This is a genomic window from Adonisia turfae CCMR0081, from assembly GCF_011009555.1.
GTDB classification, from domain to species: domain Bacteria; phylum Cyanobacteriota; class Cyanobacteriia; order Phormidesmidales; family Phormidesmidaceae; genus Leptothoe; species Leptothoe turfae.
On the sequence record NZ_QXHD01000004.1, the window covers coordinates 6,413,588 to 6,468,125 of the forward strand.

At 47.0% G+C, this 54,538-nt stretch carries 42 protein-coding genes; 27 read left to right on the plus strand and 15 right to left on the minus strand.

Going from position 1 to position 54,538, the window contains the following annotated elements; genetic code table 11:
• The 4 genes from DXZ20_RS31175 to DXZ20_RS31190 form a co-directional block, all read right to left on the minus strand.
• On the minus strand, window positions 1-2,219 hold a 2,219-nt coding region (locus DXZ20_RS31175; RefSeq protein WP_163703673.1), incomplete at its 3' end, for a methyl-accepting chemotaxis protein.
• A gap of 50 nt (window positions 2,220-2,269) precedes the next feature.
• Window positions 2,270-2,800, minus strand: coding sequence for a chemotaxis protein CheW (locus DXZ20_RS31180; protein ID WP_163666975.1), 531 nt, complete (start codon window positions 2,798-2,800; stop codon window positions 2,270-2,272).
• Window positions 2,801-2,832: 32 nt separating this feature from the next.
• Window positions 2,833-3,198 (minus strand): response regulator transcription factor, encoded by a 366-nt coding sequence (locus DXZ20_RS31185; RefSeq protein ID WP_006517813.1) that lies wholly within the window; start codon window positions 3,196-3,198, stop codon window positions 2,833-2,835.
• Window positions 3,199-3,519: 321 nt separating this feature from the next.
• A complete protein-coding gene (locus DXZ20_RS31190) occupies window positions 3,520-4,713 on the minus strand; it encodes a response regulator (protein ID WP_163666977.1) in 1,194 nt (397 codons plus the stop codon).
• A 517-nt stretch (window positions 4,714-5,230) separates the two neighbouring features.
• On the opposite strand from DXZ20_RS31190, the gene hmpF reads away from it, so the two are divergent.
• From hmpF to DXZ20_RS31205, 3 genes are read left to right on the plus strand one after another with little or no spacing between them, the layout of a single operon-like run.
• The gene (gene hmpF / locus DXZ20_RS31195; protein WP_163702766.1) at window positions 5,231-6,982 is read left to right on the plus strand and encodes a pilus motility taxis protein HmpF; all 1,752 of its coding nucleotides are present in this window, start codon (window positions 5,231-5,233) and stop codon (window positions 6,980-6,982) included.
• Window positions 6,983-7,008: 26 nt separating this feature from the next.
• A complete protein-coding gene (locus DXZ20_RS31200; RefSeq protein ID WP_006517816.1) occupies window positions 7,009-7,212 on the plus strand; it encodes a hypothetical protein in 204 nt (67 codons plus the stop codon).
• Between the two features lie 44 nt (window positions 7,213-7,256).
• A complete protein-coding gene (locus DXZ20_RS31205; protein WP_163666981.1) occupies window positions 7,257-7,481 on the plus strand; it encodes an RNA-binding S4 domain-containing protein in 225 nt (74 codons plus the stop codon).
• A 112-nt stretch (window positions 7,482-7,593) separates the two neighbouring features.
• Here the strand turns inward: DXZ20_RS31205 and hpf are convergent, their stop codons facing one another.
• Window positions 7,594-8,286, minus strand: a complete 693-nt coding sequence (gene hpf / locus DXZ20_RS31210) for a ribosome hibernation-promoting factor, HPF/YfiA family (RefSeq protein ID WP_163702767.1) — start codon at window positions 8,284-8,286, stop codon at window positions 7,594-7,596.
• A gap of 398 nt (window positions 8,287-8,684) precedes the next feature.
• Between hpf and lipB the strand changes: the two genes are divergently transcribed.
• Both lipB and DXZ20_RS37915 read left to right on the plus strand, forming a co-directional pair.
• Window positions 8,685-9,383, plus strand: coding sequence for a lipoyl(octanoyl) transferase LipB (lipB, locus tag DXZ20_RS31215; RefSeq protein ID WP_348918135.1), 699 nt, complete (start codon window positions 8,685-8,687; stop codon window positions 9,381-9,383).
• A gap of 202 nt (window positions 9,384-9,585) precedes the next feature.
• Window positions 9,586-9,966 carry a hypothetical protein gene (locus DXZ20_RS37915; RefSeq protein WP_250565064.1) on the plus strand — a complete coding sequence of 127 codons (381 nt, stop codon included), beginning with the start codon at window positions 9,586-9,588 and terminating at the stop codon, window positions 9,964-9,966.
• Between the two features lie 101 nt (window positions 9,967-10,067).
• Here DXZ20_RS37915 and DXZ20_RS31225 read toward each other — a convergent pair whose 3' ends face one another.
• Window positions 10,068-10,514 carry a single-stranded DNA-binding protein gene (locus DXZ20_RS31225; protein WP_163666985.1) on the minus strand — a complete coding sequence of 149 codons (447 nt, stop codon included), beginning with the start codon at window positions 10,512-10,514 and terminating at the stop codon, window positions 10,068-10,070.
• On the minus strand, window positions 10,511-13,042 hold the full coding sequence (locus DXZ20_RS31230; RefSeq protein WP_163666987.1) for a sugar phosphate nucleotidyltransferase: 2,532 nt from the start codon (window positions 13,040-13,042) through the stop codon (window positions 10,511-10,513). Before DXZ20_RS31230 ends, DXZ20_RS31225 begins: the two co-directional genes overlap by 4 nt.
• 368 nt (window positions 13,043-13,410) lie before the next feature.
• Here DXZ20_RS31230 and DXZ20_RS31235 point away from each other — a divergent pair, with 368 nt between their 5' ends.
• From DXZ20_RS31235 to argH, 5 genes are all read left to right on the plus strand, one after another.
• Window positions 13,411-13,593: a hypothetical protein gene (locus DXZ20_RS31235; protein WP_163666989.1), complete on the plus strand. Its 183-nt coding sequence runs from the start codon at window positions 13,411-13,413 to the stop codon at window positions 13,591-13,593.
• Between the two features lie 61 nt (window positions 13,594-13,654).
• Window positions 13,655-14,323: a class I SAM-dependent methyltransferase gene (locus tag DXZ20_RS31240; RefSeq protein WP_163702768.1), complete on the plus strand. Its 669-nt coding sequence runs from the start codon at window positions 13,655-13,657 to the stop codon at window positions 14,321-14,323.
• 217 nt (window positions 14,324-14,540) lie between these two features.
• Window positions 14,541-16,019 carry a PP2C family protein-serine/threonine phosphatase gene (locus DXZ20_RS31245; protein WP_006517825.1) on the plus strand — a complete coding sequence of 493 codons (1,479 nt, stop codon included), beginning with the start codon at window positions 14,541-14,543 and terminating at the stop codon, window positions 16,017-16,019.
• A 140-nt stretch (window positions 16,020-16,159) separates the two neighbouring features.
• On the plus strand, window positions 16,160-16,390 hold the full coding sequence (locus DXZ20_RS31250) for a hypothetical protein (RefSeq protein ID WP_163702769.1): 231 nt from the start codon (window positions 16,160-16,162) through the stop codon (window positions 16,388-16,390).
• A gap of 98 nt (window positions 16,391-16,488) precedes the next feature.
• Entirely contained in the window at window positions 16,489-17,880 is a 1,392-nt protein-coding gene (gene argH / locus DXZ20_RS31255) for an argininosuccinate lyase (protein ID WP_163666993.1), read from the plus strand.
• A gap of 50 nt (window positions 17,881-17,930) precedes the next feature.
• On the opposite strand, the gene DXZ20_RS31260 is transcribed toward argH, so the two are convergent.
• Window positions 17,931-18,629, minus strand: a complete 699-nt coding sequence (locus DXZ20_RS31260; RefSeq protein WP_250565065.1) for a late competence development ComFB family protein — start codon at window positions 18,627-18,629, stop codon at window positions 17,931-17,933.
• Between the two features lie 883 nt (window positions 18,630-19,512).
• On the minus strand, window positions 19,513-20,316 hold the full coding sequence (locus DXZ20_RS31265) for an SDR family NAD(P)-dependent oxidoreductase (RefSeq protein ID WP_163702770.1): 804 nt from the start codon (window positions 20,314-20,316) through the stop codon (window positions 19,513-19,515).
• Between the two features lie 1,070 nt (window positions 20,317-21,386).
• On the opposite strand from DXZ20_RS31265, the gene DXZ20_RS31270 reads away from it, so the two are divergent.
• On the plus strand, window positions 21,387-23,186 hold the full coding sequence (locus tag DXZ20_RS31270) for a tetratricopeptide repeat protein (protein WP_163702771.1): 1,800 nt from the start codon (window positions 21,387-21,389) through the stop codon (window positions 23,184-23,186).
• 16 nt (window positions 23,187-23,202) lie between these two features.
• Here the strand turns inward: DXZ20_RS31270 and DXZ20_RS31275 are convergent, their stop codons facing one another.
• Window positions 23,203-24,195 carry a Rieske 2Fe-2S domain-containing protein gene (locus DXZ20_RS31275; protein WP_348918738.1) on the minus strand — a complete coding sequence of 331 codons (993 nt, stop codon included), beginning with the start codon at window positions 24,193-24,195 and terminating at the stop codon, window positions 23,203-23,205.
• Between the two features lie 382 nt (window positions 24,196-24,577).
• Here DXZ20_RS31275 and DXZ20_RS31280 point away from each other — a divergent pair, with 382 nt between their 5' ends.
• The 5 genes from DXZ20_RS31280 to DXZ20_RS31300 all read left to right on the plus strand — a co-directional run bounded on the left by DXZ20_RS31280 (window position 24,578) and on the right by DXZ20_RS31300 (window position 31,524).
• Complete coding sequence (locus DXZ20_RS31280) at window positions 24,578-25,333, plus strand: LmeA family phospholipid-binding protein (RefSeq protein WP_163667001.1); 756 nt, start codon at window positions 24,578-24,580, stop codon at window positions 25,331-25,333.
• A 433-nt stretch (window positions 25,334-25,766) separates the two neighbouring features.
• The gene (locus DXZ20_RS31285) at window positions 25,767-26,099 is read left to right on the plus strand and encodes a hypothetical protein (RefSeq protein ID WP_250565066.1); all 333 of its coding nucleotides are present in this window, start codon (window positions 25,767-25,769) and stop codon (window positions 26,097-26,099) included.
• Between the two features lie 970 nt (window positions 26,100-27,069).
• A complete protein-coding gene (locus DXZ20_RS31290; protein WP_163667003.1) occupies window positions 27,070-27,285 on the plus strand; it encodes a DUF2811 domain-containing protein in 216 nt (71 codons plus the stop codon).
• 498 nt (window positions 27,286-27,783) lie between these two features.
• Window positions 27,784-28,974: an NAD(P)/FAD-dependent oxidoreductase gene (locus DXZ20_RS31295; protein WP_163667005.1), complete on the plus strand. Its 1,191-nt coding sequence runs from the start codon at window positions 27,784-27,786 to the stop codon at window positions 28,972-28,974.
• 348 nt (window positions 28,975-29,322) lie between these two features.
• Entirely contained in the window at window positions 29,323-31,524 is a 2,202-nt protein-coding gene (locus DXZ20_RS31300) for a phosphoketolase family protein (RefSeq protein ID WP_163702773.1), read from the plus strand.
• 70 nt (window positions 31,525-31,594) lie between these two features.
• Here DXZ20_RS31300 and DXZ20_RS31305 read toward each other — a convergent pair whose 3' ends face one another.
• Window positions 31,595-33,208 carry an LTA synthase family protein gene (locus DXZ20_RS31305; protein WP_163702774.1) on the minus strand — a complete coding sequence of 538 codons (1,614 nt, stop codon included), beginning with the start codon at window positions 33,206-33,208 and terminating at the stop codon, window positions 31,595-31,597.
• A gap of 160 nt (window positions 33,209-33,368) precedes the next feature.
• Window positions 33,369-33,866 (minus strand): YHS domain-containing (seleno)protein, encoded by a 498-nt coding sequence (locus DXZ20_RS31310; protein WP_163702775.1) that lies wholly within the window; start codon window positions 33,864-33,866, stop codon window positions 33,369-33,371.
• 329 nt (window positions 33,867-34,195) lie between these two features.
• Between DXZ20_RS31310 and DXZ20_RS31315 the strand changes: the two genes are divergently transcribed.
• The 5 genes from DXZ20_RS31315 to DXZ20_RS31335 all read left to right on the plus strand — a co-directional run bounded on the left by DXZ20_RS31315 (window position 34,196) and on the right by DXZ20_RS31335 (window position 41,823).
• Complete coding sequence (locus tag DXZ20_RS31315) at window positions 34,196-35,536, plus strand: SWIM zinc finger family protein (RefSeq protein WP_163702776.1); 1,341 nt, start codon at window positions 34,196-34,198, stop codon at window positions 35,534-35,536.
• A gap of 2 nt (window positions 35,537-35,538) precedes the next feature.
• A complete protein-coding gene (locus DXZ20_RS31320) occupies window positions 35,539-37,059 on the plus strand; it encodes a DUF5691 domain-containing protein (RefSeq protein ID WP_163702777.1) in 1,521 nt (506 codons plus the stop codon).
• Between the two features lie 95 nt (window positions 37,060-37,154).
• Complete coding sequence (locus DXZ20_RS31325; protein ID WP_250565989.1) at window positions 37,155-38,294, plus strand: ATP-binding protein; 1,140 nt, start codon at window positions 37,155-37,157, stop codon at window positions 38,292-38,294.
• A gap of 6 nt (window positions 38,295-38,300) precedes the next feature.
• Window positions 38,301-40,628 (plus strand): DUF5682 family protein, encoded by a 2,328-nt coding sequence (locus tag DXZ20_RS31330; RefSeq protein ID WP_163702778.1) that lies wholly within the window; start codon window positions 38,301-38,303, stop codon window positions 40,626-40,628.
• 10 nt (window positions 40,629-40,638) lie between these two features.
• Window positions 40,639-41,823, plus strand: coding sequence for a VWA domain-containing protein (locus DXZ20_RS31335; protein WP_163667020.1), 1,185 nt, complete (start codon window positions 40,639-40,641; stop codon window positions 41,821-41,823).
• A gap of 210 nt (window positions 41,824-42,033) precedes the next feature.
• Here the strand turns inward: DXZ20_RS31335 and DXZ20_RS31340 are convergent, their stop codons facing one another.
• Complete coding sequence (locus tag DXZ20_RS31340; RefSeq protein WP_163702779.1) at window positions 42,034-42,408, minus strand: zinc ribbon-containing protein; 375 nt, start codon at window positions 42,406-42,408, stop codon at window positions 42,034-42,036.
• A 452-nt stretch (window positions 42,409-42,860) separates the two neighbouring features.
• Between DXZ20_RS31340 and DXZ20_RS31345 the strand changes: the two genes are divergently transcribed.
• The 6 genes from DXZ20_RS31345 (at window position 42,861) to DXZ20_RS31370 (ending at window position 52,599) form a co-directional block, all read left to right on the plus strand.
• On the plus strand, window positions 42,861-44,027 hold the full coding sequence (locus DXZ20_RS31345; RefSeq protein WP_250565990.1) for a response regulator: 1,167 nt from the start codon (window positions 42,861-42,863) through the stop codon (window positions 44,025-44,027).
• A gap of 86 nt (window positions 44,028-44,113) precedes the next feature.
• Entirely contained in the window at window positions 44,114-44,476 is a 363-nt protein-coding gene (locus DXZ20_RS31350; protein ID WP_006517848.1) for a response regulator transcription factor, read from the plus strand.
• 26 nt (window positions 44,477-44,502) lie between these two features.
• Window positions 44,503-45,033 carry a chemotaxis protein CheW gene (locus DXZ20_RS31355; RefSeq protein WP_163667026.1) on the plus strand — a complete coding sequence of 177 codons (531 nt, stop codon included), beginning with the start codon at window positions 44,503-44,505 and terminating at the stop codon, window positions 45,031-45,033.
• An 80-nt stretch (window positions 45,034-45,113) separates the two neighbouring features.
• Complete coding sequence (locus DXZ20_RS31360; RefSeq protein WP_163702780.1) at window positions 45,114-48,986, plus strand: GAF domain-containing protein; 3,873 nt, start codon at window positions 45,114-45,116, stop codon at window positions 48,984-48,986.
• A 63-nt stretch (window positions 48,987-49,049) separates the two neighbouring features.
• Entirely contained in the window at window positions 49,050-52,139 is a 3,090-nt protein-coding gene (locus tag DXZ20_RS31365; RefSeq protein ID WP_163702781.1) for a hybrid sensor histidine kinase/response regulator, read from the plus strand.
• Complete coding sequence (locus DXZ20_RS31370; protein WP_163702782.1) at window positions 52,132-52,599, plus strand: chemotaxis protein CheW; 468 nt, start codon at window positions 52,132-52,134, stop codon at window positions 52,597-52,599. Before DXZ20_RS31365 ends, DXZ20_RS31370 begins: the two co-directional genes overlap by 8 nt.
• A gap of 26 nt (window positions 52,600-52,625) precedes the next feature.
• On the opposite strand, the gene DXZ20_RS31375 is transcribed toward DXZ20_RS31370, so the two are convergent.
• Window positions 52,626-52,901 (minus strand): DUF7219 family protein, encoded by a 276-nt coding sequence (locus DXZ20_RS31375; protein WP_163667034.1) that lies wholly within the window; start codon window positions 52,899-52,901, stop codon window positions 52,626-52,628.
• 479 nt (window positions 52,902-53,380) lie between these two features.
• Window positions 53,381-54,538 (minus strand): dihydroxy-acid dehydratase domain-containing protein (locus DXZ20_RS31380; protein ID WP_163703675.1); only part of this gene is annotated, 1,158 nt, incomplete at its 5' end.

Genomic DNA, 54,538 nt, shown 5'->3' on the forward strand with positions numbered 1-54,538 from the left:
TCCCGCGCACTGTCTGCTACACGCTGAATAGATTCAGTCATGACCTGTACAGAATTCAAGGTGACTGCCAGCTCCTCAGCTTGTCGCAAGGCATCTGCTGATAGGCTGCGGGCGAACATCTCATTATCAGACGAACTCTTAGTCACCTGTAGTGCTGCTGCACTCACCTGCTGTACAATTTCTCGCAGATTTTGAATCGTTAAGTTGAACGAATCAGCGACCGCTCCTAAAACATCGGCTGTGACCTCTGCCTGAACCGTTAAATCACCCCGGGCAGCTCCTTCTACATCGTCCAATAGACGAATTACCTGGCGCTGTAGATCCTCTTTAGCCTGTTCTTGTTCCTGCGCTTTTCGCTGGGCCTCACTAGTCGTCGTGAGAATGACCCGAGCCATCTTGTTAAACCCTGTGGCCAGTTGACCTAACTCATCACTAGAGTGAACAGTTGCTCGCGCATTTAGATCTCCTTGGGAAACCAAGTCAAACTGCTGTTGAAGATTATCAATTGAGCGTTTCGATTGGCGATCTAATAAAAATCCTAATCCAAATACCGTCACAAAGCTAACGATACCTGCAGCACCTCCCATGGCAGCAGGATACACTCGGGCAATTAGGTTTCGATTGCCTGGAGATGTGCTATCAGCAGGTAGCCGTCCTAAGGTAGCTAGATTAACCCCTGCAACTGCAATCACAGATGTTAGTCCTGCAGCCCCTGCCATGATTAAGCGTTTAGTGGCAAGCGGCGCATTGTTCAGGGTATTAAAAATCCCCTCGCTTTCTACTTCAGGAACAACAACGGGCGACTCTTCCCCTTGGGTAAAGGATGGCAGCTGATCGGCAGTTTCGATGCTAAAGATGTCATCGTCTCCAATGATTGCCTGGTCATCCTCCTCTACTAGACTAAAGCCAGAACCGCCACGGGTAACTGGAGCTTCAGCAAACCCTCCCTCTGATGTTTCTGAAGCCTCCGTAAATTCGGTAGAACCACCTTCGGATAGATCAAATTCTGGCAGGCTGCCTAAATCATCAAATTCATCAAACTCATCGAGGAAATCGATATCGCCGCCTTGCTGACTTTCCAAGCCTTCCATCGTATCAACGCCTGGAAAAGTCTGTTCGTCAATGTCATCATCCATTAGCCCATTGTCGGTGGTCTCAATACCTGGCAAGGTAGATGCCTCATCAAATTCTTGAAAATCCCCGATAGGCATAGTGTCGGGTTGAGCATCATCCGGTTCCATCATGAAGAGGGTTTTATCATCTGGCTCTTCTAATAAGTCTGAACCAGCATCCAAACCCACTTCAAGTTCAGGGCGATCAATCTCCAGAGAACTACTACCTGTCTCTAAAAAGTCATCCACATCTGGAAAGTCTTCCAGCTCACCCGATGAAGACGGTGCAGATGGAAAAGCTTCGTCGAAATCATCTTGATCAAATTGTGATACATCTTGAATGGGTGCTGAAGACCCATCACGGACGACGCTATCGAGGGTAATCTCTTCTTCCTCTGAGGATTCAATAAGACCTTCCAAGCTGCTGTCCGCAAATGGATCTAAAAGTTCAGCATTACCTAGATCTCCACCTATGGACAAATCGCTAATGGAGAATGGATCGTCCTCGTCGTCCAACTCTAAACCTTGATCACCAGAGGTGCTCTCATAATCAGCAGTAGCATTGAAGGGATCGCCTGTAGCTTCAGTGGCAAGATCATAGCTATCTTCATTTTCTAGTGCATTTGGTTCGGGTGCACTTAGGTCAGTGGGTGAGTCTACTGTTGGCTCGGTTTGAAAACTTGCCCCATCTGCTTCTTCAAAGGACAAATCGAGCCCGGCACTCAAGTCATCACCCTCTTCTCCCATATCGCCATAGAGCTCTATGGAGTCAAACAGACCATCTGCAGTAATATCCTCTATGCCATTCTCATCAGCCTGTACCTGGCTAACATCCATCTGTTCTGCATAGGTAAGGCCATTGTTGGCGTAATTAACGAACTCAGGATCGGACGTTAAATTTAAGACGGATTTATATTGAGTGCGGGCTACATCGTACGCACTTAGCCCATAGCAATAGATGTGACCCTTGAGCAGGAGCACATTGGGATCGCTCGGGTAATTTTCTGCCAGTTGCTCAATAATGTCAGCAGCTTGTTCATAACTGCCCTGCATATATGCACGTTCTGCTGCTTGATAGGTTTGAGCGTAATCTATGCCCGATGCCATCTGTATTCTCCTGCCAGTCTAAACTTCTCCATATTTTCAACCCATCGACCCTAAGCTACCCAACGCGCCGAGCGCAGTATGGCAACATGGTCTAATAGGCGTAATGAGCGATCCGTATTGGCATCTAGTACCCATTCCCCCTTTAGAAAAGGTGCCATTGTATCGGAGTAGTCGCGGGACATCTTCATGCGTTCCGCATCTAGCCAATCTGTACCCACTATCTGATTAACGGCTAAGCCTAACATAGTCCCCTGATGTTCGACAGCAATCACTGGAATTTCTGCCCTGTCAGTATTCATCGGTTGAGAATAACCTAAAAACTGCCCTAGATCGGCAACCCATATGACACGCCCTTGTTCGTTCAAAGTTCCAAGTAATAAAGGAGACACATTGGGAACAGGGGTGATACGGTCAGGGGGATTTTCAATGATTCGGCGAATACCAATGGCAGGTAAAGCAAATTCATCATCGGCTCCGACATAGAAGCGCAGATGAAGTTCGCCATCAGGCGTTTCAAGCTTTTGTAGTTCAGGGTCTTGATCTTGCCCTACTCCGGTTTGAAAGTCTGGATTACCTACCATCGGCCCCTATTACCTCAAAAATCTTTGGCATTTCAATCACGTAGCAGTTGTTTGACTGTGCCCACTAGCTCAGTTGGCTGAAATGGCTTGGCAATATAAGCATCAGCTCCTTGTTTCATTCCCCAATAACGGTCAAATTCTTCACCTTTAGAAGAACACAGTACAACAGGCAGATTTTGTGTGGCAGGGTCAGACTTAATACGTCTACAGACTTCGTACCCATTCATGCGGGGCATGACGATGTCTAAAACGACTAAGTCAGGTAGATCTCCCTGGATATGAGCCAATGCTTCAACACCATCGCTAGCGACAGTCACTTGTAGACCATTACCCTTTAATAAGTCAATAATCATTTCTCGTTGGGCAACACTGTCTTCCACTACTAAAACCGTACTCATAACCTGAATTTCGCCGTTTAAGACCGGTTCATATCTTGATTCAACCCATTATGCCCCCCTAGGGGGAAATAACTATTTAAGTTGACTAATATGCCCAGTTAATTGGGATTCACCTGGGAAAGCAGCGATTGGTTGGCTATTTGGTGCATGATGGTATGCACACCCTACCGCTTGTGCCTAATAAAATACCCGTACGTATCTAATTTATTAAACTTTCATCAAAATTCTTTTGGTTGGATGGAGCGTAATGGTTCTACAAGTTACGTAAAAATCATTAATAAATTCGAAAAGAGAATGATTTCCACTCGATATCTTCCATCATTATGGATTACTCCAGTTCTCAGGGTTTAGGGTAGCTGATATTTCCTGCTCAAGTAGCATTTCAGGGGCAAGACGCTTAGGATTGCCCCTACCTACGTATCTTTCTACTAAGGCTAACAGCTCTGGTTCGCCAAAGGGTTTAGTTAGATAGTCTGTGGCTCCAACCATGTTGGCTTTGACACGATCTACAAAGCTGTCTTTCCCTGTCAGCATGATGATAGGAACTGATTGGAAATATGGAGCCTGTCTCAACATGGCACATAGTTGATGCCCTTCTAGTTCAGGCATAGCTACATCACAGAGAATGAGATCGGGCTTAAGACTGAACAGTAAACTCAAGGCTTTTACTGGATTCCCAATGGATGTGACTTCGTAGCCATAGGCATCCAGCATCATTTCTATGGCCTGTCTGACAGCTAGGGTGTCGTCAATACATACGATGCGAGGAACGGCATTATTAATAGGGGCTTTAGTCTGGATGCGATGCGATGCCTGTAGACTATGCACCATTTGGATGTGCCCTTTCTGGACATAAGGATATAGCCCGTTAGCAACACTAAAAATATTTCGACTTAGGTGGCGCGAGATTTGAATCACAGATGTTTTGCCATCAGACATGGCCAAAAGTGGCGGTAGGGATGCTGAGTCTGTACGGTAAGTGTCGGCTAGGAAGGGGCAATCGTAAAAAGAATTTAACCGAGGCTGTAGTCGCAACCATCCCTGTAACTGTCGAATCACTCGCTTTACCAGGGGTTTGGTGTCAAATTCGGTAAGTTGAGGGCTCAGGGAGGCGTGAAAGCGAAACAAAAATCGCCCTTGATGTAAGCTGATGACTTCAAAAAGCGTTTCTTCGATCAAACGGTAAAGTACGGAACGTGCTTGTTGAGTGGTGAGATGGCCATTTTCTAGCAACCACCATAGAGCTCCGTACTCTGGTGGACGGAGGGGAGTTAGATTAGACAGGTCAACACTTTCCCACTGAACCTCTAACTTGAGGGGATACAAAATATCGCGCAGCCGATTTAGCTGTTCATTGGTGCGTCCAGCGTAAAGAATGCCGCCATTGGCAAAAAACACTAGCCATGAGTTAGCTGGCCCATCGAAAGATTCAATATAAAGTTCTCCGGTTTGCTGACCAATATCAATCAGTTGAAAAATACTGCGAATATCCAGCTCGCTTAACTGGCCCTGCATAGATTTGTCCTAAGGAATTGGCACTTGGTAACTAGGTTGGCTACATTGATATACGGCATTAGCTACAATTATTAGCACTTAACTACAGTTACACTGTCTTTATATGAGGTGGCTATGTGCTCTAAGCAGTTTAGCTGCTGTTTATAAAGTGACATTTTTTATGTGAATGGTATGTGGTGGTGTCTATTGATTAGCCGTATGCGCACGTAGGAATGTACATATTAGAGAGGAATTAATTCATTGAAGTGATAGTTAACCTCCATGGTTTAGCGCTTTTGGGAGAATTGTTTTTTATAGGTTAGAGGTTTCCATCGGACACGTATACACTAGCGAATAGCTTGGGATTATTAGGTCTAGAGTCGCTCAGATAAATATCGTTTGGCTATTGATTTTGCTTCAATATTTTGATAAATACAGTGCCTTAAGCTTCTATATTACTAACTAAACGAGACGTGGATATTGTGTAACTGAGTAGCTGTTTCCGGTAGCTATTTGTATAGACGAAGGGGATGCCAGCGTGCGTTATTTGGCCGAGGTTCAGAAAAAAAGTGGATTTATGGGCAGCAGCCGAGCTGAGTTTAAACTCTTAGCTTGTGAGCGCTCGGAGCAAAATTGGAGTGCTGTCTCTGGAGATGAACTAGTCCCAGCTCCAGATGATGCAGGTTATAGCTCTGGCGCGCTGATTTTAATTGAGCTGTCCAATGGTCGTCAGGTTCAGCGTCATTATGAGGCGGGACGTCAGTTGGTCAGCATCCTGCAAAATTTTTCTAGTCTCAACAAAAAATTTAAAACTCAAGAAGACGAGATTGAACAGTGGAAAGAGTCCCTAACCTATCAAAGTCAGGCGCTTAATCAACGTGAGCTGGAGTTAGATACCCGCGAAGATGAAATCAAGCAGGCGGCGACTGAACTCTCTGAGTTAGATACGCAAAAGCAAGAGTTAGAGACATTTCGCGCTGAGCTAGATGAACAGCGCCAAGACTACGAACGCAAAAACTCTGAGCTGGAGGGCGCATGGGCGCACTTAAACGGAGAGAAACAAAGGCTTGAAGAGCATCGTGAAACGTTATCGTCTCAGACAGGTTTAGATTCGAGCCAGACGCAAAAGCTAAGAGATGCCGTTGAGCAGTTGATGGTTAACGTAGTGCCAATGGAGGACCTGCGTCAGCAACTTGGTAGCACTCGTGATTCCCTGGGGCAGTATCAGGGCATTTTACAAGGTTTGCAGCAGACTGGCTCTGAACAACAGGATCAGCTGCAATCTAAGAGCCATGATGTAGAGCGATTCAAGCAGTCGGTGCAGCAGCTTTACCAGACTGTTGATGCTGATCGCAGCGCTTTCAATGCACTATGTATAGAATTGCGGGAATCAAAGGTAAAGCTTGCTCAGAAAAAGCAGCAAAACCAACTGGTATCAGAGCAGATTAATCAGCAGAGTGGAGTATATCAAAAGGTCTATGAGCTACTGAATACTGGTGATCAGGTACGTTTGGGTAAGAAAATTGACCTCACCAAACTTGAGGAGATGTCTATCGAAGACCTTGAGGCTTTGCTGACGGGTATGGAAACAGATTTGGAAAAGATGTCTCGCTTTGTTAGTGACCAAGAGGAAGAGCTGACATACCAGCAGCAGGCGATTGATGAGCTGAAGCAGAAAGCGGAAGCTGCTAGCGAGTATGACAGGATGCAGATTGAAGCTGATATCAGTGACGAGCAAGATCGTTACGATATGCTCAATAAAACCTTGGTTGGTCAGCGCCGTAATTTGCTGGAACGGGAAGAGGTACTAAGCCAGCATCGAGCTGTTTTATTGCGGCGTCAGGGTCAGGCAACTGTTGATAGCCCTGTGGAAAATGCAGCTGATTTGGAGCCAGTGCTGGAACATATCGATCAGGTCCGTCAGGAGCTAGCGACCCAGGCTGTGGAGTTAGAGAAGTTAATTGCTGAGTTGGAAAATCGCTGTAACTCATTACAGCAGCAGGTAGATACTAAGCAGTCTGAGTTGGACAATCAGCGGTCTAATCTGGAGAAGGAACGAGACACGTTTGAGCAGGCGATTAAGGATTGGGCTGGTTTGGAGCGTGCGATCGCAACCCGTAACGAGTATATGGGTCCTGCGGCTGAAAAAATGGATACTATCCAACACATGCTGGATGGAGTATTTGTTACGCTAGAACGGTTCCAAGAGGTCAATGACTACCAGTTGCAAGCCATTGCTGAGATGCAGCAAACAATCCAGAGCTTATCAGGTGAGCCAGCAGCTGCATAACCTCTACCCACACTAGTTTGACTTTTATGATTTGGGTAAATGAGCATATAGATCCCTCTGGGATTGTCTACTCTGCCATCGCTTGTTGTGATCAAAATGCTGCTGAAGAATGCCATGCAACGTTTCAAGCATCATTAACAGATGAGCAAAAAGAAGCTGGTTGGGTCGCTCGATTGCGCACTGTAGACTCTTGGGATGATGTACCCGTCAGTGCTTTGAAGTTATCCTAACGTCGTTGTCTTAGAGAACTAACTATTGCCTTTGAATATCCATCATGTCCGAACACGTTATAAAACTAAGCCAGTTCCTAAAGCTCAATGACTTAGTTCAATCCGGCGGTGAAGCCAAACATCTGATTCAGGCTGGCCATGTACGAGTGAACGATGAGGTAGAGTTACGACGCGGTCGCAAACTATGGGCAGGAGACCGGGTAACCTTTGCTAATCAAACCTACGATGTTATCTCTGATGTAGATAGCATCGATAATCTGAATCAATAGGCTGGGGCGTTGGCACTCTCAACCTAAAAATAAAGCCGTTGGTATGCACTGTCAGGCATATCAACGGCTTTGAAGGTTAAAGGTGCACAATAGATGCCTTACCTACTGACATCTAATTGCGCAGAGGTGCGGATTGCAGGTGATGTTTATCGGTCTGAAGATGTCCGTTATTGCTAACAGACACATGGGCACTATGGCCGTTGCCATGGCCATTATTGGCACCCGCAGGACGAGGCTGAATCAGTCCATACCCACCGTGATTCCTTTCATATATCACGTTGATTTGGTCAGTCTCCAAGTTATAAAACACATAAAAATCGTGATCAATAAGCTGTAGATTTTCCAGGGCTTCTTGCACTGACATGGGAGCCATTGCAAAATATTTTGTTCTAACTACCTCTGCTGGCAGTTGGGGCTGGCCCTGCTCTAACAGCTCAGTGACATGCAAATTCGCATCCTGAGAAGTAGTATCAATCTCCATGGAACGCACTGATACATGATCAGAACTGCGACGTTTTTCCTTGTATTTGCGAAGCTGCCGACAAATCTTATCCGCTACTAAATCAATACTGGCATATAGGCTTTCGCTGCTTTCTTCGGCCCTTACTACAGCGCGGTTTACATGAACTGTAACTTCTGCATACTGCCGATTGGGCATTTTTGTACCACCAGCCACAGACAAACAAACATCAACCTTATTGATCATTCGTTGAAAATGGCTAACTGACTTCTCAATTTTTTGTGAAACATGTTGGCGAATAGCCTCTGTAATTTCAAGATTTTTTCCTTGGATAACAAGCTTCATAAAGCTGCCTCCACTGATAGAAGATAAGCGATTAGTTTCACCCTAGCACTTTAATTCTGAGAGATTTTTTCTGTTTAGAAACATTTTTATCCGTTGATAAATCTTTAGGATTAGCGCGGGATGATTTGAGTCTTATGTGTTTCCTCAAGATCACAAAATTTCTTGTACAATAAGGGTTCTAGCACTTGTGAACATTGATCCCCTCCTTGGGAAGGGGGGTTGATTTTTGCGACTCTTAATACTTTTTTAATCTTTCTCTTGTGATGTATAGATAGTTCTGAATTACTCGATATCTCAGTATTTTTCTGACTCTACTACATTCATTTTTTTGCATATATAAAGTCAGTTAAAGCAGGTATAAAGTGACGAAAAGCTGATACAGAATCAACATTCTTATAGTGACTGAAGATAGAAAGCTTATTGTTCAAGATATTGGCTTAATCGCCTATAAATTGGCTTGGGAATATCAGAAAGAATTGGTGTCTACACGTAAACAGGACTCTAACGCAGACGATGTTCTGGTGTTGACTGAGCACCCTCCGGTATATACCCTGGGCGCTGGCTCGCAAGAGCAGTTTGTGCATTTTGATTTAACTAATCCCAGTTATAAAGTGCATCGAGTAGAACGTGGCGGTGAAGTCACTTATCATTGCCCTGGCCAATTAGTGGGGTATCCCATTTTGAATTTGCATTACCATCGCAAAGATTTGCATTGGTATCTGCGCCAGTTAGAAGAGGTTGTGATTCGTACGCTTGCTCACTACAACCTTTTAGCCAAGCGCATTCAAGGTTTGACTGGTGTATGGGTTGATGATTATAAAGTGGCTGCAATTGGCATTAAGGTCAGCCGGTGGATCACCATGCATGGGTTTGCTCTGAATATTTGTCCAGATTTATCAGGCTTTGAGCGCATTACCCCTTGTGGTATAGCTGATCGACCGGTTGGCTCTATGGCTCAGTTTGTGCATGGCATTACGTTAGCCGAGGTGAAACCCATACTTGTCCAGCATTTTACTGAGGTATTTCGACTATCAGCTCAGTATCTGGAAGAATCACCAACCAGCTGGCGTCGCCATGCTGAAGATATAAAAGTTTAGGCATTACTACGTAGGACTGGCATCTAATCATGATGCATAGGCCTACAGAGTCGGGATTGAGTTCAATTATTTCAACAGGTCGGGCGTTAGAAATAGCCTCACGGGTGCTTGATGTTTGTTGTCTAGAGCTTGATGTTTGTTGTCTAGAATAGCGAACTGTCTTATGGACCAATACAATGGTTTGATAACGGACATTCAGCCTATGCCCGACACTAATTTTCCTGAAGCCAAGCCCTCTAATGGTTTTTATTCGGTTGCTCAGACTGTAATAGGAGTTGAGCCAAAATCTCGTTTTTCCTCGTTCACTGATAAAACTTCTACCCAAGACTCTTGGACATGTTCTTGGCAGGACGTTCGTCATGCGCGACAGCAATCTCAAATTCATCCATTCCTAAAGCCACTGACGTTCCATGCAGAACCGTTGACCGCTTTGCGGCATCGTGATGAACAGGCTTTGGAGGATATATTTGATGACCTGCAAGTCGAAGAAATTTTGATCGATGTCTGTATTCGTTTAAGGCAGCTCTATCCAGAGCCTTGTTGGGAAGACGAGCCGTTTGATTTTTTGCAGGGATATCTGTAAGTCTAACTATCAATAATTAATGACCCACCCGCGCCGAATAAACTTAGGTGGGCCATTAATTGACAACTTCATAATCGCAGACTACCTCTATAAGGCTATGACTAGAACGGAATTTCGTCGTAATCAGGCGTCGTGGTATTAGTCGGTGGGCTGCTTGGCTGAGGAGTCGAGGCAGCTGGACGACTGCCGCTATGACTACCTTCAGCGATGGGAGGTGCCGCTGCCATCAGCATAGATTGCATCTCGGCAATGCGGTGCAGACGTTGGACGGTGATTTCCGCTTGCTTTTCACGAAACCCTTCAGGTCGATCAACGGTTTTCATGGTTAATCGACCTTCAACCACGACTCGATCACCAGGACCGTAGCTAGCGTCTTGAATTGTCTGTGCCAGGTTGCCCCAACCAACGGCCTTAAACTGCGATGGGCTATCATCTGGGCGCAGCCCAGCTATTTTGATCTTAAATTCGGCAATGGGGGTTTGGTTGTCGGAGGTGTAGCGCAGCTGTGGGCTCTCGACAATCTCGCCCATGAGGATGCAATGATTCATACGACTTGTTCCTCTCGAATACCTTGCTCTTTTTCAATGAAACTTTGAACCCGTTGGCGATAGTCCTGTAGATGGGTATCTACCCAATCACGGTCGGCGCTATTGGCAAAGATATGGACCAGCGGATCGCCAGCGTCAGGTAAAATCAACACCCAGTTATCGCGAGTACGGTCAACTATTTTGACACCATCCACCAGTTCAAGAGTATCAGCGGGATGACTCTCCACAAGATAACGCATCAGTGCACCTTTGATAGTCCATGGGCAACGTAGAGTTTGTACTCGATGGGAAATTCTGGGTAAGTCACCCCAGATACGGCCCAAGGACTGTTCCTGGATAGTTAACATTTCGATTAACTTGGCGATGCAGAACATGGCATCAAAACCAGGGTGGAGTTGAGGGAAGATAAAGCCCATGTCACCGCTGCCACCTAAAACAACATTGCTGCTGGCCTGACAAGCTTCCATGAGGGCAGTTGGGTTAGCTTTGGTGCGAACGACATGGCCACCATGGCGACGAGCAATTTGCTCAATTGCTCCAGAGGTATGAACCGGTACAACTACTGTTCCCTGGGGATGGGCCGTCAGAATCATATGGGTCATCAGGGCCGTTAACATTTCTCCGCGAATCGGTGAGCCCACTTCATCCATCAGCACTAGCTGTTCGCCATTGGCTGCTACCTGTACCCCAACTGTAGCTTGTAGAGCCTGAACTACCTGACCCAACTGGCCTAACATGTGTTCTCGTTCGGCCATGGAGGGAGCAGTTTGGCTCAGACTAGCGTTTAGCACAACGGCATCACAACCAAATTTTCCTAGCAATCTCGGTAGGACGGCACCGGAAACCGCATAGGCATAGTCGATGACGACTTTAGAATTGCTGTGGCGAATAGAGCCTACATTCAGTCGTTTCTCGAATTCCCTGGTGTATATGTCTATTAGGTTGGCTGGATAGGAGACTTCGCCAATCTCATGGATTTGCGATCGCCGCAGATTTTCCTTGAAGTAAGCTCCTTCAATTTTCTTTTCCTTGCCTTTGGGAATGTCAATACCCTTCTTGTCAAAGAACTCAATCAAGATTTGATCGGCCCGATCAGGATGCAGACGGACATGAATGCCACCAGCAACATCTAATGTTGGGAGGATGACGCGAGCCACAGGAATGGCCGTTGCTTCTAGATTTTGGACATTGATACCCACAGACATCAACCCGGCAATCAAAGATCGGGAGACCATGCGGGCAATACTGCGCTGGTCCCTGGAAACGGTGACATAGGACCCCGGTTTCAGGGTAGACCCATAGGCTGCCCCTAGTTTGACTGCAAATTCAGGGGTAATATCAATATTGGCCAGCCCCGTCACACCGCGCTGACCAAAAAGATTGCGCTGGGCCGTATTGCCCCAAATTAAGTTGATATTGAGTGTGGCTCCAGACTCAATCCGCTTACTAGGCCATACCCTGACCCCTGGACTAATTTGTGCCTCCTCCCCGACGGTGGAGAGAGCACCGACCACTGCACCTTCTAACACGTGAGCTCGTCGATCGGCCCGAGTACCCCGGGCAATTACACAGGCTCGTAAATGGGTCTCATCACCGATGATGGCTCCATTCCAAATGATGGGGCGTTTAAGGTCAGCATCACTGCCAACGGTGACATTGTCACCAATGACTGTGCCTGGTTCTAAGGTAACCCGAGCCCCAATGCGACAGTTTCGGCCAATCAAAACCGGTGGTTTGATCACAGCGGTTGGATCAATGTGGGTATTTTGACCTACATGGATACCGGGGGAAGATGCAGGATAGGCAAAATCCACCAATACTTTGCCTTCAAGGGCATCATACTGAGCTTCCCGATAGGCTTCGAGGTGGCCCACATCACACCAGTAGCCTTCGGCCACGTAGCCGTACATCGGCTCCCCCTTTTCCAGTAATAAAGGGAACAGATCCTTAGAGAAGTCCTTTTCTTGATTTTCAGGTAGGTAATCTAAGACTTCAGGCTCAAGAATATAGGTGCCAGTGTTGACTGTATCTGAGAAAATTTCACTGGTGGAGGGCTTTTCTAAAAAACGCTTGATGCGTCCGTCTTCATCTGTAATGACTACGCCAAATTCAATGGGGTTTGGCACGCGGGTTAAGACCAGGGTTGCTTTAGAGCCTTTTTCCTTATGAAATCGAATCGCTTCTTTAAGGTCAAAATCCGTAATACTGTCGCCGCTAATGACTAGAAATGTGTCATCCAGGAGTTCAGCAATATTCTTCACACATCCTGCGGTGCCCAAAGGCTGATCTTCCTCCACCGCGTAAGTCATCTGTACACCAAAGTCGCGCCCATCCTGGAAATAGTCACGCATCACATCGGGCAAGTAGTGTAACGTAGCGATGACTTCATTGATATCGTGTCGCTTTAGCAGATTGACAATATGTTCTGCAATTGGACGATTGAGCACAGGAACCATGGGCTTTGGCAGGTCACAAGTTAGCGGTCGAAGTCGGGTTCCAGAACCACCAGCCATGAGTACTGCGCGCATAATTCCTCCTGTGGGTTATGAGAATTCAAACAATTTTGATTGAAGGTTAGCTGTGAATAGACAACGACGCTAACCTTTGAAATACACTCAGGCAATATGTGCTTTGAGTGATTACATTTCTTTTGCCGTGCTAGATGTATGCAGTGTCAATTGTACTTGCTTTGTTAAGCTCAACTTTATATTCATTAAGCAAGCCTTCAAAGTACCTAGTCTACTGCTATAAGGTGACGCGTATTGTGTTCCATGACCTATTGCCATTGACGGTCTATGACTATCAGCATTAATATCCTGCAGACAAAATTTCCAACGGCTATAACTATAAGCTTGAGTGCACTGATTACTTTATTGACCATTGCGAGGATAAATCTATGCCCACTTTGTTAGGACTATTGTTGTTAGGCGGTTATGGCTATGGCGCTTGGAAATTTTGGACCGGCTTTAATCGCACCAACTTCAGTAGCGGCAAGCTGTATTTAACACTGCTTTGGCCTGTGTTTATTATTAGTGCCTCCTATCGTCAGAACTTTACCAAGGCACTGAAGGGGCGTTAGCGATTGACCGCCTGTAATTAATTCGATTAATTCGATTATTTAGTGAGAAGGATACCCAAGGATGGTAGTTTCCCAGCTACAGGCAGTAGCTCAAAGGTTTGACCAAGAGTATGGAGGTAAATCATTTGAGCTACCGGATGAGGTCGAAGAGATGGCGGTATTTCGGGAGTGGGTGGCGGGTAGTTTAACCCCGCGTATTACCACTAAGTTTTGGGAAGTCGCCCGCCCTAAGAAAGGTCAACGCTGCTTAGACCTTGGCTGTGGCCTCAGTTTTTTGATTTATCCCTGGAAAGAGTGGAAAGCGGTATTCGTTGGTCAAGAAATCAGCAAGGTTGCCCAGGCGGCCCTCAATCAACGGGGGCCTCAGCTGGACTCAAAATTATTTAAGGGTGTTCAATTAGCCCCAGCCCATAAGCTCGACTATGAACCAGCGACATTTGATTTGGTAATCGCGACTGGATTTAGTTGCTATTATCCATTGGACTACTGGGAACGGGTAATGACCGCTGTAAAGCCCTGCTTAAAGCCAGGGGGGCATTTTATTTTTGATGTCATTAACCCAGAAGAAGAATTAGCAGAAAATTGGGCTATTTTAGAAACCTATTTGGGCGCTGATGTTGAACTAGTGGATTTACCCCATTGGCGAGGGTTGATTAAACGTATGGGAGCTAAGGTCACGAAGCAGGTTGCAGGTGAGGTTTTCCACACCTACCGAGTGCAGTGGCCCTAGGGAAAGTCATCAGGATGAGCAAAATACCCTTGACGGTTGTGGCGGAGATGCTATCTTGGTGTCTAAAATTTTGCGTTAGCAAGTTTGTTTGAAGACTTATAGTTAACCTTAAATATCTAGTTGCCAAGCGTGACTTTGACCGCTATATTGCCTTGCATTCACTGGTGTTTTTTTGTCCTACTGCTCCTAACTATCGACGGTGTTGTCGATTGTGCTTATGTCGCCTAGTCCCTCGCTACCCTTTAATTCCCTTCCCGAGGGCAGCACCCTACCGGGCGGCACACCTGTTTTTGCACTCAAAGAACTGGTGGCTCGACTACAGCGTGAGCAGTACAAAATCCAGGATTTGCTGAGTTCTTTAGGGTTTGCCCTGCGAAGCCTGAACAACATTAGTCAGTTTTTAGAGCTGATCCCAATGATTGCCAATCGGGTAACCGATGCGACTGGCGGTGCTCTGGTATTGTTTCGTCCCAATGGTCAGCTACGCCTAGAGCGCCTTTATTGTCCGACTAACGACACCTGTCAGACTGTGCGTTATGCCTTGGAGTCGGCTACACGTCAGATTACGTCTTCTCTGGCAGTTTCGTCAGGGGGTAAAGGATCGGATGGCGAATCCGTGGCTCTGACCCATCAGGCAGCTCGTAATGCCATGGTGACTTTGGATCAGCAGCTAAATCACTTTCTGGCTCCAGAACTGAAGCTATTTGGCACATCCATCATTGTTCAAAATGTTGAGCGTGGGCGTCTCTATGTATTTAGTGATGATGGCGACTATGCTTGGACAGAGACCCGGCAAAAGCTGGTTCGATTGGTGGCTGACCAGACAGCTGTAGCGATTGAAAATGATGAGTTGACCTTGGCTCTACGTAAAAAAGAGCGGCTGGATAGAGAACTAGAGCTAGGGGCGGAGATCCAAGAAAAATTGCTACCTCGCCAGTGCCCAATCATTGAGGGTGTGGATCTGGCCGCTCGCTGTCAAACGGCTCAAAAAGTTGGTGGAGACTACTACGATTTCATTCCAACTACCTACGACCAGTTACGTAATCCGGCGACTCAATTATCATCCGCCCAACCATGGAGTATTGCCATTGGTGATGTGATGGGAAAGGGTGTACCCGCAGGTTTGATTATGACCATGTTGCGGGGCATGTTGCGGGCAGAGGTGCTCAACGATCATTCCCCTGGGCAAATTCTGCAGAATCTCAACTGCGTTATGCACACCGATTTGGAGAGTTCAAATCGGTTTGTGACGTTGTTTTATGCAGAATATGACCCCAGGACCCAGCTATTTTCCTATGGTAATGCAGCCCATAATCCACCACTGCTTTGGCAGGCGGCTAACAATACCATCAGTCGGTTAGATGCTGACGGTATGCTGCTGGGGTTGGATATTGATACCCGTTACCATGAGGGACAAATGCAGCTGTATCCAGGTGACGTGGTGATTTTTTATACGGATGGCTTTACCGATGCAGCTAATATTCGTGGTGAGCGCTTTGATGAAGACAATTTGATCAAGGCTGTATGCTGGGCCTGTCGTAACTTAGAAAGCTCCCAAGAGATTTTGGACTATCTGTTCAATTTATTGCGTCACTTTATTGGTCCTGATCGTTCTAAGGATGACGATACGACGCTGGTGGTCATGAAGGTGACCCAACCTGCTGAGTTTCGGCAATTATCTGCAATTGAAGAGTAGGGGGGGGCCGATTATTTCTGGAATTGTAAGGGTTTTCTGTGCAAAATCCCTACAATTCCGGAAATGGCTTGATGTTATCTAGGTGTAGTGCAATGATCGATTTGCCCGATTATTTATCTACCAAATTTTTAGTAAGCCCCATGAAAATCGAGAAATCCTCTAGCGCTTTTGGTGATTTCACACCTGTTACGCCAATTGTGGATCAGCCAGTTGCTGCCGTTACTATGCCTGTGATCGCTCAGCAGTTTGAGGATAACTTCTTTGACCGCTCTGGGGATATTCTAGGTAATTTTGTGGACTCAGGTCAGCTGTGGGCATTACTCATTGGCATGGTAGTGGGCTATGTAATTCGAGGTATCACTACTTATTAAGGTTAGGCACAGGTAATTGGATAGTCTCCTAGTGCGCTTTAGGGTAAGTTTAGGCGGTGCGCGTCGGCATCTTCATTATTGGCAGGAGTTTTCACGATTTGAGTACATCACCTACCCCCTGGAGTCAGCGATTTGAGACGGGATTACATCCGGTTATTGCGGAATTTAATGCCAGCATTGGGTTTGATATTGCCCTGGTTGACTACGATCTGACCGGGTCCCAGGCCCATGCCAAGATGTTGGCGAAGGTTGGCATCATTTCTGAAGTTGAAGGTCAGCAGTTGGTGGATGGTTTAGAGGCGATTCGCCAAGAATATCGTCAAGGGACGTTTACCCCTGGTGTGGACGAAGAAGATGTCCATTTTGCGGTAGAACGTCGGTTAACTGAACTGCTGGGGCCACTGGGCAAAAAGTTGCATACAGGACGCTCGCGGAATGATCAGGTGGGGACGGATATTCGGTTGTATTTGCGATCGCACATCAAAACCATCCGCACCTTGATCCGAGACTTTCAAAAAGCCTTGCTAGCCCATGCCTCAGTCCACGTAGACACCCTAATCCCTGGCTATACCCATCTACAGCGAGCTCAGCCCCTGAGTCTGGCCCATCACCTGCTTGCCTACGTAGAGATGGCCCAACGTGACTACGAGCGTTTAGGCGATGTAGCTAAACGTGTTAATACCTCTCCGTTGGGAGCTGGAGCCTTGGCCGGGACCACCTTCCCCATCGATCGCCAGTACACCGCCGATCAGCTAGGATTTGAACGCATCTATGCCAACAGTCTGGATGCCGTCAGCGATCGGGACTTTGCCATTGAGTTTGTCAATGCCGCTAGCCTGATCATGGTGCATTTATCACGTCTGGCCGAGGAGGTGATTTTTTGGGCATCAGAAGAATTTCGATTTGTCACCCTCACGGACAGCTGTTCCACCGGGTCGAGTATTATGCCTCAAAAGAAAAACCCCGATGTGCCGGAGCTGGTGCGAGGCAAGACAGGGCGGGTGTTTGGCCATTTGCAGGGCTTGTTGACCATGATGAAGGGATTGCCTCTGGCCTACAACAAAGACTTGCAAGAAGATAAAGAAGCGCTGTTCGATACCGTGGGTACGGTGCAGGCCTGTCTGCAGTCTATGACGATTCTTCTGCATCAGGGACTGGAGTTTCGACCGCAGCGATTGGCAGAAGCTGTGGCTAACGACTTTTCCAATGCCACCGATGTGGCTGATTATTTAGCCGCTAAGGGAGTACCCTTTCGGGATGCTTACAACCTTGTGGGTACAGTGGTCAAAACCTCGTTGGCGGCTGGCAAATTGCTTAAGGATCTGACGTTAGAAGAATGGCAGGCAATTCATCCCGCGTTTGCAGAGGATATTTATGATGCGATCGCACCGCAGCAAGTTGTCGCAGCTCGGAATAGCCTGGGCGGAACCGGGTTTGAGCAGGTTAAACAAGCCTTGGCGATCGCCCAGAAAATGGTTGAAACCCGCTAATTAACAAGATGTAGAGGCGTTCCATGGAACGCCTCTACAAGATTAAATTTTCACCGATATCGAGAATCATTCCAATCGTAGGTTGAGGTGGAAGGAGGCTTTGGCGTCTGATAGCCATAGTTCCGCTTAGGATGCCAGGATGTTTCACCATAGGTACCTGGCCGCCAAACGGTTCCATGGTGATCCATATGGTCTGCATGTTCAGATGCATAGGCTGCTGCATACTCATCCGCATCGGGGGCAGCATCCACATCGTGGGCAGCCGCTGCTGCATAGGGCTTGGTAGGTAGAGGTGGTTCTGCTTCTCCAGTCACTGCCCCACGTCTGGCAGCACCAGCCCGCTTGCACTTACGCAACAGAGACTCCCAAGTTAAATTGGGTTGCCCCAGTGCAGCTCGAAACTGCTCTAACAAAGCTGCATTGGCTCCAGCAATCGCAGAGCGACGTACCAAAGGACGAGAGGCTCGTAGAGGATCTACCTGAACTGCCGCAATGGCTTGCCTAACAGCATTGTTAATCTCTTTTCGCAGTTCATATTTGGCCTTGTGATATTGAGATTGCCAACCTTTCTCACTGACTGCATATAGAGGAGGCAACCGATTTAAGGCATAGGTCTCAACCTCAATCGGTTTGACATATTTAAGAACACGAGTTGGTAGCTGGCGTAGCTGTTGCTCAACCTCTTCTGCTACTAACAGTTCCATGACGTTAATGTATTCCCGTAAGGGAGGTGCTTTCACATCAACCATGGCATTCGTCACCTACTTAACAACAATCCCGGCATAAGCCTCTTTCTCAGTTAGGTCACTTGGACCTATGTAATGTTGAAGTCAATTTAAATAAACTTCGACATCTACTTTGGTGACACACAAGGGAGTGACACACAGGAAACGCTACAGGCATAAAAGAACATAGGCTTGTGTATAAACCGGTAATCCTTATGCGCAGAAAATAGATCCCAAACCACAACATGGTTTTCCGGATCCTCGTTCGCAAATCGGAACAACTGCTGATCTTCAGATCGTTGATGTTATCCGTTGCCGCTCGTAACTACGAAGCTTTATACGGGGGGTGTTACACCCTACTAGTATAACTACCCAATTGCCAAATTGTGCCTATTGAAACGAACAACTAATTTTCTGTAAAGACTGGAAAAATAGCAGGAAAACGCTTATTTATAGCCCAATGGACTGGACGTAACTTATTGACTTAAATATGAAGAATTGAGTCTTCTAGAAACTCATTGTTTATTCAATTAAGTCAATATATTAACTATCTTAGCCACTAATACTCCGAATGGTATTGGGGGTGATCACCCTCCATAGCTTTTTATTAGCCCTGTTCACAGCGTCTGCATTTGGAAGCACCTTTGAATAGCCCTGATGGAATGAAAAGCCTATGAGAACTGCTAAAGCTTATAGACCTTTAGCCAAGCTTAGGTACCTGGCTTAACTATGGGTAAAATTTAGAAACCTAATAAATAAACAAACTTTCTTGAAATAAGAATTTCATGGCTTGCTTGACTTAAAAAATGCCCCAGGTAGTTGGTTGTAAAAAATACCTGGGATATGGAACAAAATACGTATAGATACGCATGCAAAAGGACAACGTGTTTGAGGCCAATTCAGCGATTTATACCCTTTTGGGTCTGGGGTATGTCGGCGCAGCTTGAGTCGGATTAGACAGCCGGATGATGGCATCCATTGCTTGGGGTGAAAATCGGTGGAACCATAAAGCCATATGGCTTTGCCAGCCAATAGCAATTTCTGAATTGCGGCTTTTTAGGCCAGTTATGAGGCCTTGGGCAACTTCTTCAGTGCTGAGGGGCAGTACCCAACGAAATAAGTGAAACTCTCGCACCATGTCAGTGTCCGTCAGAGAAGGTAGAAGTGTGACAACACGGACATTATGGGAAGCTAATTCGTGGCGAAGGGCCTGGGTGAAGCCGACGATGGCAAACTTGGTGGCTGAATACGTTGCCATCGTCGGTGCAGCCACTTTACCCATGAGGCTAGAGACGTTAACAATAGTGCCCTGCCGACGAGATGCCATGCGTCGTCCAACAAGCCAGGTGACTGTATATAGTCCCATCAAGTTGGTCGATAGTTCAGTGTGAGCTTGCCCGAGGGGGGTTTTCAGAAAGTTAGATTGGTAGGCAACACCGGCACAGTTGACCAGTAGGTCAAATGGCCCATAGTCTTTCCATGCTTGGGCAACAACAATATTGACTGCTGTTGGCTCGGTCAGATCAACAGAGAGAGGGATACCCTGAGTCCCATACTTACGGAGTTCTGTTGCCACTTCTCTCAATTTCTGAAGATCACGGGCGATAAGTAAAATGTAACCAGAACCTTGTTTGGCGAGTTCAATAGCAATTGCACGGCCAATACCACGTGAGGCTCCGGTCACCAGAGCCGTCTTTCCTTGCATATCCATAATCAAAAAACTCCAAAATGGCCTGGGTTCATATCTTCAACAAGGCAAGTGAACCAGGACTGTACCGATATCTGAATATTATTGAGATGGAAACATAGAGGATTTCATGTATGTATGCTGAAATCCTCTACATATATAAAGCGTTGCTGATCTTTGGCATAAACCAATTTTGAGCGTCAATTGGTTGTCAGATAAGCTGTGCTAACAGCAGTTACAATCATTCTCCAAATCAGCGACTGCACAGATGAATTGATAACTAAGCGTGAGTCATGCCCAGAACTAGGGTTTACGACCGCGTAAACTATAGCTTTTCCCATGGGAGTGGTTTGGTCATGATGCATGGGTGATCATTTCAAACTGCATCACGAACAATTCATGGGTCACACCTTAGCAATTAGAAACAATAGCTGCAACATTTATTTAACAAGAGCATGACATTCCAGAAAAAGTATAGAGGTTATCTTAGTTGAATTCCTTTCTACATAAAGGATTGCCGGATTTCCAGAAACTTGAGAAGTTCTCTGACTAATGAGTTGGGAGGGGGAACCCCTAGTGTTAGAAGCCTGAGTAAATATGCGGATATATCGAATTTATCGATAGCGCATTATATGGGAACAAGACTTATTATCAGGGTGCAGCCCTTGATGTGTCATCACAATAGGGTGATCATGATCATTACTGTTCAATTTTTTGATGCTCAATTTTTCCTAAAGGGAAGAGTGTCCTTTCGTAAGTAACGTAGATTGGGTTGAGAGCACGAAACCCAACATCGCCAAAATTTAAGTAGCAATGTTGGCTATGGAGAATTTAGGAGAGAGATTGGCATAGTTTGATCCAATCCCACACTATATATGGCGATTTACCATAATTTCCGATGGGCGTGCGGCAATGTTGAGTGAAAGACGTTTGGGTTGGCAGAGAGAGATATTGGTGTAGGTGTAACCCAATCTACGGTTGATGTTTTGCAGGCGATCTTTATATAAAGGGTAACTAATGCCCAAACAATGACATGACTTGGGTTCAATCGTTATCCTAAGGGGGATTCCCGTTGTTATACTCCCGGTTAGCCTATGTCCCTTAATTCTGGTAATTCCGTTGTCGCTCAATGCTCTGATCTAATTGAAGGGCTGCTTCAGGCTACTCTAAAGGGTAAAATTCGGTCTAAGACTCAAGTGTATCGTCAACTGAAAGATGGTTTACCTGTGGGAAGCGGGGAAATATTTGAGCGCTGTTTGGCGGAACGGATGCAGACGGCGGAGCAGGATAAATCGCTAAAAGGGCCTCGAATTGTGCGTGCCCTAAAAATGGTGCAGGGGGAATGGGCGAATTTACAAAAAACACGGCAGGTTGAGGAAAAAGTGTCGTCGGTGACGGCTCAGCTTTCGTCAGCTGTTGGGGAAGACCAACTCGATACGTTACTTAAACTGTTGGATCCTAATCAAGATCAGCCACCCACTCGCGATCAGCTGCAACAGCTAGCCCAGTCTTTACAGGCTGAAAGCAATAGGACTTTAGGAAAAGGGATCGAGTCTGGACTAGCGGCTTTTAGACAATTGGAAGGAGAACTGGTTAGTTGGCTATATGAAGCGGGGGATAAAGATATTGGTTTTGGCTCAGAGCAACGCCGTGGTCCCTGGCAGTATTGGGCAAAGCGGCTAGAGTCTCCTGTCGCTCAGCAGCTGTTTGATGCTTTGGCAAAAGGAGAGTCAGTCACTTCTCTAGCAGAGGGATGGAGTCGACTAGATGAGAGTAGTTGGGTGCAGCTAGCGATTTTGTTGCACTATCTCAAACGGGGATTAGTGAAGTGGTTTGATCAACAACCTTATAATGTAAAACTTGGCAAAAAACTCTCCTACTCCACATTTTTGATTTTTGCCAACATTGAAGCTAGTTTGGCTCAAGGCTTTCAGGCTAGCCGACCCCATCTGAGTCGAAGTTCATTTCAGCTGATGCAACAAAGTCTCCGGAGCTTTGCCCAGCGGGATGATTTCCCCTTGTATGGAGGTGTGTTTGCTGCCTTTGATGGGGGATATTTGCAAGATACTTTGGATTATTTTAGTGAACCACTAAAACAGGTGCCGGGTACACAGGAGAAGGCGCGGTTGCTGACATTGTTGGGCTATTCTCAGCGCACATTGGGGCGGTATGAGGCAGCGCTAGAGTTTCATCAAGAGGCTTTAGAGATTTCAACGGCTGCAGGGGATCAGTGCTGTGTGATTGCCAGCTTTAACCATCTGGCCAGGGTGCATGTGCTACAGAAGAATTATGGGGAGGCAAAGAACTTTAGCCAGCGGGCGTTAATTATGGCACGGCAGCAGGGGGATGTTTTGGGGGAAGCAAATGCGCTGGTGAACTATGGCTATAGTGAGGTGTTTGCGGCGCGAGCAATCGATACGCCGGATTTGTCGGTGTATGAGCAGGCAATTGGCTATTTGGAGCGGGGGCGAGACTTGGCAGAAACCCTGGGGGATTTTCAGAGTAAGGCGTTGGCCTATAACAGCATGGGGATTGCCTATAGTATTGCAGGGCAGCCGGGGTTGGCGATCGCAACGTTAGAGCAAGCGTTGCCATTAACCCAGGCGGCAGGAAATGTATATTTGCAGGGGGTAACCTGTACGTATTTGGCGGAGGCACAGCGAGCCTTAGGGAATGTAGAGGCGTCAGTGCTGTATGGAGCGTTAGGGATGTATTTGTTGCATCAAATTGGGTCGTCGGAGTGGCGGCAGGGGGCAGGATTATTGCGAGTGGTATCGGGAGAGTTGGGAGATGAGACGTTTGAGCAAGTGTTGCAGAGGCAGCGACGGGGGATTATTCAGTGGATTGGGGTGGATGGGTTTGATTATTTAAGAACGTTGTTGGGAGAGTATTGAGGGTCCCCATGTTGTTTCAGGCTGTATACACTTTGCTGAGGCCTAATTTTGCTAGCCCTTTGCGGTACGCAATAGAGGTTTTGTCGGCTTCAATGTGACACTCGGTACGCAGATCTAACGGCAGATCTTCTGGGTACTGGGATTCGACGACTTCTTGATCCTCGGTAAAAATCTGACGGTTAAATTCGTAGACTGGCTCTAGGGGTTGATCCTGGTCAAAATTGCGGCACAATGGCGAAAATAGCCGAGTCTTGCGCGCCGAAATTGGAGACGGTGCATTCAAAATACAGAGTCGACCGCCTTCAGGAAAATAAACCCTCAGAATAGCGGCAAAGGGTAGAAACACATCAAATACCCGTAGCCATTTAAAGTCTGCCGGAGCTCGATGCTGTAATTCTTTAGGGAAGTTGCTAACTGTGCTGAGATATTCTGCTCGTAAGCCCTGAGACGTTGGCGTCACTGTATAGGGCGGCACCTCTGGGTTATCACGATCGGCAAAGGCTTCATGGTGTACCCAGGCAAAGTGAGCCACATCGAGAAAGCCTTCCATCTGGCGGCCCACAGCAGCACTAATATCAATGCTATCGGGCAAAATGGGCTGATAATCTGGGCTATCCCACTCGGGCAACTGGGGCATATTGGCGTCGCTGCCATCTCCGCTTAGGGTGGTCCACACCAACCCAAACGCTTCGCGAACGGGGTAGGTTTTAAGACATAGCCGGGCCGGAATACTTGCCTGGGGATTGGCCGGAATTAGTGTACAGGCTCCGCTGGCATTGTAGTGAAAGCCGTGGTACTTGCAGATCAGCTGATCATTATTAATGTGCCCCAGACTCATGGGCACACCACGGTGGAGACAAAGGTCGTTAGCGACGGAAACGCCCTGACTGGTGCGCCAGATAACCAATCGTTGGTCCAATAGGGTGGCAGCGATGGGGCTATCGGTAACGTCGTGACTAAACGCAATGGGGAACCAGAACGGTGCGATCGCATCCCAATCATCATTCAAAAAAGTACATCCACGAGGATAATGACCCGATAATTTATTTATCTCGCTTGAAACCATAGCTATCCCGGTCCGTTAAAATTCTATGCTTGGAGCATCGTTTGATTGCCATAGTGGTCAACCGCAACCCCTCTTTCTGTCACCGTTTTAACGATTTTTCCTGGCTATTGTGGCGTATCTTCCCATAGCCCAGGAGCCATTTCATTAGTTTGTCCGTATCCATAGACAAAAACTGCACTAAAATCCTTTTAGCCTTCCAATTGCACATATAAGCGAAAAATATCGTTACGCCTGGTTACATTTCTTAAGAAAAGGTACATAATGTAGCTGACCCCTTAAATCTGGTTTCGGCGTCACAGCCATTGAAATCGCTTACTGATCAGGAATGACATCCTTTGTGTTAGGCAACTTACCATTTCCAGGACAGAGCGGTGACCAAGTCGTCAGCAAGGCGGTGAGTACTGCCATTGCTGCTCTGTTTAAACGTACGGGCAAGCTAGAAGCCACTGTGCGAGCTGAGCCTGTAGCTAAACTGCTCCAGGGAAGCGTTGACGGCTTTGATTTCGTTGGCCACAGTATGTTGATGTATAACGGCCTTCGCATTAAGGCGATGGAGCTGTTCGTGCAGGCTGTGTCAATTGATTTTGGCGCTATTTTTAGAGGGCAGGTGCGCATCAAGCAACCCACCCAGGCATCCATGCGCGTTGTGCTGACTGAGGAAGATTTAACCACATCGTTTAATACCCCATTCGTAGTCGAGAAACTGCAACGGATGGAGTTTGAGGGCCAACCCCTTCATTTCAGCAGTACTGAAATGCTACTGAATGATGATAAGACCATCAGCTTATTGAGTCAGGTGCGCATAGGCAGTATATCGAATTCACCTCAGTTTGTGTCTTTAACGGCTCGTATTGAGGTCTATGACCGTACTAAGCTGGCATTTGTCGATGTGGCCTGTGGTGGCACAGATAAGGACATAGCGTTGGGTAAAGCGATTATTGAACACGTCAATGCTTTGTTAGACCTGGATTCCTTCAGCCTCAGTGGTACTCAGCTGCGTATTGATAAAATCCGTATGCGGAATAAAGAGCTGATTTTCTATGGTGTGGCACACATCAACCAGTTTCCAGGCTGCAAGTAGTTAAGTCCGAAACCAAACTATCTCATAGGAAATTCAAACTACATTCTGGTCTGTTTATATGAGCCAGATTTTGGCAGACCCTGGAATTAGGAACACCCTTACAGGTCGCATCCACTCGATCAGTCGAGCTATTTCTTCAACATCACATCTGTAGCATATTTCTACTACTAAACTTAAATATCTAACCCTTCTTTGATTCAGGTATTTCTGAAAAACCGCAAAATCATTGCAATACACTGATTTTAACCAGATTTAGAAGCTTGTTGACTAGCCTCTGGAATCTGTGACGATGATCACTATTTTTCCTCAGCCAAGCTCAGAAAGCCCTTACGAAACCTTCAGTTACCCGTCAGATAAGGTTCAGCTAGGCCCGGCATCCTGGTAATCAATGGAGCAAATAAATAATTCATTGATTTATCAGGGAGCATCAACCATGAAACGCACACGTCTTTCCGCTTTGACTGTTCTGGTTGCATCCGCTGCCCACTGGTCAGTCAACGCTAGCACTCTCGCCCCCATTGCTGCCGCTGCTGAACCCACCAGTTTCAATCTGCAACAGCAACGCCTTGAGGCACTCGATCACCGCACCAAGACCACGGTTCATCACAAAATTCAGGTTGAATATCTCAACAATCAGACAAAAACCATCGAAGCCATCCAAGTGGCTCGTCTGGACGCCCAAGATGATCGAACCAAGGCCATTGAAAATATTCAAACAGAACGGCTAAACGCCCTAGACGCTAGCACTAAAACCGTAGTCCGCTAATGGATACGACTGCCTTATCAAGTTTGGGTGCCCGGTGCAAACTCCGTTTATCGGTGAAGCTTTATTCCCAGGGCACTCTTTCCTCTCCCAACAACCTTCACACACCAACCCAAGCCTCTGTCATACCGACAGAGGCTTTTTCATGTGATCAAACACACAAGGAAAAACAAAAAAGATCACAAAAACCTTTTAGGAATATAGCTGAAGGAGCCTGTTTATATATACAGAGCACCACTGAGCTCTCCTTATCTCTCCTAATCCTTTAAACAGCAAAGTCCATTGCCCCTGGCAGCGATGTCAGGGATTTTTTTAGATAATCGCCAGAATAACTCGCAGCTAGTGCCCTGGCCAGGTAAAGCGACTCGTCGAAACTGACCACCCAACCGTTTTCGCTAATACTAAATCTGTTGAGCGCTAATAGATATCTACGCTATAGACGTCAATACAACACAGCCCTATAGGTATCCGAACACACAAAAATTCTTATAACATCCATTTTTTAAGGCTTTATATTTCTAAAAAAAATTAAAAGTTATTGGAATAATTCAGAAATATACATTTCTTAATAAAAAAGGATGTTTTCCACAGGTTTCTCCACAAGTTTTCCACAGGTTGGGATAAGTTCTCCCCAGATAGTAACCAAAGTCATGCAAATTCAAAACATCTGTGGAAAACGTCCAATTGACCAGAATCAATTCGTTTGAGTAACTGCATGTAAACAAAAGAACAGCTCAACCCTAATCATCTCGTTAGGCCAAAATCTTCTTAGAAAAATCTAAAGAGTGGGGAGCATTGCTAATTTCTGAGAGCTCCTGCACAATAAAGCTCCACTGACCTAAGTGACCTAGTGATTCTTCTTCTGAGCACTGTCTTCAGGGTGCGGCTAGCATTTGCGTTAGCCATGACAGTCCCTTGAATACTAGGTACTAGTTTGTCATACCTATATCTTCTTGAAGGAGCTTTAAATCTGATGCCCCCAGTTACAGCCCCTGTTACTGTCACCCTTATGGTAGAGATTCCAGAAGATTTGCATCTATCGATCAAAGACTATTTAGATACCCATGAAATGTGGAGTCAGGAACGGATGATGCAAGCTGCTCTATCTTTGTTTCTGCTACAGAATGGCGTAAATCACCCCCATATCAATCGACTCTACCTAGATAGCCTATTTGGCTATACCGCCTAATAGTGATGCGATAGCCATCGCAGTCTTATTTACCTGTTGAGTTTCACTCTAGTAAAAAAGTCTCTGGCCAATTGGCCAGAGACTTTTTATGTCTTTGGTGGGAGGGCTAACCATGAAAGTCAAGAGTTCTCTAACCAACAAAATTTTGTTGTCTTAGAGTCTCTACTAACATAAAAGCATTGGCAAACTGTTACTGCTATGCATGGGTTATGTCCTGGTTAGGATCAAGCCATAACTAACTTCCAAGAGTAAATGCTGAATATGACGGTCCATGGAACGTCTGTACATCCAAAATTTGGAGGTTAATTGATTTTGCTTACTTAGATGCTTCCTTAGAGTAGATGCGCTGAAGAGGGACCTAAAGATGAACCCTAATGACTCAGACCAGTGGCTCAAACCAAGTGTTAAATTTTGAATGGGTGATCAACAGGTAAATGCTTGATTTCAGATTTTAGATTTTGAGTGAGTGGTTGAAACAAGCAAGCTGAGGGATGCTGAATGGAGACGTTTGATTGGATCGTAATCGGCAATGGACTAGCAGGTGCAGCCCTCAGCTATGAGTTAGCTAAGTTAGGACAATCGGTATTACTAGTGGATGATGGTAATCCAGACAGTGCCACTCGCTGTAGCTATGGGGGAATTGCCTATTGGTCAGGCACAGATGCCACTACTAAACAGCTTTGTAAAGCGGGCATTGAACGCCATCGTCAGCTATCAGATGAGCTGGGTAGAGCAACGGAGTTTCGAGAACTCGATCTACTGCTTACATTTGCACCTGGTGTGGATAGCACAGAGTTGGAAGAGCAGTATAGTCGGTTTGCGATCGCACCCCACTTAATCACACCTCAAGAGGCCCAAGCCCTTGAACCCCAACTCAAAATTGATGCCATTGGCGGAGCTTTCACCGTCAAGCATGGCCATGTCAACCCGATTAACACCTTAGAGGCCCTCAATCAGGCCTTTCGCTGTCTGGGAGGACAACAACTTATAGCATCAGTCACTGGCTTAGTACGGATCAACGATCGAGTCACTGGCATAACCACACCGACCCAGGCCTATGCCGCAGGGAACATTGCCGTGGCCGCTGGAGGCTACAGCCGACGATTACTCAAAAACTCACAGCTTGCCGTTCCGCTATATCACACCCATGCAGAAATTGTTGCTTTACCCACCGTCGAGCAGCCCCTACGTACCTTGATCATGCCTGCGGTAGCCAATCGGTTTGAGGCTGAAGCCAAAGCCAGTGACCCAGTCACTGACGGTCTCTGGGATGGCCCCCCCTATGAAATTGCCCCCCCGATTTTGGATACAGGAGTAATTCAATTTTTAGATAAGTCAACCTATATCGGTCAAATCAGTCGGTTTCGCACAGATTTGGTAACAAACTCCATTGATGCGGCCCAAAGTGACGCTAAAATGCGTCAAGCTATCACTGCTCAGTTGCCCTGTTTGAGAGACATCCCGGGCCGCTGGCGACACTGTGTAGTCACCTTTAGCCGCGACGGACTACCGCTAATTGGTCCCATGCCTGGCGTTGCAGGATTACATATTTTCTCTGGCTTTACGAGCCCGTTTGCTATGCTCCTGCCCATTGCCGAGCGATTTGCCCAATGGATCGATAGTGGACAAAAAACGACCCCAGATGGCTTAGTAGAAAAAATGCTCGTCACCCGTTTCGAAAACTCCTAACCCTATCGATACAGCAGCTCATTAATATAGGGTTGCCCTAGTCGGCAACCCTGCCATCTAATGCTGTCTGGGCCAGCAATTGAGAACTACTTGGTAGGTGGTGGCACCGTTATAAAAGCGATACTGGACTCGATCCGTGGTGCCTCTAAGAGCAAAATCAATTAGACAGCATCAAAACAACAACCCATGACATGTCATCATCGTCTGTATTAATCACTGCTTTTATCTATGATCGCTGAGCTTACTATAGAAAATAAGCTATGATTCATGTAAGTCAGCAGGGCTGTAGGCTCCATTGTTGGCATTGATCATTTGCTGCCCATATCTAGTTCAGGGGTTCAAGAGTCCATGACGGTAACTGCTTATGCCACTCCGGCATTCTGTGACGGTATTCAATATTTTGGTGAGGCCCCTGCTGAAATGGCGGCCTACTTAGACACGGCTGCCATTGGTGAAGGGGATGTTGCGATCGCATCCCCCAGTGATCCTAAAGCTGTATATCAGACTGTTCTGGCTGCGGATGCCCTGCGCTATTTAACGCTACAAATGACCGCCAGCAAGCAGTCGGGTCACCCCGGTGGGTTTGCCAGTGTTGCTGATGAGATTGCAGCTCTGATCATGCTCGGCTACAAGAACTTGATTACAGAGGTGGGCCACCATGCCCCTGGTTTCTACAGCACTGTCTTTTTAGACCGCTCGTTAGAAGCTATGGAGATTAAGACGGTCACTCAACTTTGCGATCGCTTCCGCGAAACCCACGGTTTACTGGGCCACTTATCGGGACAGATCCCAGGCCTGTTAAATCCTGCCGGTCCTCTAGGTCAAGGCCAACACTTTGCCATGGCTGGAGCCAAGCTCAACCCAGGCACCCTCTTCCCCGTCACCATTGGTGATGGCGGTTTGGGCGAGCCTTACATCATGAGCAGTATGGCCCACTTCAACACGGCCTATCCCCAGTCCACCAACTTCCTGCCCATCTTGGTGTGGAACGGATTCTCCCAAGAGCACCACAGCATGGTGTCAACCCAGTCCAATGAAGCCATGATTGCCTACTGGCAAGGCAATGGGTTTAAAGACGTGATTTTGGTTGATGCCAAGGATTATGACGATGCCGATCAGCCAGGTCCCTATGTAGACAGCACGGCTTTCTCACTAAAGCAGCGCATGGCCTTTACCCAGGCACTACTAGAAGCGACAGATAAAGCTGCAAAACAAGCACTTTCTGGCACTCTCACCGTTCTCATCGTTAAGCAGCTGAAAGGGGCAGGGGTACACAAGCGTGGCGCTAAGTCCCACAATCTCTATCCCGGAGACACCCTAGACAAAGACTATATTGTCAGCGCTTTGCAAACTCGGGCATTACCTGCTGTTGGGTGGGACTTGGTGCGCACCAACTTTGAGCGATCCAACGGTGGTCCCAACGTTAAGACGGCGGTTACAGAATCAGAACTTGCTTTAGCAGACTTAGGCCAGCTCCCCCTCAACGAGTTCCCAGTGGGGGGTGATAAACAAGTGGCCACCACTGCCATGGGCTTACTGGTAGGGCACGTGGGTCAGCAAGACTCTAACTTTGTTGTCACCAATGCAGACGGTAATGCCGCCTCGGGAATTAACAATATTAACCAGGCCCTGAAGATTGTTCACCCCACCACAGATGATCTATACTTCCAAGGCCCCAATGGTCAAGTTTATGAGCCCCTAAGCGAAGATGCCTGTGCTGGCATGGCCGCTGCCCAGGCCCTATTCGGAGGTCGTAGTTTATGGTGCTCCTATGAGTCTTTTGTCATTAATGGCTTGCCCATTTGGCAAACTGTCACCCAGGCCATGGCAGAGTTACGCAGAAATACCCCCTCTACCATCTGTCTGTTTACTGCAGGGGCGCTAGAACAAGGGCGCAACGGCTGGACCCACCAACGTCCAGAAATTGAGAACTACTTTGCCGCTATGATGCGCAACGGCAATGTGTTTCCCTTGTTTCCTGTTGATGCCAACAGCATTCAAGCTTGTTATGAGTGGGCTGTAGGCACCAGCAATAAAGGCATTACCATTACAGCCAGTAAGTCTCCTTTACCCATTCGCACCACGCTGGCCCAGACCCATGAAGCCTTAAAAAGTGGTGCCATTGTCCTTCAAGAAACACCAGGGGAGAAAACTATTGTCTTTGCTGTTGTGGGCGATATGATGCTGCTGCCAGTTATGGAAGCGGCTGAAACCTTAGCTCAAGCAGGCATTGGTTCTAAAGTTGTTGCCATTGTTAGCCCCAGACACCTCTATCGTTCCACCGACGTTGCTTGGGAAACCTGCCGCAATGGGGATGACACATTCTTAAGTGATGAAGACTTTGCCACCCTATTTGCAGGCGATGCTCTGTTGGGTGTCACAGGTGGCTCTAGCGCCATGTTGGAGCCGGTCATGCTACGCAGCACGCTACCCCGTGATGTGATGGCATGGAAGCGTGGTGAAACAACAGCCAACGCTGGTCAGCTGTTTGCCTTTAATGGGTTAACGGCAGAAGCATTGGCACACCGGGCAAAATCCCTAATGGCTTAAGGGAGGGATTAGTAAACATAGATCGAGGAGGAAGGTTTTCCTCCTCGGCCTAAAAGGTAGTGATGATGGTTTACTTGCTCGCATATACCCGATAGCGAGGATTTTCATACACCACTGGTAAATCGACAAGATGTTCAGCATTCGTGACAGCATACTGGCCTTTGTACTTGTCCATCAGGGCCTTTATTTGGGTGGCATCTAAGTTGTTGTAGGCTGCAGTCAGATCATTGCGGATAAGACGGCGAGTATCTTTACGCAGGTCGACATAACTCAGCAGGTCGATACCGCCACCTAGATCCGTAATGCGGGTAAACCAGGCATCAACATCTGCAGATGAAGCACTGGGTACAAATCGAAACTTAGCGACTGATGGATGGTCAGAAAGCCAGGGTAAAGCACTCAGATCAACCGGAGATGAGACAACAACGTCACCATCGGGAACATGTTGTTTAAGCCAGTTAGCCGTGGCAATCATTTCGGGATTTACGCCTTGGGCTTTACTAGGAAAGGTTTGCAAAGCCATGCCTTTGTCATAAAACCGGGTGGCCTCAACACCAAAGCCAAAGAGAATTACCAAAGTAATTGCGATCGCACCCATGGGATACCGAAACAACAGCTGTTCTAGAGCCAACGCCAAAAAGAAACCCGTGCCTAACGCCAGCATCAAGTCGCCAACACGAAACGGGTAATATTGCAGAATTTGGCCATTGCTATCAAACGGAGCCACTAATAGACCCGCGCCAAACAAGATGAGCGTACACAGAATAAAGCACACAAAGTCTGCACGATGCTTGGCAATGGTCTTGTCTTGCGGTGTTTGTTTGGGGTGCGATCTCAAAACATAAACAACACAGCCTGTAAAAACCAGCAAATAAGCCAGCAAATATAACCACTCATCCTGGGGCCAGGCAAAGGGGTTCACATGATGGGGGTTACGCAAAAAAGAATATATATAGGACGGAGAGACTCCCCCCCCTTCAACCGGTCTTAGCAACTGGGTGAAAACAGCTATCCAGGCAAAGATCCCCGTCACCAGATAAATGGGAACTGCCGCCAACCAACGGCGGCCATCCAGCAAAACCTTGGGCTGACGCCATAACAGCCACAACAAAATAGCAATGGATGCCCAGCCACCCACCAACGCATGGAATGATGCAGCAATCCCTAACAACGCCACCATGCGCAAATATCGACCGGAAAACATGGCCGACAGTGCCATAAAAATAGCGCTATAGGCAAAAATCTTAGGTTCAATGCTCCCTAGTAACCACTCCCCAGCGATTACCCCCTGGGGCCTACGCACATAAACAAACAGACCAATGGCCACCAGCAGGGTTAGCAAACGAATCCCCAAACTGCGTGCTAGGGTCCACAGGCCAATCGCTAGGGCAAGATAGCCCAGAATCCGTCCAATGATGGATGTGGCTAAAAATCCAACCGTCGCTGTGAGGTGACCAAATATAAGTTGAAACAGCAGCCGATAACCGGATGGCTCACTGTAGTAAATATCGTTTGCCAGCCAGGTGGGGTCTGCAAAATGACGAGCCATGGGCAAATGATGTAACTCATTGACCGAGCCCATATTGCGGATAAATAAAAACTTGAGACACAGAAACAGCGTAATGGTGGCAACGGGCAGTACCCAGGTTTGGATTGCAGACTGTTTCTGACTCAAAGAATTCACAGGTATCTCAATTGAACAAGCTCACCTGAAATCCTACAGTCTCAGGCGACGCCAGTGTACCATTCACATTTGAATACATTGGCTAGCTGATACCCCATTGGCTGAGCGAAGCCGAAGTCAACAGGGTATCAGTAACTAGCTGGGCGAAGTCGAAGCAGCCTTAATTCGCTAGCACACCAGGCCAATTGGTATCAGCTTTGGCAATGTAACCAGGAATATCTTGGGCCCAACGCTGTTGAATCTTATCGTTGTAGTTCAGATATAGTTTGCCATCGACAATCTTCCAGGCTGTGGGTTCAATGGGGGCAGTGCTACCCTGGCTGACGGCATAGGCGCAGAAACCACCATACTGGGGGGCATATTCCTCAGGGTTAGCGGCAAACAGATCGCGGTTCTCTGCTGACGCAAACTGCCAGGTTGCACCTTCCCAATCATGGGTAAATTCTTCACTACCCGGCGTATAGTCACCCTCAGTAAAGTAAGCCACGGGATCGGCTCCACGAATCGCAACATTATCTTCAGCAAATACGGCATAGGTGGGTGCTGCAGCCTGTTCGGTGCCCGCTGGAGCCGTCGTGGATGTAGTAGTGGATGTGGCACAGCTAGCCAATAGCATTGTGCTAGCAAGGGCTAGAGGAAGCAGAATTGAGCGTTTCATCGCACAGTGAACTAAGGGTCACTTCAATTAATACGCACTCAACCTGAAAACCGACTGAGAAATATAACTTAATTGGCTGAAGTTCTGGGTTATTAGGTATTGGTTATTAGTTGTCTGTCGATTTTGCCAGTGGGCATTGGAGAGTAAAAAGGTCTGACAGTCCCTGACTGAGGCAATGGATTAGTAAACTTCATAGTTAGCAGGCTGTCAGCTAACTCTTTATCGACTGCTGTGGTTAATCGTATGGGCATACTTTTTTTCAGTAATATTGGCTCAACAAGTACATTTGAACTAATATAATTGCAGTCTGGTGAGGCAGTAGCGGCAGTATGGCTGGAGCATGGACATCTGAGCAAGTGCTGGCACTGTCGCCAGATGCAGGTTCCACAAAGCGGGGGAAATCCTTGGCCAATGTGTCAAGGTGGTCATTGCTGGGTCATGCGGAGCAGGCTGTGTGGGGTGAGTGCAAGGGCAGTGGTAAAAAGCCCTATCGCACTCAGATTGACCTGAGCGAACCGGCCTTTCGCTGCAGTTGTCCTAGCCGCAAGTTTCCTTGTAAACATGCATTGGGTTTGTTTTTGCTCCTGGTAGAGCAGCTTGAAGCGTTTGGCAACGATCCTCCCCCCGATTGGGTAACTGAGTGGTTAGAAAAACGCGCTCAAACAGCAAACCGTCAGCAAATTAAGCACAAGAAAGCGGCGGCGGACCCAGCAGCCCAGGCTAAGCGAGCCGAAAAAAGAGCGGCAAAAATTGAAGCTGGCCTAGAGGACTTAACTCAGTGGTTGGCGGATATTATTCGCCAGGGTCTGGCGGCTTTGCCAAACCAGCCCTATAGCTTTTGGGATCAGGCGGCAGCCCGATTAGTGGATGCTCAAGCACCAGGATTAGCCCGACGAGTACGCAGTCTAGGTAGCATTCCCCATTCAGGCCAAGGTTGGCCCGAGCGCATGCTAACGGCACTGGGGCAGTTGCATCTGCTGGTGGAGAGTTATGGCAGATTAGATAGTTTGACACCCGCCATGCAGGCGGAGGTGCGATCGCAAATTGGCTGGCCCCAAACCCAAGATGACTTGCGGCTGCGGGTGGAAAAAGCGGATCCGCTGGTGGACTGTGTTGCTGACACCTGGCAAATTCTGGGCAAAGTTGTGATTGAAGAAGACAAGTTGCAAATGCAGCGTACCTGGCTGTGGGGTTCTGAGAATCAAAAATCTGCCCTCGTGCTGAACTTTGCCCATGGGCGACAGCCACTGGATGTCAGCCTGATACCAGGCAGCAGTTTCAGCGGTAACTTAATTTTTTATCCAGGAACTGGGCTACAGCGTGCTTTTATAGACCTGCGGGAAAACACCACCGCCCAAGTACCACCGCCCACTGGAAACACCATTGCAGCTGCCATCGGTCACTATGCCCACAGCCTCAGTCAAAATCCCTGGCTAGAGAGATTTCCCCTAACCCTGGCCCAGGTTTGGCCTCTCCCCAGAGAAGATAGCTGGTGGTTACGAGATGCAGCCAGGAAAGTTCTCCCCATTGCACCCGGGTTTCAACGCGGGTGGGAGTTATTGGCCTTAAGCGGTGGCTATCCGCTAACGGTCTTTGGCGAGTGGAATGGCAGCACATTTCTGCCCCTCAGTCTTTGGTCTGGGCAGCAATTTCACCCATTAGGAGACTGACAATGGAATACTGGAAAACCCTCTTAAACACCGCCTTAATCGGCACCGATCGTCAGTCTCCTAATCCTCCTAAAACGTTAGGTACACTGACGACGGCCCTGGGTCAACTCAATTGGCAACAGCCTGAGCGCTCTATCTTGTCAGCAGCTGGTGCTATAGCTCTTTATCAACAGGTGGGGCAACTACCGATAACGGTAGATTGGGCATTACTAGACCCCTGTGCTGATGAAGATTTACCCTGCTGTTCTGCTCAAACCGCCAGACATTTAAATACTATCTTGGCCGAACATCCAGCCATCATGCCGGAATTGTTGAGGCTACTCACGCAGTCTCAACAGCGTGTCCCAGAACAGTTGTTGCCTAAACTCCTCCATTTTGGGCGACAACGATCAGAACTTCGTCCGCAGATTACAGCCGTTATTGGTAAGCGAGGTCAATGGTTGGCCAGCCAAAACTCAGCCTGGGAATATGGCTCAGCCCAAAGAATGACTGAGTTCCATGCAGATTCAGCCGCTTGGCGCGAGGGTAGCCGTAGTGAGCGGGCTTTATTTTTACAACAGTGGCGCGAGACAGATGCTGATGCAGCTAGAGAAGCGCTAGAAGCTGTGTGGTCCTCAGAGTTAGCCAAGGATCGAGCAGCCTTAATCTCTTCCCTGGCCTGCAATTTATCCATAGCCGATGAACCTTTTTTAGAAAAAGCACGTTGCGATCGCGCCCAAGCTGTACGCCAACAGACCGTTGGGCTACTGGTAAAACTGCCAGAGTCTCACCTATGTCAGCGCATGGCCGAACGAGTCAGTCAGTTTATATCGCTTCAAGCCAGTACTTCAGAATTAACTATCAAGGTGACTCTCCCGAAAACATTTGAACCGGTGTGGGAAGAGGATGGAATCACATCCAAAACAGTAGCTGGGCTGGGAGAAAAAGCGAGTTGGCTATATCAGATGCTCACCAGTGTATCCCTGCACCATTGGCATGGAAAACCAGCCGCCATTGCCTACGCCATTAAAGAACACCAATGGCAAGACATGCTGCTCAAAGGATGGGGCGTCGCCGCCCTACGCCAACAAAATACGACCTGGGCCAATGCCCTAGTTAAGGAGTTTGACCTGCAACAAATCGATGAACGGTTGTTGTCAGACCTGTTGACATTATTAACGATCGAGCAGCAGGAAACAGCCTTAAGGGAGAAAATACCCAGCCAAAAAGATGACATCATCCATTGGCTACATCAAGTGTCTAGATGTTCTCAGACGTGGAGTTTAGAGTTCAGTCAGCTGGTGTTAGAGAAAATTCTCACGCTAGCTAATAATAGCGATCGCAACAACTATGGATTGCATTACTTATTAAAAGAAATAGCCATTGTTCTACATCCCGATTTAACCCCAGCCATTGCTGAGCCCTTAACTCAGATGCCTGAAAACGACAGTCGGTTTTATTGGATAAAAAGCGCATTGGATGAATTTCACGAACATATGCATTTTCGATACGAAATGCATCAGGCATTTAAGCCCAGCGGTTAACCAACCCCACTTACACCCCTCCCAAGAGGGGAAAAGTCATCCTATGGCAACTCTACTCTTTACCTTCTATTCTCCACTTTTTATCTAACCCTCCCATGCCAGCAACAAAATCAACAGCTCAGTCCGCTAAGCATAAAACCTCCAAGTCAGAGACAGCAGAAACTATTCTGCGGCAACACGCAGAGGAACAGTTTGCCAATGAACTAGCAGCCCTGGCTGACGCTGATGACCGACAACGACCGCCTAATTGGCAGCTGTCGCCCTGGGCAGTGGCCACCTATCTAATGGGTGGAACGCTGGATAGCGGAGCGGAGATTTCCGCTAAGTATGTGGGCAGTCGACGGCTGATGGAGGTTGCGATCGCCACACTTGCCACCGATCGCGCTCTGCTCCTTTATGGCATTCCTGGAACTGGCAAATCCTGGGTGTCCGAACACCTAGCCGCTGCCATTGCCGGAGACTCCACCCTACTGATCCAGGGCACAGCAGGTACCAGCGAAGAAGCCATTCGCTACGGCTGGAACTACGCCCAGTTGCTAGCCAAAGGACCTTCCATGGATGCCATTGTACAAAGCCCGCTGATGAACGCCATGGCAACTGGCAAAATCACCCGCGTAGAAGAACTCACCAGGATTCCAGCAGATGTGCAAGATACATTAATTACAGTCTTATCAGAAAAGACATTGCCCATCGCTGAACTGGGGGAAGAGGTACAAGCCCAAAAAGGATTTAACGTTATTGCCACCGCCAATAATCGGGATAAAGGGGTAAATGAACTCTCCAGTGCCCTCAAACGACGCTTTAATACAGTAATTCTGCCCGTACCTAGCCAGGTAGAAGAAGAAATTCAAATTGTACAAACCCGTGTGGAGAGTCTAGGAAAAGCGTTAGAGTTACCGACTGAAGCACCTGCTCTCAATGAAATTCGACGGATCGTTACCATCTTCCGAGAGCTGCGTAATGGAGTAACCGAAGATGGAAAGACTAAACTGAAGTCTCCCAGTGGCACCTTGAGTACAGCGGAGGCAATTTCTGTTGTGAATAGTGGTATGGCCTTAGCCGCTCACTTTGGCAACGGCAGCCTCGATGCCGAAGATTTAGCAGCAGGCATACAAGGCGCAGTCGTAAAAGACCCTGTACAGGATGCCGTGGTCTGGAAAGAGTATTTAGAAACCGTGGTGAAAGAGAGAGATGGATGGATGGATATTTATCGCGCTTGCCGGGAGTTGGCTTAAATCATTATGAGCATCCACATTTTTGGCATTCGTCACCACGGTCCAGGCTCTGCCAGAAGTCTTTTAAAATCACTCCACACCCTTCAACCCGACATCGTTCTCGTAGAAGGCCCCCCCGAAGGAAACGACGCTCTTGCTCTCCTTGCCCATGAGGACATGCAACCGCCTGTTGCCCTACTAATCTATGCCCCTGAACAGTCAGAACAAGCCGCCTACTATCCCTTTGCAGTGTTTTCACCTGAGTGGCAAGCTATCCAGTACGGGCTAAAGCAGAATATTCCCGTACGCTTTATGGATTTGCCCCAGACACATCAGATAGCGGAGCGGCTAGCGCAACAGCAGCCTAATGCAAAAAGTGAAGGAGAAAGAAGTGAAGAGGCAAAGAATGAAGAGTCAGACAGAGCATTAGAAGCAAAGGGTCAGTCTGATGGTTCTCCCAATTCCCAAGCTCCTGTTCGATCAATTCCAGCAGACCCGTTAGCTTGGTTAGCTGAAGCAGCAGGCTACAGTGACAGCGAACGCTGGTGGGAACATATGGTGGAGCAGCGTCAGGATAATACCGAGATTTTTGAGGCAATTTTGGAAGCAATGTCGACACTGCGGCAAGAAATTGAGCAAACCCACCCATCAGATGTTGAAAATCCGCGAGATCATCGAGAAGCACAGCGAGAAGCCTATATGCGCCGCACGATTCGTCAGGCAAAAAAAGAAGGATTTGAGACAATCGCAGTGATTTGTGGTGCCTGGCATAGTCCGGCTTTATGTGAGCCCTTACCAGCTCAAAAGCACGATAATGCCTTACTTAAAGGGCTACCCAAGCTCAAGGTAAAGGCCACCTGGATTCCCTGGACCTATGGAAGATTATCCAGCGCTACTGGCTATGGGGCTGGTATTCACTCTCCCGGTTGGTACGACCATCTTTGGCAGTCGTCCCGCCCTCAAAAAATAGCCATTGGTTGGATGACCCAGGTAGCAAGATTATTACGCCAGGAAGATATTGATGCTTCTTCTGCCAGTGTGATTGAGGCAGTACGATTGGCGGAGGCCCTGGCTGCGATGAGAGAGTCTGCGATGCCGGGTCTGGATGAACTGAATGAAGCCACCCAGACCGTACTTTGTTTTGGTGATGCAACGCCCATGCAGCTGATTCACCAAAAGCTGATTGTCAGTGAGCGGCTAGGGCGGATTCCAGCAGAAACACCATTAATTCCGCTGCAGCAAGACCTACAGCGCTTACAAAAACGCTTGCGACTCAAACCAGAAGCCAATGAACGCCTTCTCACCCTAGATTTACGTAAAGACATAGATCTAGAACGTTCCCATCTGCTACACCGTTTGAGCCTGCTAGATATTCCATGGGGCCAACCCCAAACCACCAGCGGTAAGGGCACCTTTAAAGAAGCCTGGCAACTACGTTGGCAACCCGAGCTCAGCCTTGCGGTAATTGAATCGGGACGTTGGGGCAACACCATCGGAGCAGCGGCCCAGACCTATGCCAAGTATCGGGTAGATATCGCCCCTGATTTGCCATCGTTAACTAATTTGCTAGATAACGTACTGCTGGCCGCACTGCCCGATGCTGTCACCTATTTGCTGAGTCAACTGCAGGCAATGGCAGCAGTGTCCAGCGATATAGCCCACTTGATGGCAGCACTACCACCGTTGGCAAATGTGTTGCGTTATCGTGATGTGCGCCAGACAGATGGGACGATCGTAGCCCAAGTGGTAGATGGATTAGTGGCACGGATCTGCATTGGTTTACCGGGAGCCTGTGCGTCTTTAGATGATGATGCGGCAGCGGCCATGCTGAAGGCGATTAATCAGACAAATAGCGCGATTAAACTACTGCAAAATGGGCACCATGGCAGGGCATGGTCGGCAGTGTTGTTAGTGCTATGCGATCAACAATCGCTCCACGGTCTCATCGCCGGACGCTGCTGCCGCTTGCTCCTCGACGAAGGCAGCCTAGAACCAGAAAAGGCTGCTCAGCGCATGGGCCTAGCCCTTTCCCTAGCGAATGAGCCGCCACAGGCTGCCGCTTGGGTTGAAGGCTTTTTACAAGGTAGTGGCTTGTTGTTGCTCCACGACGACATCATTTGGCAAGTCCTAGATGACTGGGTGACTAGCTTAACCAATGAGCAGTTCACTGCCCTATTACCACTGTTGCGTCGCACCTTTACAGGTTTCTCACCACCTGAACGACGACAAATGGGAGAACGGGTGCGGACTGCGGGCTGCCAACAAACGCAAGTCACTACAGTCACAGATTTTGACACAGAGCGTGCTGAATCAACTCTGCCCCTCATCGCCCAGCTTCTAGGTCTGCAACTATAATCGCAACCCCATGGTCAGTAACTCTCAAGACACAGATAAAACAGAACGGCTCAGACGTTGGCGATTGATCCTCGGCGGTGGAGATGCTGATGGTATCTGCAGTGCTGACGGTGAAGGAGGGCCGCACTTAGGCAGTGGTGATATGGCTATGGATCAGGCCCTCGCCGCTCTCTATGATGACAAACAAGAACGCCGAGGTGGACTAGGCGGTTCTGCCCCTAAAGTAGCCCGCTGGCTCGGGGATATTCGGCAATATTTCCCTAGCTCAGTGGTGCGGGTGATGCAGCAGGATGCGTTAGAGCGATTGAACCTGCATCAAATGCTGCTGGAGCCAGAAATGTTGTCAGCGGTTGAAGCGGATGTGCATTTGGTGGCTAACCTAATGGCGCTGAATGGAGTGATTCCAGAGAAAACTAAAGAAACAGCCCGTTTAGTGGTGCGTAAAGTTGTCGATGAGCTGATGCAGAAGTTGCAGAATCCCATGCAGCAAGCGGTAATGGGTAGCCTTAACCGCAGCCAGCGCAACAACCGTCCTCGCCATAGCGAAATCGATTGGCATCGCACCATTCGAGCTAACTTGCAACATTATCAGCCAGAGTATTCCACCATCGTTCCTGAGCGGCTCATTGGCTTTGGCCGTAAACGGTCTGCCCTCAAAAGTATTATTCTGTGCGTTGATCAAAGTGGGTCGATGGCTCCTTCTGTAGTCTATGCCAGTATTTTTGCCGCTGTATTAGCATCTATTCCTGCAGTGAGAACCCAGCTAGTGGTATTTGACACAGCAGTAGTCGATTTAACCGAGTTATTGCAGGACCCGGTTGATGTTCTCTTTGGCACTCAGCTAGGTGGTGGCACAGATATCAACCAGGCCCTTTCCTACTGTCAGAGCCATGTGCGACAGCCACAGGAGACTATTTTGGTATTGATCAGTGACCTGTATGAAGGTGGCAACAATGACGCCATGATTAAGCGTGTGGCATCCTTGGTTGCATCAGGCGTTCAAATGATTACCCTCTTAGCTTTAAGCGACGAGGGTGCTCCATGTTTTGATCATCGCAATGCAGCAAAATTTGCGCGTTTAGGAGTCCCAACATTTGCCTGTACTCCTGATCAGTTCCCTGATTTAATGTCTGCGGCCATTAGTCATAGCAACATTAGCCAGTGGGCAGCCAAGGAGGATATTGTGACAGCTTGATTTATTTACAGAACGTTCTCCCAAAGAAGACAGGGGCCAAAAGTTAGGAGTCAGTAAGTTCCTTGCTACTGACTCCTGATTACGTTCGGCTAAGACTTTGACGGTGAGGATTCGATGGTGAGTTCAACCAAACCATTCATGTCGAAGTCTGATGCTCCACCTAACCAAGATTTCTCAACTTAAGTTGATACCCTAAGCATTGAAGAGAGTCTATTGTTTCAAGGACAATAACCTTTCAGGCTGTTTTGTAGTGCTAGATGTTTCTTCAGGAAGCGTCTGAATAGCTTGATCGCAAAAATGCTTTACAAACTCTTGGGCTTCAATCAGATTATTCGGATATCTAATCTGCTCCCAGATATAGCCATGGAGATTATGGATATCTTGATAGTAGAAGCCATGTTCTGCAAGGTAAGTAACGACGTCCCACAGAGCCTGGTTTGATCTGCTGGGTGAATGAAACTTAACACCCATTTGATAAGCGGTATGACCACAGTGGGGGCATAGCCGAATAAACCCTGGAAATTTACCTGGGCGTTTAAATGTGGTGTGGCAATCAAAACAAGCGAAAGGGGCGATGCCATGCATGGGAATAAGTCCTTTGCTGTCTTTAGTATGTGACCTCCTGACGTTCTTATTATGGCGCAACTACTTTGCTTAGATCATGACAAATTAATAACTTGTCAACCAAGCTAGATAGCTGCATTTTTGTCATAGCATTGTCCCCAGGCTATGGAAAGAGGTCTTGAGACTGATGCATAGTTGTCCCATTCACCTAAGCACAGCGCGTAATTAGCTTAGGATAAATTCTCTCATCTCTCAATCCGTGAATGGACGGAACATAAGGATTTCCAACAGATCCGTGTAATCTCTGATGCCTTTAGGGGAAGTCTCCTGCGCAGAATAATTACTAAATCTGTTTCAGCATTGAGTATTATAAGCATATGTCATGCATGCCAGTCATCGTCGATCTAGATAAAACAATTAAGCATTACAGAAAATGTCAGTTCACTGGAATTTTGTCGATTAAGGCTGCGACGATGGCTCCATGGCTTCTATACTTTTTAGCTGGACAAATAGTTTGGGCTAATACGCGCACCCATGCCCAACGTCGTTGGCATAGGCATCTTTTAAAGCATTGTCCAGAATTAATTAAGCAAGACTCTGGTGTGGACCTAACCTACAATGAACTAGCCAGATTAGTGATGCGGAAACAATTCAGCAGAGAGCGTTTTTCTGAGCTTGCCGCAGGCTGTATTTCAGAAATTTTATTCGATATTGTGCAGCAGGGAACTCTACATTTTCAAACATCTAGAAAGCTACTAGTGTACCAAACAAGTCCTCGAGATGCAGCCAAATTCCCATGCATTAGTCTGCAACATCTTCCAGTATGGGAACAAGCACAACAGGACTGGAAGATGTGGAAACAGGCAAACTTAATTGATATTTTGCCTAATCAAGCTCCTACGATCAAACAACCTCAAAAATTACAAGAACATACATCATCAGCCACATTTCGAGCTTTAACAGGTTTGCTTGATGGTCAACAAACACTCCGAGATTTAGAATTAAGGGTTAAACAACCTTTGACCCCTTTGACGCTATCTATCTTGCCCCACATACGCAATAATTTTATTCGCATGGTTGCCATTGATAAGCTGGATGATCAGGCGGCCTCTGCCCATGGCTCTTCCTCCGCTTATCAAACTGTCGGTGTTTCACGCCAGACTACAAATACTTCTTCCCATGAGGTTTCATTGAATTCATCGGTCAAGCCATCTGGGAATAGTCCTACGGTACTCTACATTGATGATAGCCCTGCAGATAGCCAGGCCATGGGACAAATTGTTCAAACTGCTGGGTATCGCTATGTGAATATTGCAGATCCCTTACAAGCGTTACCACAGCTTTTAGAAGTCAAACCTGAGTTAATCTTTTTAGATTTAGTCATGCCCATTGCCAATGGGTATGAACTGTGTGCTCAGATTCGGCGAATTTCTGCGTTTCGAGATATTCCGATCGTCATTGTTACCAACAATGATGGTATTTCGGATCGGGTACGTGCCAAAGTTGTAGGTGCCTCCGGTTTTATGGGGAAACCGATTAGACAGACGCGAGTATTAAAAGTACTCAAGAAATATATGCAAAACAATAAAAATACAGCACCCACTTTTCAACAACAGTCTCAGCTTTCTCCTTCAGTCTGATAGCAGAATATCTAAGATTTGATATAGAACATTTAGTTTGCAAATTCCTTTGATACGCAAATCTACCCACTAGTTTGAGAGGTTCTATGGTAACAGCTTTAATTGTAGAAGATAGTTTGACGGATAGAGAACATCTCACCCATTATCTCCAGCAGTCAGGGATAACGGTTGTAGGTGTGAAAAGTAGTGAAGAGGCCCTACTGGAGGTCCAAACTAAGTTACCTGATATGGTTTTCTTGGATATTGTTCTTCCAGGGCAAAGTGGTTTCGAATTCTGTCGCGATCTCAAGACCAACGAGCAAACGCAAAATATTCCCGTTGTCATCTGCTCAACAAAAAGTACAAAAGCTGATAAGCTTTGGGGCTCAATGTTAGGAGCTGATGCTTATTTAAGTAAACCGATTGATCAGCAACAGCTGGCGGTCACACTGCAACAAGTGATGAGTTAGGTAGAAATCCTAGATATACCTCCAGCATGAACACACTACAGTCTCCTTTGCAGGAACAACTAGCTCAAATTGATCCATTGGGATTAGACCCAATTCCTGAAGATACTCGTCAACGTTTTCTACGGTTTAAGCTTTTAGAAGAACATAGAACATTATTGTCGCTACAGGCTATTGCAGAAGTCCAGCAGTTAAAGACCTTAGACATTTTGCCCATTCCTGAAGTATCGAATTCTATGTTGGGGGTATGCAACTGGCGCGGTGAGATTCTCTGGCTTATTGATCTCAACGCATTAGTCGGCAATCGTCCCTTGTGGCATCAAGCTCCGTTGCTTGAACAAGCTATGGTTATTGTGGTGCAAAGAGCCCCAAAAACTATCGGATTAGTCGTAGAACAGGTGGATGATATAGAGCTGATTGAGCCTCAGTCAATTTGTCCGAAAACAGATCTGTGTGCCCCAACTTTGGCTCCCTATGTGACGGGCTGCCTTGCTAATCACCAAGGCGTTATTCTCGATACTGTAGCCATTATTGAGCATATGTATCAGGCCCCTCCTTAGGTAAGTATCTCTTCGCGAAACCAGCGGTCTGAGCATATCTATAGCTGCTTTAAAGCATTGTAAGTTTACTGAGTTTTCCTATGTCAAATGCTGCAAATACCCACCCAGATAAACACTCTAAAGATTTAGAGTCTAGTCTTGATCTAGATCTCTCCCTTGAGAAGGTTGACCTGATGTCTCCTGAGTTGATATTCCCTGATCAGGACCTAACTCTGGAGGAGATCACTCCAGATGAGGATGTTCTAGAACGATTGCCTGAAACGACAACACCTCTGTCCTTGGCTATGGATTCTGTACCATTTGCTCCTTGTCAGGGTAGACGGCCATTTGCGATCGCGAACACCATGGCCCAAGCCAGTAACCTGGAAAACCTTTATCAAATTACTGTTACCGAACTACGTAAACAGATTGCTGTAGACCGAGCCCTTATCTATCAATTTCAATCGGCTACTCATGGTACCGTTATTGCCGAATCCCTCACTTCTGGCTATAGTCCAGTTTTAGGGGAGCTACTAGCCGCCTTATCCTTTGGTGAAACTACTACTCAGCACTATCAACAACAGGCTGTTATCAAGATTAATAATATTGCAGAAGAAGCCATCACACCTTACCAAGCCCAACTTTTTCAACGCCTTCAGGTCCAGGCTAGTCTTGGCCTACCCCTCTTTTTAGAAAATCAGCTATGGGGCTTGTTGGTCGTTCAAACGTGTACAAGACCTCGTCAATGGACGGATTCTGAAATTGCTCTACTCTATCAAGTCGGTACTGAACTTATCCTCAAGCTTCAACCATTGCGGTTTCAATCCGAACGGCAATTGATCTTTAGTCTGAGCGATAAACTCCGTCAAGCATCCGATCAAGAAACCATCTTTCGGAGTGTCACTCGAGATGCTAGAAAGCTCCTAAATGTAGATCGCGTTGCCATTTGTCAGTTTCGTCAAGACTATAGTTTTCAATTTGTCTTCGAATCAAAAGTGGGGCAAGTAGCCTCGATGCTCGATGTTGTTTTAGCAGATAGCCATCTGCAAAAGCATGAGGGAGGAATCTTTCGGCAATCTGACCCATTTGTTGTTAGCTATGTCCAAAAGGATCCAACGCTCACCCTTTGTCATGTTGAGAATTTAACCGATTTTGACATAAAAGCCTGTGCCATTGTAGCCATTTATCAGGGACAGAAACTGTGGGGTTTGTTGGGAGCCTATCAACATAGTGGTGCTCGATATTGGGATGACAACGACGTCAAACTACTGACTCAACTTGGTAATCTTGTCGGGATTAGCCTACATCGGACAGAACTTGTGGAAGAAATGGCCAGAGCATCCACAAATCAGGAGGCCTTACCTGACATCATCAATAAAATTAGCAACACGGCCTATACTGAGAAGATTTATCAAACAGCGGTGCAAGAGGCTCGTAATCTTCTTAATGTAGAGCGCGTCTGCATTTACAAATTTCGCCCAGACTATTTTGGTGATTTTATCTATGAATCTGGTACCGGTGGGTGGCCATCATTGGTAGGAAGCGCTTGGGAAGATAGCTACGTTCAAGAGAATCATGGTGGACGATTCCGCAACACTGAGCAACCGTTTCTAGCAGATGACATCTATACCGCTGGATTAAGTGAATGTCATATTCAGACTTTAGAGCACTTTGGCGTTAAATCCTTCTTGATTGTGGCCATTAGACAGGGAGGTAAACTTTGGGGGCTATTAAGTGCCTTTCAACATAGTGGACCTCGCCATTGGCTGGAAAGTGATGTCAAAGCTTTACAAGACATCAGCCGCGAAATGGAGGCGAGTCTGAAAGGGGCTGATTATGTTGCCCAGTTGCAAGAGCAATCGGCTCAGATGACTAAAGCGGCTCAAATTGGTCGTGCAGTGTCCGATATTATTCCGCAAATCTTGCAAGCACAAGAAACTGAGCAAATCTTAAAGGTGACACAGCGAACAGCACGGCAGTTACTGAAATGCAATCGCGTCGCCTTCCATCGATTCAATCCTGACTGGAGTTCTGAACTTCTCTGTGAATCGAGTATCCATAGTCAGAGCAATGCAGATTTAAAGGAGCGTCTGCATACAATTTGGCCAAAGCACAATTTGCAGAAAACACAAGGAGGTCCCTACCGCAATCAATCCAGCCTGGTTGTCAATAATATCTATGCCGCTGATCATGCGCCATCAGAAATTGACATGTTGGAGGAATTTGGCATTAATGCCTATATGACAGTGCCCATCTTTAAGAAAAATCAACTCTGGGGTGTGCTGAGTGCGTATCAAAATGAAAAACCACGTTCGTGGGCTGAAGCTGAAGTTAATGCCCTCAAACAAATTGGCCTACAGGTAGGGACTGCTATGCAGCAAGCAGATTACTTAAAGCGCCTGGCTCTTACAACCCAGCAGGAACAACTGATCAGTAAGATTATTGATCGTCTCCGCAAAACAACCAATTTACCTCCAACCCTGAAAACAGTAGCCCGTGACATTCGTGAAATGCTTCAGGCTGATCGAGTGGGAATGTACCAATTTGATCCAACAACTAACTATAGTGTCGGTGAGTTTGTTGTAGAAGACGTTGCTCCAGGGGTACGATCTGCGATGGCCGCCAAGATACAAGATCATTGCTTTGCTGAAGGTCAGGCAGAAAACTATCAAAAAGGCCGCTATTGGGTGGTTAATGATGTTAAAACCCTGGATCTACCCAATTGCTTAGTCGATCTACTGGCTGACCTACAGGTCCGGGCCAGCTTAGTCGTTCCCTTACTCAAAGGCGATGTGCTTTGGGGCTTATTTGCCATTCATCAATGTCAAGGGCCTCGCGAATGGCAAGACATCGAAGTAGAGTTTGTTCATCGGATTGGAACTCAGTTCAATTTAGCGCTACAGCAGGCTGATTATCTAGAACAACTACAGGAGAAAAATATTGCGTTAGAGGCAACCGCAACACGAGAAAAGCAATCCAAAGAAAAGTTACAGCAGCAGGTTATGCAACTATTGACGGACGTACGCCCAGCTTTAGAAGGCGATCTGACTGTACGTGCCCCTGTCACAGATACTGAAGTAGGCACCGTTGCCAGTGCCTACAACAATACGCTGCAAAGTCTCCAAAAAATTGTTCTAGAAGTACAACAAGCTGCTGCCCAACTTGGGCAAACCTCTCAACTTAGCGAAGCATCTGTCAGCTCCTTAAATACAGAAGCCCAACAGCAAGCAACCTCACTTGAGCGAGCGCTAATGCGGGTACAGGAGATGATGAACTTTACTGAGACCGTTGTCAATGACGCCCAGCGAGTAGAGGTTGCTGTCCAACAGGCAAATCAGACTGTACAGGTCGGTGATACAGCCATGAACCATACGGTGGACGGTATTATGGCTATTCGCTCTACGGTGGCCGATACCAACCAACGCATTAAGCAACTGAGTGAGTCATCGCAAAAAGTCTCTAAAATCGTTAGCCTGATTAGTCATTTCACCACTCAAACCCAGTTACTAGCGCTTAATGCCTCTATTGAAGCTACCAGGGCCGGTAAGTATGGGCGAGGATTTGCCGTCGTTGCTGACGAAGTACGCTCTCTTGCCCGCCAATCTGCAGAGGCAGCTACTGAAATTGAGCAACTGGTTCAGGAGATTCAAGTCAATACAGCAGAAGTGTCGACGGCAATGGAAAACGGTATTCAGCAGGTAGCTACTGGAACCAATCTGGTCAGAGACGCTCGCCAAAACCTAACAGCGATTGTAGAAGCGACCGGTCAGATCAGTGATCTAATCCAAGGAATCACTCAAACTACCCATCAGCAGGCTACTGACTTCAAAGAAGTGGCTGTCAGTGTGACTGAAGCGACCGAAATTGCTAACCAAACATCGCATAAATCAGAACAATTGACTCAGTCAATTCATCAATTACTAGCTACCGCCCAGACCCTCCAGACAAGTACAGGTAAGTTTAAGGTCAGCTAAGAGAGATTTTTGGGTTTCTGTTTTTGATTCTTGGTACCAGTCAACTTGCGGTTTTAACCAATCATGACTTCAGCTTCAGCACTTAACCAGCAGGTTCCTGCCTACTTTCTGCAAGAGGCTTCTGAACTACTACAGCAAATAGACTATGAGCTGCAAACTCTACGTCAGGGGTTTGGTGTTCAGAAAATGCACAGCTTAATGCGGGCAGCTCATACCCTAAAGGGAGCGGCGGCTAGTGTTGGGCTGGATGCCATCAAAACCACAACCCATTCTCTAGAAGATGCGTTCAAAGCATTATGTGCCCCTGATGCCAATTTGACACCAGTTGTAGAAGGACTAATTTTTGAAGCTTACGATTGCTTGCAACTTCTACTGTCAGTTCAGCTGACTAATTCTGAAATTGATGAGTCAGAAGTGCTGGACCGCATGGCCAGTGTTGTGACCCAACTGCAAGAAAACCTGGGCGATCAGTTCGGTCAGGATGGTTACCTGCCGACATCGACTGACCTGGGGTTTGACATGACCCAATCCATTTTTGAAATGGGTGTGAATCAACGACTCGATGAGCTGGAAAATGCTCTTAAAAAGCCTGATTCAGAGAGTTTAAAAGCTCTTCTGCAATCCCAGGCAGACGTATTTTTTGGCTTAGCAGAGTCTTTGAATCTACCGGGATTTGGAGAAATTGCTCGGGCTACCGTAACCGCCGTAAAGAATCAACCCAATCAGGTGGTGCAGATAGCTAAGATTGCTCTCAAAGACTATCGTTCTGCTCAAACCTTAGTATTACAGGGCGATCGCAACCAAGGTGGAACGCCTAGTAGAACGCTGCAACAGTTTTCTAAACAGAATTCTTCTAAACGAAGATCTAAAAAAAGCAACCAGCATCGCCAATCCAAATCCTTCTCAACTCACCAGAAACCATCTAAAAGCTGGGTTAATGGGCTATGGACATGGTTAAGCCAGCCCATTGGCCAGACTAAATCGCTAGCCAACAATTCCTCCCAGTTGGTTAAACCTGAGTCAATAGAATCCCTAGCATTGCTAGAAAATGCCAGCCGTGATCAGACAGTCATTGTCCAGACTCCAGATACTATTTGGGATACCCCACCATTACCAGATACGGTTGCAACAGATGCTAAGCAGCTCCCATCTCCAGCAGCACAGATTCAAAATGATGTCTCTGGTTCAGAGCCCAGTCTTTTGTCGCAACAGCAGGCAGAACAGTCCGAACCCATTGTGCCTGCCAATGAACTACCCCAAAACACAGCCACCCTGCGAGTATCTATCAATCATCTTGAACAGCTCAACCACACTATTGGAGAACTCTTAACTCAGCAGAGCCGTCAGGCACTGTGCAATGAGCACATGACAGCGGCTATGAAGACCCTTCTGACTTGTGTGAGTTTCCAACAGCAGCAGTTACGTAAACTTCAGCGTCAATCTGCCTACGCCTCCACAGCGCTTCAAACATTGCAACTCAAACCAGCTGAACAACAGTTTGATGCTCTAGAATTAGATCACTACAGCGAGCAGCAGCTGCTGGTACAGGCGACGCTCGACACGATGGTGCAGCAGATGGAAAGTGCTGAAGCCATGGAATTATTTATCCAGCAAAATAATCAAAGCTTGGAAAAGCAACAGCGCCTGGTCAATGATCTACGTGAAACCATATTAGAGGCAAGAATGCAGCCCCTCGGAAATGTGCTGCATCGCTTCCATCAAGTTCTAGCTCGTTTAACAACACAGCACAGTAAGCTGGTCACCTTAAAGATCGAAGGCGAGGATGTTCTTGTTGATAAAGCCATTGTTGATAAGCTGTATGATCCTCTACTCCATTTAGTACGCAATGCCTTTGACCATGGTATTGAGTCACCGGAAATGCGTCAGCAGCAGGGCAAGCCTGAAACAGGAGAAATTAAACTCTCTGTTAAACAAATAGGTCGAAACCTAGTTATCAAAATTCAAGATGATGGACAGGGGCTCAATCTTGATGCCATTCGCCACAAGGCCATTGACAATCAACTCATTACAGACATAGAAGCTCAACACTTAACAGCAACCCAAATTAGCGATTTAATTTTTGAACCCGATCTATCCACTGCTAGTCACATTAACGATCTATCTGGACGTGGCGTTGGGCTAGATGTTGTTCGCACCCAAATCCAAACTCTACGGGGTACAGTTACCGTGACCCATCAGCACGGGCAAGGAACCTGCTTTACCATCAAAATCCCTGCCAATTTAACCATTGCGAAACTGTTACTCTGTCGCGCCAGGGAACGATTATACGCGCTGATGACAGATACTATCGAACAAATTTTAATCCCCCGCGCTGAGCAGTTAAAAACTCGGAATAACAGAAAAGTGCTCAGTCTCCAGATTGAGGAGAAAGACCAGCTAATTTTAGTTGTCCCACTATCGGAAGCCCTTACCTATAATGGTTTACTCCCAATCCCCCAGCAGCCAGACATTAATAAAACCTCAGGCATCTTACCAGTTATTTTGATCCGATACAAAAATCGTTTAGTAGGTCTAGAAATAGACCATCTGATTGGAGAACAAGAGTTGGTCATTCGCTCTCTAGGTACCCTTGCAACAATGCCCAGCTATATATATGGCTGTAGCATTCTTCCAGATGGTCACCTTAGCTTAGTGATAGATGGCTCTACGCTCATACTAAAAGTTCTCCAGAACTTTTCTCAACATGCAATCAAAACAGGCAACAGTAAAGGAGAACAAATAGCACCTCGAAAATCCCATGTTACTAAGCAAACTATCCTGATTATTGATGACTCGATTACGGTTCGTAATACCCTTACGAAAGCTCTACAAAACGCTGGCTATTGGGTCTTGCAGGCCAAAGAGGGTAACGAAGCTCTACAAAAGCTCCAGCACACTGATGTGGCTGCTATTTTATGTGACCTGGAAATGCCTGGCATGAATGGTTTTGAGTTTTTAAAGGCTCGGCAACATACGCCTAAAATTGCTTCAGTGCCTACCATCATGCTAACGTCACGTACCGGGATGAAACATCGGCAACTGGCCCAAGAATTAGGTGCCACTGGCTATCTCACAAAACCATATATAACACCACAGTTATTGACAACACTAACCAATGTTTTGGAGCAACAGCTAGAGAAGAATTATGGGTAAAAATACGTCGAAAATCATAAAACTTGTCACCTTTGAAGTTGCCGATTATTGGTTTGCCTTACCAATGAAGGCGATCTTAAAGATATTGAACTGTCCATCATCCAATGAAGGTGGCATCATTCCGCTCGGAATTGTGCAACTGGGTCCCCATACAATCCAATTGTTGGATTTACATAGCGTATTTTGCCTAGATGCCTATGCCACATCACCACGCAAAGCTCAGTTTTTAGTAGTATTACGGGGTATTCAAAATAAGCTTTGGGGGATTGCCTTAGAGTCACCTCCAGATTTGGTCGAATTGCCTATTAGCGAATTTCAAGCCGTATCTACAGACAGACGCTTGACGCCTAAAAAGCAGTGGATCAGTCACATAGCTATGCTTTCTGAACAGGAAAGGAATCATACTCTGTTATTTTTAGATCTAAAAGCCGTGTTTCAACAAAAACTAGCCAACTCTTAAGAAAACAGTTAGCTCCATCTTCTCCTTTAGGATTCATTGAATGACGATCCAGAGGCATCAATACCAAGTTCTTTTTTGCTCTTTTTTAGATCCTTCCACAGCTTCCTAATCTGCAAGTAAGCCTCCATCGAAGTTAGCTTACCACCGGTTTCCAGGGCACAAATAATATCAACACGTTGCGAGAATTCTTGCAGGTTCGCATTAAAAGCCAACCGTTGTGGAGAAAACTTGCCATAATAACGACTGCGAGGATATAAGAAATCATCTATTTCATGCTGTTTATATGATTCAGAATTATTCATCTTAGGATTCTTAATAACTACACTTTAGGGGGCTAGCAAACACCTAAACTCCTTAGGTATGAACTAACATTTCGGAACTGTCGGCATGCTATTCAGATATAATTGCCGTACGTGATATTACGCAGTGAGTAAAGTAAGGAGTTTCCTCGTTACGTCGTCGTTGTCTATAGAGCCCAAAGTTAACAATTTAACCAACAATCTGTCGATAACGAAAAATTGACATTCCTGCTTATTGGAAGCTGATTACTATCACAGTCAGAAAAAATAAGGAAACTCAACTCCTTGCGTTTCGTAACATAATGTGACAGCCTTTCTAAGGGAAAAACGTTTTACTGGTCACAGTATTATATATACGTATAGACGGTTGAGTATAAAAATAGCCTCAGTTCCTTAGTGAACTGAGGCTAAGAGTAAAATCTACACTAGTTTTTCGGTCGACGGCTTCTGCTTTATCAGCCTTGTTCTATAGAACAGGAGACCTAAAACAGGTCTTGGTCAGTCACTGCCCCCTGGCTGCTAGATGAAACTAATGTGGCATATTTTGCTAGCACACCTCGCTTGTAGAGAGGTTCGGGCGCTGTCCACTGCTCCCGTCGCTTAGCAAGTTCTTCATCAGAAACATTTAACTGCAACAGTAGTTTCTCGGCATCAATGGTAATGGAATCGCCTTCTTCTACCAGACCGATGGTGCCACCAACTGCCGCCTCAGGCGCAACGTGGCCAACAACCATACCATAGGTACCACCTGAGAAACGACCATCGGTAATCAAACCAACCGAGTCTCCCAGGCCAGCACCAATGATGGCTGAGGTGGGTGCTAACATTTCTCGCATACCTGGCCCTCCCTTAGGACCTTCATAGCGCACAACAATCACATCGCCTGCTTTGATTTTGCCTGCCAAAATCGCATCTAGACAATCTTCTTCAGACTCAAATACCCGCGCAGGACCAGTGATAGTAAACTTTTTGATACCGGTAAGTTTGGCCACCGCACCTTCCGTGGCAAGGTTGCCCTTTAGAATCCCCAGGTGACCATGGGCATAGAGGGGTTGGTTAAAGGGACGAATCACATCCTGGTCAGGGCTGGGCTGTTCGGGCACATCCGCTAGCACTTCTTCAATGGTTTGGCCGCTGACGGTAAGGGCATCACCGTGGAGCAACCCTTGTTTGAGTAACATTTTCATGACTAGGGGAATACCGCCTGCCTTGTGTAGGTCAGTGGCCACATAACGCCCGGAGGGTTTAAGGTCACAGAAAACAGGAACGCGATTACGGATGACCTCAAAGTCATCAAGGGTGAGCTCAACACCCATGGTGTTGGCAATGGCCAACAGGTGCAAGACAGAATTAGTAGAACCACCTACCGCCATAATTACAGAGATGGCATTTTCAAACGCTTTGCGGGTCAGAAGCTGACTGGGTAAAATCTGATTGCGGATGGCATCTACCAGTACATAGGCCGATTTTTCAGTACTGTCGGCTTTCTCCGCATCTTCGGCTGCCATGGTGGAAGAATAGGGCAGGCTCAGGCCCATGGCTTCGATGGCGGATGACATGGTGTTAGCGGTGTACATACCGCCACAGGAACCAGCACCAGGGCAAGCGTTTTTCTCAACGGCCATCAGGCGCTCTTCGTC

Excerpts from the sequence above, each read along its gene's own strand:
- DXZ20_RS31180 (WP_163666975.1), bottom strand. The coding sequence starts at position 2,800 with ATGGTAGGTAATCCAGACTTTCAAACCGGAGTAGGGCAAGATCAAGAC.
- DXZ20_RS31185 (WP_006517813.1), bottom strand. The coding sequence starts at position 3,198 with ATGAGTACGGTTTTAGTAGTGGAAGACAGTGTTGCCCAACGAGAAATG.
- DXZ20_RS31190 (WP_163666977.1), bottom strand. The coding sequence starts at position 4,713 with ATGCAGGGCCAGTTAAGCGAGCTGGATATTCGCAGTATTTTTCAACTG.
- DXZ20_RS31200 (WP_006517816.1), top strand. The coding sequence starts at position 7,009 with ATGATTTGGGTAAATGAGCATATAGATCCCTCTGGGATTGTCTACTCT.
- DXZ20_RS31205 (WP_163666981.1), top strand. The coding sequence starts at position 7,257 with ATGTCCGAACACGTTATAAAACTAAGCCAGTTCCTAAAGCTCAATGAC.
- hpf (WP_163702767.1), bottom strand. The coding sequence starts at position 8,286 with ATGAAGCTTGTTATCCAAGGAAAAAATCTTGAAATTACAGAGGCTATT.
- DXZ20_RS37915 (WP_250565064.1), top strand. The coding sequence starts at position 9,586 with ATGCCCGACACTAATTTTCCTGAAGCCAAGCCCTCTAATGGTTTTTAT.
- DXZ20_RS31225 (WP_163666985.1), bottom strand. The coding sequence starts at position 10,514 with ATGAATCATTGCATCCTCATGGGCGAGATTGTCGAGAGCCCACAGCTG.
- DXZ20_RS31230 (WP_163666987.1), bottom strand. The coding sequence starts at position 13,042 with ATGCGCGCAGTACTCATGGCTGGTGGTTCTGGAACCCGACTTCGACCG.
- DXZ20_RS31235 (WP_163666989.1), top strand. The coding sequence starts at position 13,411 with ATGCCCACTTTGTTAGGACTATTGTTGTTAGGCGGTTATGGCTATGGC.
- DXZ20_RS31240 (WP_163702768.1), top strand. The coding sequence starts at position 13,655 with ATGGTAGTTTCCCAGCTACAGGCAGTAGCTCAAAGGTTTGACCAAGAG.
- DXZ20_RS31245 (WP_006517825.1), top strand. The coding sequence starts at position 14,541 with ATGTCGCCTAGTCCCTCGCTACCCTTTAATTCCCTTCCCGAGGGCAGC.
- DXZ20_RS31250 (WP_163702769.1), top strand. The coding sequence starts at position 16,160 with ATGAAAATCGAGAAATCCTCTAGCGCTTTTGGTGATTTCACACCTGTT.
- DXZ20_RS31260 (WP_250565065.1), bottom strand. The coding sequence starts at position 18,629 with ATGGTTGATGTGAAAGCACCTCCCTTACGGGAATACATTAACGTCATG.
- DXZ20_RS31265 (WP_163702770.1), bottom strand. The coding sequence starts at position 20,316 with ATGGATATGCAAGGAAAGACGGCTCTGGTGACCGGAGCCTCACGTGGT.
- DXZ20_RS31270 (WP_163702771.1), top strand. The coding sequence starts at position 21,387 with ATGTCCCTTAATTCTGGTAATTCCGTTGTCGCTCAATGCTCTGATCTA.
- DXZ20_RS31280 (WP_163667001.1), top strand. The coding sequence starts at position 24,578 with ATGACATCCTTTGTGTTAGGCAACTTACCATTTCCAGGACAGAGCGGT.
- DXZ20_RS31285 (WP_250565066.1), top strand. The coding sequence starts at position 25,767 with ATGAAACGCACACGTCTTTCCGCTTTGACTGTTCTGGTTGCATCCGCT.
- DXZ20_RS31290 (WP_163667003.1), top strand. The coding sequence starts at position 27,070 with ATGCCCCCAGTTACAGCCCCTGTTACTGTCACCCTTATGGTAGAGATT.
- DXZ20_RS31295 (WP_163667005.1), top strand. The coding sequence starts at position 27,784 with ATGGAGACGTTTGATTGGATCGTAATCGGCAATGGACTAGCAGGTGCA.
- DXZ20_RS31300 (WP_163702773.1), top strand. The coding sequence starts at position 29,323 with ATGACGGTAACTGCTTATGCCACTCCGGCATTCTGTGACGGTATTCAA.
- DXZ20_RS31310 (WP_163702775.1), bottom strand. The coding sequence starts at position 33,866 with ATGAAACGCTCAATTCTGCTTCCTCTAGCCCTTGCTAGCACAATGCTA.
- DXZ20_RS31315 (WP_163702776.1), top strand. The coding sequence starts at position 34,196 with ATGGCTGGAGCATGGACATCTGAGCAAGTGCTGGCACTGTCGCCAGAT.
- DXZ20_RS31320 (WP_163702777.1), top strand. The coding sequence starts at position 35,539 with ATGGAATACTGGAAAACCCTCTTAAACACCGCCTTAATCGGCACCGAT.
- DXZ20_RS31325 (WP_250565989.1), top strand. The coding sequence starts at position 37,155 with ATGCCAGCAACAAAATCAACAGCTCAGTCCGCTAAGCATAAAACCTCC.
- DXZ20_RS31330 (WP_163702778.1), top strand. The coding sequence starts at position 38,301 with ATGAGCATCCACATTTTTGGCATTCGTCACCACGGTCCAGGCTCTGCC.
- DXZ20_RS31335 (WP_163667020.1), top strand. The coding sequence starts at position 40,639 with ATGGTCAGTAACTCTCAAGACACAGATAAAACAGAACGGCTCAGACGT.
- DXZ20_RS31340 (WP_163702779.1), bottom strand. The coding sequence starts at position 42,408 with ATGCATGGCATCGCCCCTTTCGCTTGTTTTGATTGCCACACCACATTT.
- DXZ20_RS31345 (WP_250565990.1), top strand. The coding sequence starts at position 42,861 with ATGGCTCCATGGCTTCTATACTTTTTAGCTGGACAAATAGTTTGGGCT.
- DXZ20_RS31350 (WP_006517848.1), top strand. The coding sequence starts at position 44,114 with ATGGTAACAGCTTTAATTGTAGAAGATAGTTTGACGGATAGAGAACAT.
- DXZ20_RS31355 (WP_163667026.1), top strand. The coding sequence starts at position 44,503 with ATGAACACACTACAGTCTCCTTTGCAGGAACAACTAGCTCAAATTGAT.
- DXZ20_RS31360 (WP_163702780.1), top strand. The coding sequence starts at position 45,114 with ATGTCAAATGCTGCAAATACCCACCCAGATAAACACTCTAAAGATTTA.
- DXZ20_RS31365 (WP_163702781.1), top strand. The coding sequence starts at position 49,050 with ATGACTTCAGCTTCAGCACTTAACCAGCAGGTTCCTGCCTACTTTCTG.
- DXZ20_RS31370 (WP_163702782.1), top strand. The coding sequence starts at position 52,132 with ATGGGTAAAAATACGTCGAAAATCATAAAACTTGTCACCTTTGAAGTT.
- DXZ20_RS31375 (WP_163667034.1), bottom strand. The coding sequence starts at position 52,901 with ATGAATAATTCTGAATCATATAAACAGCATGAAATAGATGATTTCTTA.